Raw genomic sequence first — 55,927 nt, forward strand, 5'->3', positions numbered from 1 at the left:
ACCACAACTGTCACGCTTCAAACCTGTATCAACGATCTCGACATCCATAAGAGCAGTTTAGCAAATCAAAGCGAATCGAGGAAGGCGGTCGAAGCCCGGACGCTTACATCGATCCCGGCTGCCCATGGCAGAATGGATTCGTCGAGAGCTTCAACGATAAGTTTCGCCGTGAATGCCTCAACCGGGAGCTCATCTACACTCTGAGCGAATCACGCGTCATCTTCGATGATTACCGCCAGCTGCATAATCACGAAAGCCCGCACCGATCTCTGGGCTTGCTCACCCCAGCCCAATTTGCCAAACAACAATCCACAGGTTCTGGCTCCGTTCGGCCTACGGCCTCTCTACGCCAGAACCTCAAAAACACAACCAACCCAGTAAACAACAACCCGACTGGAATCTTCTCATAACAAGTGGGCCAAAAAGGGGGACTCAGCCACTGAATTGCCATAAAAGTGTATGTGGATTTTCGAAAGATATATTGTTGACATCCGCAACTTAACGTAACCGTATCCTGACTAACGTCATTTTAATCAATGAGAAATATTTTATCATTATCATTAGTCGGACTAATGCCCGCACTCGCACTCGCACAGCTTTCATTTGAGCAATATGAAGGTTATACCACCGGAGTATTTAGCGCGGGGGCATTAATTATAAGAGATGGTAGTGCTGAAATCACCAATTTGAAATCACTGGATGGTGCTCAATCCGCTTGGCTATTAGCAGAAAGCAATGGGTTATCGGCGCAGTGGCCCTACCTGCCAGTCGCTGTGACTGGTAACTCAGCGGTGAGTTACCTCAGCTGGGCGATAGAAACGCCCTTATCGGAAAACGAGCAATTCTATGATTTTTCCGCCGATGGCGCTTATATAAGGCTCGCACAGGAGTCGGGCGTTTTGTCCATGTCTGTTTATGATCCTACTGTGGTATCGACGGATTCAGAGCAGCCAGGGCAAGCGTATGTAGTCTATTCGGTTGAACTGACTTCCGGTCAGAATTGGAGCCGCTTGACGATCCGTTTCGATCATCAGAATGGTTATTGCGATTTCTACGTGAATGGGCAAATCGTCGCTGCCGATTTTCCGCTGGTGCAGGGGGTTACTGCTTTGAGCATTGAGACGACACCAGGAAGCGAACTTTATTTAGATCGCATGGCTTCCTTGGATCAGCCGCTTGACTTTGCGGACATTGACCGTGATGGCCTGCCCGATGATTGGGAGACGGCAAACAGCTTAGCCGTTGGGATTGTCGATCGTTACTCCGATAAGGATGGAGATGGGGAAAGTAATCTATTGGAGCTGATGAACGGGACTGATCCCGCCGAGGGAATAGGGGGAGCAACTGCCAATTCGGAGCCCTTGGGGGGATTGACCATCTTCATTGCTGGACGTGGCTTTTTCACGGTGAATGAGCAAGCGGATCGCTCTCCATTAGTAAGAAAATAACGGGTCTATTGCCCAGTTAGCATTAATTTGATTTTATGAAATTCATTAAGCATCCAGTCGTACGCGGTTTCGCATTCGTTTTATTTTTAGGAGCAGGCATCGCTTACATAGGGGTCTGGGGTATTCGCTATAAAGAAAAGCAACGTGAATGGGTGCTGCCAGAGCGCACAACAGAGCTTACTTTCTCGGAAAGAATGTTCGAAGATCCGGAATCGATTGAGAAGGTGTCGGTGCGAGTGGACACGTTGGTAGATATACCAGCGGTTCAAAGTGAGTTTGCAGCGATCGCAACCTACTCGGATACTCCTCGTGAAGCGGGTTCTCCTGATCATGAGCAGATGAATCGGTATGTCTCAACTTGGGATGGATTGCGTGATCCAGAAGTGAGTGATCCGCACTCGGAAACCAATCGCCAGATGGCGAAAAATCTCATGGCAAAGCGCCAAGCTCGTCTGGCAGCAGCAACGCCTCAAAATGTAGAGAATTAATACTTTTCAGCTAATAGTATGTTACGTTTACGCCAACTGACTCTTTACTGCGGATTAATCACGCTGCTGGGTAGCAATTTCGCTCAGGCGGCGAACTTGGTTACGGATGCCAATAAACTAACGCCGGGTAGTCTTCCAGGTTCGATTGTCGTCGATAATACCGGAACTGCGAACTATAGTATTCCCTTGTCGGTCCCACCGGGTCGTGCAGGCACGCAGCCAGATCTTAGTCTGATTTATTCTAGTGGCGGTGGCGACGGGATACTCGGGATGGGTTGGTCAATAGGTGGACTGTCTGCTATCACGCGTGCCCCAAATACCGAATTGGATAACGATGGCTCCAATACCTTTATTCCTAAAGGAGTCACGATGGACCGCACGGATCGATTTTTAATCGATAATCAGCGGATGGTTCTGGTTTCCGATGGGGGTGCCTCATCCTCCTATGGAGCAGCGGATACGGAATACCGCACGGAGGTAGAGAGCTTTTCGCGAATTTACGCACGTGGACAAATCACGGGCCGGGGGCCTGAGTTTTTTGAGGTGGATACGAAGTCCGGCTTGAAAATGATGTATGGCGACTTTTTAGGACTGGGGGGCTCGGGAAATAGTAGTTCATTCATTCCGGAAAGCAGCCCAGGTGACGCCGTCCTCACTTGGAGTATTGATCGAATCACTGATTCTGCGGGCAATTACATTGATTTTAACTATCTGCATGATCCATCGGCGACTGGAGCGGATGCTCAACAGCAGCAACTTGATGAAATCGTTTACACCTACCACGAACTGCAGTCTGGCTATGCGGCGCTCAACCGCGTGAAATTCAATTATGTTTTACGCGATACTGTTGCAGTGAACGAAGATTCCGCTCCGGTTTATGTGGGAGGCGCTAAAATCCACATGACTCGCCTCTTGGATTCGATCAGTGTGCAGCAGCGGGCAAGCGGTGGCTCGAGTTGGGTTGATGTATGGGAGTATCGTTTACAATACGAAGCAAGCCCAGCGACTGGCAAACCGCGCTTAGTGGCGATTCAGCAAGTCGCTGATGGCGGCGATCTAGCAATCAAGGAAACGGCGATTACTTATCTTACCAACACCGCTCCAGATTATGAAGAAACCAACGTCGGACAGATGAACTGGTTTTCTAACAGCCGTTACATCCCCGCCGATATGAATGGTGACGGTCGCACAGACTTAATTCATCAGTACAGTGTCAATTACTCTGATGGCGCGGGTGACTATAATCTCGTCAAGTTTTGGCAGAATGATGGAGTCGATAGTCAAGGGAACGTGGTATGGGATAAATCAGATTCTTGGGAGGTTACTCGTTTGACGACAGACTCTGGAGTGTTGAGTTCTGGAGCCGATGCCCGAGTACTCCAGACTGCTCAATTGGTATTAGGGGATTATGATGGTGACGGCATGACCGATATTTTGAGTGTTAGCTATGCCGGGGAGAATCTTGATAGTAATGGCAATCCGACATATGCCTACCGGCGGCGTCAGCTTTATCTCAATGAGATGGACACTATCGGTCAGATTGGTCGCCGTGATGCGCAGGGTGATTATACCAAAAATCCTAATTGGTCTGATCAGGGACAAGGTATCGATTGGAATTCAGGATTCGCTAACGGATATGTCTATAACGGAAGCTTGGATAAATACATTGCGACGGACTTGGACAAGGATGGCATAACGGAAATCATTTGGATCAAATATCTGAATTCCAATGTCACAGAAGACTTCCATATTTATCTGTGGGACACGCCCAAAGAGGATATTTATGATCCAATTGACCCGTATAATCCCCGGAAGGTAGATTTTTTCACCGATGAAACTGAAATGATCGCCTTTGACGATAACTATGTCGAGGTCTGGGATGAATCTCGTGCGGTGATGGGGGATGTCAATGGCGATGGCATTGATGATTTGGTTTTAGAGAATCGCTACTCAACTGGAAACAAGACACGCACTCGCATATTCATTACCAAGCGTAACGCGAGCACTGGAGATTGGTATTTTGAGGCACCGACCGGAAATTATGACAAGATTGATAGTGTTACTAATTCTTGGGCGGAGCATGACCTGCTTCAGTTTGCTGACATTAACGGCGATGGACGCTCCGAGTTAATCAGAGGTGTACCCAAGCTAACTAATCAGACGAAGTATTACCATTACTGGGGTGGCGGTCCGACATCGAATACTTTTTATTCGATATTCGATTATCGTTACCACTATCCTCACGAAACCAACAGTAACGATCCTGATTATTGGACACCTGAGTTGTTGCCTTTATGGTATACTCGCTGGTGGAAAGTTGGAGTGGGATACTACTCTTACGCAAAGAATAAGTCGCTCTATGATGGCACACTGGCATTGAAGGTCTATTTGCAAAAGGGTGACGGATTTGATCTTTCAACTCCTCTTCAGGAGAACGTTACGATATTTCAGCAGACCTTCACTTCTATTGATGATCTTCGATTCTTTTTCCATGATGAGACTGGCGATGGACGTCAGGACCTCATAGCCGTGAATGTAGGCAGTGATAATGATGGATTTGTTAGGATTTTTGCATCTGATGGCGATCCATCGGGGGGTGTCTTCACTATTGATGTTAGTGAGCCATCGGAGATGCAGGGCTTTGACAACGATGCGGACTGGATTATCACCGATTTTAACGGCAATGGGTTTCCTGAAATCACTCAACTCGCCAAAGGCAACAACGATTCAATTCAGTTTGAGAAGTTCACGGCTCCGGGAGATCTGATGAAAACAGTAACGAATGGGCATGGAGAAAAGACCGAACTGGTGCACCAGACTTTGGCATATGACCCCATTTATTCTGGAGCCGCTCAAATTCTGTATCCAGTGGTTAATTTTCGTGGTCCACGCTGGATCGTTTCAGATTTGTTCAAGGATACCGGTTATCCAACGGGTTCCGGTGGCGATGTTCAATATCATACGATGTATACCTATGGTGGCGCCCGGGTGCACATGCAAGGTCGAGGATTCCTCGGTTTTCAGACCTTTGAGTCCTATGATCCACAGACCAAACTCTCGAAGATCGATATTCTGGAACAGGCTTATCCGATGACTGGGATGACCGCGCAAACGAGTACCTACTATGATCCTGATCCATTGAATTCGGGCGATGAGCGGATACTGAGTCGGGCGGACAATACAGTCCTTTTTGATGGTGTCGTTGGCGGAACTTTTTTCCCCTTTGTCAGTGAGTCCATCGAGTATAAATGGACGAAGGATGATGGTCTGATTAATTCTGACTTGGACCCGGCATCACCGACCTCACATTACGCCAAGATCACCACGCGAAATCGGTTTGACGCCCAGAGTGCCTTTTTAACATCTCAGCCTGCAACCGACAATCCAGCGAACTTCAAGATTACTTGGGGTAATAATGTCTCGATCGAAATCGACTATGGTGCTGACGAGGGCAAGCAGACCACCGTTAATACCTACGACAACAGTTCGTTGGTAGATCCAGATTGGCATCTGGCTCGATTGACGGAGGCTGAGGTGACTGCGACGGCCCCAGACCCGGATTCTTCCGGTTTACTGGCTCACCAGACGCGGACTTCATCCTTTACCTATGATTCTTCAACTGGACTTCTGTTAACCGAGACTATTGAGCCTGGAAAAGGCGGTAATGAAGAATTGTATACTGTTCATGTACGCGACGCTGCGGGACGCATTAACTCGACGACGGTCACGGCACCGGGCGATATGTCTGCTCCAGCCAGAGTGACGACGAAAGGGGGTTTAGATTCGAACTACATGTTCTACACCACGACCACGAATGCACTCGGTCACGCCGAAACGAAGACCTTTGATGCTAAATTTGGCAGCGTATTAACACTAACGGGGCCAAATGGCCGCACTACGGCCTGGGAGTATGATGCACTGGGAAGAGCAATCAGTGAGACGTCGAATGTGGGGACGTCACTAGAGCTCTCTACCGTTACGCAGTACGCATTTGATGCAACGGCTGTATCGATTCCTGCCTCCATTGAGGGGAGTGCTTATCAGGCCGACGCGCTTTATCGCGTGACGACTGTTGGGCCAATTCTCTCCACAAATCTAGCAGCTACGCAGGGCCTAAGTGACCTTCGCACATCTGGTTATGGCATGGTGTCTACCACTTATTATGACAAGATGGGCCGGGAGATTCGATCGGAGTCAGAACAGCTCCAAAGCGGCACCTATGCGAGTGGCCAGACCGTCTATGCCGATGTGCGAGCAGATACTGGATACAATGAAATCGGTCAGGTGGCCTGCGTTTCAAATCCTTATGTTGGTTCGGCCACACAATGGACGAAAACTGTCTACGATGAACTGGGGCGGACAGTAGAAGTTCATGTCCCGGGATCCGGCGGCGGAGTCATTGTAACTAAAACGGATTACGATGGGCTGAGCACGACCGTAACGCGCAACTATAAGTCTGGTGGGACGAGCTCCACCTCGGAAAATCAGCAGGTGATCTCCACGAACAATCTCCGGGGGCAAACGGTGATGGTGACTAACGGCCTTACGGGGAATCTCGATAACACCGTAACGCATGCCTATGATCAATTTGGTAACCTGATCAAGTCAACCAGTCCTGGCAGCAATACTGTGCGCCTGGACTATGACTTGCGTGGACGTAAGATTGAGCAAATCGATCCCGATATGGGAACCTGGGAATATGAATACAATGCCTTTGGTGAATTGATCGAGCAAACAGATGCCAAGGGTCAGGTCACGCAGATGGTTTACGACGTGCTGGGTCGGATGACGGACCGTTACACAGACTACGGAGGTGCCAATCAGGAGCATTCTCAGTGGTTCTATGACGTGGTCGACCCGGCTACAGACGAATACGGACAGCTTCGACTCGAAATTGCCCCTGATGGCTCTCGGAAAAGCTATTTTTATGACAGCTTTGGCCGAATTGACTTTGTGCTCGATAAAATCCTGGTTGATGCATCGGGTACCACGGATCGCTGGAAATTCTATTACTCGGTTAACGAATATGACGCCAATTACGGATGGCTGAGCAAAGCCAGTAGTTACTGGCGCCCTCTTGCGCTGGAGAGCTTGGATTACATGACCTCCGCAACGTGGTTGTATTACTCAACGACTTACCATTCTGACAGCAAAGGCAGTGTGTATGCGGTGGTGGGTGATAAATCCGGTGTTGATGGTACAACTCAAGATACGTTTTGGTGGTTTGATCCAGTATTCAACGATCAAGGACAAATTACCGAGTATGCGATGGGTAAGGATCAGTATGGACAGAAATTGGTGACCACACATCGCACGTATGACCAGGATACTCATAGCCTGTCCACCATTAGTACGGGGGTTGGAACCAACGGTAATGAGATTCAGGACATGGCGTTTGATTTCGATAACCTGGGCAACGTGCTTTACCGTGAGGATAATCGCTCTGGATTTGGACTAAGAGAAGAATTCCTCTACGATGAGCTTAACCGGATGACGCAAAGCAAGGTCATTGGCGGAGCAACTTTAGACTCCTCGTATGATGCGCAGGGCAATATCCTAACACGAGACATTCTTACATCCAGTGGAGTTGATGCGCGGAGCTATACTTATGGCTCATCAAGACCACACGCGGTGACCTCAGTGACTAGCTCTCTGGGATCATGGAGCTATGGATACGACGCAAATGGCTCCATTAAAGACCGCCATGGGGTTACCAATGCGGTGGAGTGGACGGCCTACAATAAGGTCAGCAAAGTCGCAGATGGCTCTGACGAGAGTGTGTTTACTCACGATGCCAATCATTCTCGGATTACTCATACCGTTAAGGAAGGCGGGCAAGACAAACGTAGAACTATCTACAGTGGTGCGGTAGAGCAGATAGAGGAAAAAGTCAGTGGCAACTGGCAGACCGTTCGCACTCGTGTTCATGTCAGCACCCCGACCGGTAGTGGCGTCATTGTGGTGGAAGCTGATACCACTAATAAAGATCTGTGGATGCACACCGACCATCTCGGTAGTATCTGTGAGATTACTGACGATACCGGTAGTATCGTGGAATCCTTCAGCTATGATGCCTGGGGTAACCGCCGTGATTCCTCCGACTGGGGTTGGGTGGATCCGGCCACTTTTGACCCTACAAACACTGAGCGTGGTTTTACTGGCCATGAAATGCTCGATGAAGTCGGACTCGTCCACATGAACGGTCGAATTTACGATGCGTTACTCGGGAGATTCCTAAGTGCGGACCCGATACTGCAATTCCCGAACAACGGCCAATCGTTTAATCGATACAGCTATGTTCTAAACAATCCAATTAAATACAATGATCCAAGCGGACATATTATACCGCTTCTTGCGGTACCTCTTGCAGCCAGTCTAGCTGCCTCAGCTGCCGCTTCGGCGGCGATTACTGCTGCAACTATTGCTGCCATAGTTAGTGTTGTGGGCATGGCGGTCGCGTTTGCTGGCCTTGCGGCATTTGCGACAGTCACGCAGGGAGGATCAACTAAAGATATTTTGATTAATGCGGGGGTTACATTTGCTTCGGCAGTTGGTAGTGCATATATCGGATCAATTTTCAGTAGTTATGCGGTCACTTTTTTTGCGGACACGTTGGCTTTGGGGAATGCCGCTAGCAGTTTCTCTGCATTGGCTCAAGCGACCGCCACAGGACTTTTTCAAGGAGGGCTGAGTGAAGCGACTGGGGGGGATTTTGGAGCTAGTTTTGTATCTAGTTTTGCTGGCACCATTTTGGGGGCAGCAGTTGCGAGTGATACTGCTCAAGGATTACTTAGCCATATTGGTGGAGATAACTGGGTTGGTGGATTGGTTTCCTCGGCAGTTATTGGTGGGGCCGTTTCCGAAATAGCCGGAGGCAAATTCGCCAATGGTGCTATTACTGGATCTATCGCATATCTTTTTGCGACAGGCTTTGGAGGGTCATCTTCAGAATCTGCTAGTGACACGGCTAATCCAACTGAGAGTGACGCAGATTGGAATTGGGAATATCATTCAGCTACTTGGGAATATGATATGGATTTAATCAGAGAGGAAGTGCATTTCTTGCAGGTTGATGTTGGAGTTGGTGTTGGGCCTGGTACAAATGTTGCATTTGGGTCTTATGAATACTACGCTATTGTTGGCTATCAGGGTAATCCTCTTAGTTATCAAGGAATTTTACTGGAATCAGGAGTATTTACTTCGGGTGCGGTTGATAATTTTGGAGGAATCGATTGGAGTGTGTCTGGGGTTCCATTAGTGGCAACGGGTAGTCCTCATACACTAAGTGGTGCTGGTACTGCTTTTAATATCGGTTATGGGCCAGTGTCAGTTGGTTTTGTTTGGAATGGTTCGGGACAATTGGTTGGCTACGGAGCAGGTCTTAGCGTTTCTCCTTTACCTATACCCATGGGGTCGGCATATTCGTCAGAGACACATTTTGCACCTACGTATAGAAAGTATGATTTTGATGATATGATTCAATTTCGTAATAATAAATGGATTCACTACTGGAATGAGTAAATTTATTTCTTTTGCCTTATTTCTGGCCATGGGAATGTCCACGGCTTTTTCGGAAAATCAATTCAGTGGTAGGCTGACTTATTCATATGATGAGTCTGGACCTGTTCAAAAGAAAGGTGCCAAGGTGGATTTCTATATTAGGTATCCTTGGATAAAGCGCGTGTATACATCTCCAATTAATGGCTTGACCCTAGTTGAGTTGTTCAACTCCGAAAAAAAAATATATTATAAGATATTTGAAGGGAAGCTATTGCTCTCGAAAATCGGTTTGGATGAGGCATTAAAAGAGTATGAAGGTTTGGATTTGTTTGCAGGGAAGAAGCTTGAAATTAAGAATATTGATGGCGGGGTTTATGGTAAAGTTGAGGAGGTCGAAATATTTGTTATTGAAGATAGAAATATTTATAGTCCAATATTTTACGACCTTTTCTTTTTTAGTTACTATTTCCCGGAGTATTTCGACACGATTGAGTTTGCGCCGAAGTCTTTTACCTATCGATTCGGTGAAAATAGCTATAAATACGAACTTACAGGCGTTGATTACACCGAGCTTGATGAAAGCTATTTTGCTTTACCAGGTGCCAATTAACCGACAGCGCCTATACTATGAATCGCACCCTTATTCCGGAGTCGATCCCTGCGCGCAAAGCCTCCTGCTCCTATGTCTTTAATGCAGTATATGCGAATCTATAACGTATTAACGGTTATTGGTTTATTCTTTTGCATGCGCCTCTTCGGGGTTATTGAACCAGAACCAGCGATGCTCTGGCGCGTCTCCGACGCCGATTCACAGATCTACTTGCTTGGTTCGGTCCATTTGCTGCGACCAACGGATTACCCATTGCGTGAAATTTACGCTGTTGCATTCGATCAGGTAGATGGGCTGGCAATTGAAGCAGATGTTTCCCAAGAAAATGCCATTAGCAATTATGTGCAGGAGAATGCATTTTATTCGTCTGGAACGATTAGTCAGGATTTTTCCTTGTCCACAATAACTAAGCTACGAACTTGGTTTCGGCAGAGTGGGTACCAATTTTCCTCACAATATCAACCGTGGTTTTTGGCTACATTGTTGTTGGAAGTCGAGGTATTGAGTGAAGGGCCTTTTACTGCCAGTGGCGTTGATGTTTCTTTTCTAGAGCAAGCCAATGATCGAGGCTTGCCGGTTGAATACTTGGAATCTTGGCAAGTGGCTCTTGATTACCTAACCTCTATGCCTCCAGAGATTGCAGAAGAAACAGTCTTGGAAATACTTAATTCGGGCAATCAGGCCATCAATGACCTTAACTTTCTCATCGACCAATGGAGTCAAAGTGACCTTGCTGCCATGGAGTACTACATCGATGAAGAATACAACGGAGGGCCACAAAATCCCCTGTCAATAGCCGGACGAAACTTGAGTTGGTTGTCCGCCGTCCGGGATTATTTGGGGGATGATAGAAAATTCCTGATTGTCGTCGGCGCTGGTCACATGGTGGGTGAATATGGCCTCCCGCAACTACTTGAGAACGAAGGTTATAAAGTTGAACGATTGCCCGAGGAACCTTGGGCAGAACTGTCTAATCCGCAAGTGGACGCTCAGGCGAATATTCTGCGGACAAATATTCAAGGCGCTATGGGGCGGGTTTGCAAAATCGAAACGTCTGCGGACCTAAGCGACCCGAATTCTTGGGAAGTATTCGATACCTTTACCTTTACCGACGAACAGACGACTATTGAAATTCCTTACTCGCGAACTGACGATGCAATGTTTGTTCGTGGGAAAATCGTGGAGTAAGGTGTTGCGAGCCGAATTATCGCCGCCCATTTTTGCCGAATTTAGCTCATAATATTTTCGCGAGAATCCCTGTTTATTGAGAATAAAAGTAGCCGCTAGGGTCATAGTGGATTGTCGGGTTATGATTTTTGGCCGAAAAATGCCTTTTTTTTCGGGGACGAAAAAGCTCAACGCTTATGATGTCGTTGAGCTTTTTTGTTTACAGGAGGGTAAGCTGACGGTCGTTTTCGGAGGCGTTTTTGCGACGGCGTTGCTTGCTTAAGGTGTGGTTGGCCTGGGCTGACCGTGTCCACTTAAACTGAGCCGCTTGCCAAGTTAGTCTGGCGCTTTAGAGAGCCGCTAAAATTAATATGGTCCATCCCAAATTTAATGATTGCACAATGGGTAGTATATCTCGCAACTTTACTTGTGGACTGGCAAAAGCCACTGAATGAAGCGATCGGAGGTGAGGCGAATCGGGAGCGCTCCATATGCGAGGCTATCGACAAGTTCGGTCATGCATTAAATGCCTATTTATTCAGCAAGACTCAGGACTGGCATGAAGCCGAAAACATTTCACAAGAACTCTGGATCAGTGTCCACGAGAAATTCACGATTGAGCAAATGGGGTCCTATGGACTGCTGCGCTGCCGGGCCAATCAGCTTTTCATTGATCATTATCGTAAGCGCAAGGTGCGCAGCTTCGTTGAAACTCGCGATGAAGTGCCTGAAGCGGTAACCAAGTTCGACGATTACATCGACGATGAGTGGTCCCAAGAGCTGTTTTGGGAAACTTTCGAGGACTTGGATTTCACGGAAGATGAGAAAGCCATTTTCTGGCTGTGGGCCCGGCATAACTATACCTACGCTGAAATCGGCAATCGTCAGCACATGCCAACTTCAACGGTCGCAGATAAAGTTGCCAAGGTTCGCCGTCTGTGCAAAGAATACCTCCAAAAGCAGGAGGAAACGGAATGAAACGAGAACCAATCAGTGAAGACGATGTGGTGCGCCTCGCCCAAGGCAGTGGTCGGCAAATTTCGCCGAACTTCAAGCAGCAGGTGCTCGACAAGATTCGTGAGCGCTCCAAATCGGCCCCTGCCCCCTCTTCCCGTGAAAAGGAGCGGGAACGTGAAGATCGTGAGCGGGATGACGGTCGCAGCCGTTAATTATTTCCCAAAGAAGTCAGGCATGGTGTCAATTGCACGTTGAAGGTCAATGACGCTGAATATGTGAAACGATCACCTGATGCTAGAAAATTGAGGCGCATATTGAATGCATGTGCCTTGTATTGATCGAGGTGCCTGTCTTATCCGTTTTAGACGATATGCATACTTCAGGCTAAAGGAGCTTATCGCGTCAATGATCCGATATACTCACTTATCGTGAAAAGCGTGGATCGTCTGTCTGATGCGATTCCAGTAATATCGGTCTGATGCGCGTTTAGCCGTATTGGCCTTTTTCACCCGTGACAAATCAGTTACACTACTCAGCTTTATCGGGCAATGGATACGCCTTTGAGTGGAATTTCAGGGCTGAATTGGGCTAAGGCTAGGGACATGAAAGTCATTGCCTTTATGAATTTTAAGGGTGGCAGCGGCAAAACGACGCTGACCTGCCTGAGTGCGCTCTATCTGGCGGCGGCGAAATCAGCGCGGGTGCGTATCCGGGATCTTGATCGGGGCGGCGACGCCGAAGCCTTCACGCGTCACATCCAAGACCCAGCAATCCAGCTCTTTCAGCCGGAAGAGTCACAGGATGCCTATGACTATCTACTGATCGATACGCCGGGCGGGATTCACGAGAAGGAAATGCGCAGCATTGCCCAAATTGCGCATCGGATCGTCATCCCATTCGCCCTTTCGCCGACGGACATTCGCCGTAGCCGCCAAACGGTGGAAGCCTTGCAGGGCTGTCCGCAAGCAAAGGTTCTGCTCAACCAAGTGAACGCACAAACCAACGCCTATAAGCAGCGCGAAGCGCTGGTGGCCAAAGTGGGCATTCCGGCCCTGAGCAATTTTCTGAGTAAACGCGTTGCTTACAGTTATGCACTGGCTGGCGGCTCCAGTCAGCTGACGACCGAATGCATTCGAGAACTAGCCCTAGTCGTGGAGGAAATGATCGCATGAAAATTGAACCCTTAGATTTATCCAGCCTGTTGAACGGGCCCGCTGAGACCCAAAAGCTTCAAGCAGCGAATGATACACCGCGCTTTATTCGGCGGCGATCCATCGAATTTGATGACGACGCGGAAAACCATATTTTGCGGATTTATCGATTTTTCCTGGAAGAGGGCGTTCGCCCGCTCAACGAACAAAAGACAGTCGAATTCGCCTTGGCCTTGGCGCTGAACCCCGAAGCCCCTTGGCGATCCATCTATGAGTCGTTGAAGGCAAAAGACAAGCGACTCACTGCGTCACCCGCTTAAATAGCGGTACATTGGTTACCTCCGATCACCACCTTGCCCTTTGATAGCGGTTCTTTTCCTCTTATTAATTTAGCGGACGTATCCGCTTAAGCCACAGAATGGGCCGACTCACGGATTCACTGCCAGTCCACTTCTGCAATCTTTATTTACCTTGGGAGCTTGGGTCTTTATCCACGCAGCCAACATCAAGTTTAGTATTAATGTTTAATGGGTTTAACGTGTTTAGTCCAGTTTGCGCCCTGAATGGATAAGGCTTTCGGACGGTCTGTGGTAACCGATGTCCCGAACAAGGGTAACTGATATCCCGTTAGTCGGTAACTGCAGTCCCGAGGGCCGGGTAACTGATGTCCCGTTAGTATTCACAGACTAGCCACAGGCTTGTCCACAATGCGGCGAGTTGGCAGGGGCAGGGCCATTGCGCAATCAACGCGTTAACGCTATCACTAATGCATGCTTCGCCCCATTAAACGTAACCGACAACTGGATCTGTTCATCCCGCTTCCTGGCGCAGTCGCGCCGAAGGCTCAGCAGGAGCTGATGATGCGTTCCTGGATGAGCCTAGCCAAGCAGGGCCGCAGCACGCCAATTGAGCACCATTATGATAACCAGTGGGTCCGCATTACCGGCGACTCTGAGAATGGAATCGCCACGATCTGGGACCATGATCTGCTGATTTACTTCGTCTCGCAGTGGCGTGAAGCCCAAAATCGCGGACTAGAAACCAGCAACTACGTGCATTTCACCCCCTACGACTACTGGACCTGGCTGGGTTTAAATCGCGGAGGCGGGCGCGATTATCACCTACTCAAAGATCAGATGAGGCGGCTGCACACGACCCACATTGAGACCAATTTTGCCTGGACGGAAGAGGGGGAGGGGACACGTAAGCAAATCCATAAACACACCCATCAATTCAACTGGGTGCAGGAATGGCGTTATCATGAAATCAATGGCGTGGTGCGGGGGATTGAGGCCCAGTTGCCCGAATGGTTTTACCGGGCTGCCCTGGACGAGAAAAGCGTGCTCACGATCAGCGAGGAATACTTTCGGCTGACCAGCGGATTGGAGCGCTGGCTGTATCTCTATTGCCGGAAGGCAGCGGGTCGTCAACGGCATGGTTGGCAGATTCGCTTCCGCCTGCTTTATGAGTATTCTCAGCTCAAAAGCCCCTACAAGCGCTTCGCTCAGATTCTGCGGAAAATCATCGCACAGCCGCGACAGATTCCTGAATACACCCTGCGCGAGATCACCAATCCCCGTGGTGAAAGTGTCTTGCAAATTCTGCGGATCGACCAGGAGTTAAACGCGCCGCTCTTGGGGACCAATTCGGGCCTGATGGCGACATCCAGTCCTGCGTTTCTGGATGATGACATACGGGTGTAGGGACATTGGTTACCGGGGGGTTAAAGATCCATTCTAACGGACCTTTTCAAACGCGCATAATATATCTTGTGTCAACCGTGCGCGCGGAGCGTTAAATCAGAAAAACCGCAGGGCGGCCAAGATGCTCAGGATGGCGAAGGTCTGTGCGAGGAGTCCGGCGTAGTAGGTCTTCGTATCGACCTTGTCGGCTATTTTATCCTGGATGTTGGACAGGCGATTTCCCAGAGTCGCCTCCAATAGTTTGATGTCGGATTTGGTCGCCACTTGTTCATCGGCATCGGAAAACAATTCAACAATTTTTTCGGCCTGTTTGGGCGAAAAAAGCTTACCAGCCGTGAGGCGTTTGATGGCAGAATGGGTGTCGGTCAACAGCATGCGGTCTCCTTGGGTTCAGTCGTTCATTGAAGCGATTATAGCAGCATCGGATCGTCTTGGCAACAGCCAGAGAAAATGCGGCCATGCTCCGAAAAAACGCCGGTTACATGCATCCGGTTATGCTGGTCTTATACACAGCGAGCCTCCCCTGTTTTCCACAATCGCAGTGATTTCCGACTGATTCCAATTTAACCCTAGGTTGTTTTGAATTATCACTGAAACTACCTTAGCGGGCGCTAAGGGACGACGTCTGCTAGGAAATAAATTTTGACCCAAATGTCTCGGTCATCGGAAAAAACGATCCACGCATACGTGTCAATGGATAGGAAGGAGTGGAATTGAACCGTGTTACGCATACATGTCAGTGAGAATACCGAGGCGGCGAAGCGCTATTATACTGAGTCGCTATCCAAGGGGGATTATTACACCCGAGGGAGGGAGCAAGAACGCAATCTGGGCTTTCATGGACAGGGAAGTCGATTGCTTGGATTGCCCGATGAAATCACCAAAGATATCCACGAAAAGCTGTGCGATAACCAGCGTCCTGATGGGACTAAGCTGACCGCGCGCAATCGCGACAACCGCAGGCCGGGGTTCGACTTTAATTTCCATCCGCCCAAGTCCGTCACCGCGCTGTATGAGTTGGCGGGAGACCGCCGAATCGAAGAGGCGTTTGTGCGGGCCGTGCAGCGCACAATGAGCGAGGTGGAGCGCAACATTGAGTGCCGTATCCGCAAAGGCGGTGTCCATGAAAACCGTAAAACCGGCAACGCGGCCTACAGCCTTTTCCTCCACCGGACCACCCGTCCGGTCATGGGTTCCGACGATCCCGAATTGGCCCCATTGAGCCATAAGCCGGACCCGCACCTGCATGCGCATGCCTTTGTTTACAATGCCACCTATGACGCTGTGGAAAAGCAGTGGAAAGCGATCCAGCTGTACAATATGAAATTCGGGGGTGAAGCGCCCTATTACGAAGGTTATTTTCACAATGAGCTGGCGAGGGAAATGCTCAACTTGGGCTACCGGATCGAGTCGACCCGGGACAGTTGGGAAATCGCGGACGTTCCTCCGAGCATCCGGGAAAAGTTTTCCCGGCGAACGCGCGAGCTCGAAGCACTCGCACAAGAACGGGGCATTACCAGTGCCCGTGAAAAGGCGGCACTCAACGCAAAAACCCGTCAAAATAAGGCCGAAAATCTCACGATGGACGAACTGCAGACGGATTGGAAACGTGTGCTCAGCCCAGCGGAGGAACAAGCCCTAGCGCACACCTATCAGCGTAGCCTACGCACCCCACCTCCGCCAGATGACCCCATGGCCTTGGAACGTGCCTGCTCCCATGCCCTCTGGCACTGCCTCGAACGGCGGAGCGATCCGCTCGAGAAACGCGTCATTGGCGAAGCGCTCAAGTCCGCACCGGGTCACCTGCGGGTCGATAAAATTCGGGAACGTCTCCAGGAGAAAGGGGCCATCGTCGCGCAGATTGGCGGTCAGGAGCGTTTGACGACCGTTGAAGCCTTTCGCCAAGAGGAGGCCATGAAGTCCTTCGCCCGTCGGGGGAGAGGTCGTGAGGAGCCGCTGAATCCCCAGCAGCGGGAGTGGCGCTGCGATCTGTTCCGGGATCCAAGCGCCGATACGGCCCAGCAAAAGCAGGCCATAGAGCATATCTTGAAATCACGGGACCGGGTGATTGCCGTGCGTGGAGCTGCTGGTACGGGAAAAACGTCCATGATGGAGGAAGCGGTTCGGGGGATCGAGGAAGGGGGCAGGCGCGCCTTTGTCTTTGCCCCGACCGCCGATGCTGCGCGCTCGGTCCTGCGCGGCGCGGGTTTCACGGAAGCCGACACGGTCCAGCAACTGCTCAAGAATCCCCAGTGGAAAGACCGCGTGAAGGGACAGGCAATCTGGATCGACGAGGCCGGGTTACTCAGCGTGCCCGATATGCAGAAAATCTTTGAACTGGCGCAGAAGCAGGATTGCCGGGTCATCCTCACCGGTGACGACAAACAGCATAATTCGGTGATTCGAGGCGACGCGTTTCGCATCTTGCAGAATTCCAAGTGCGTGCGTCCCGTAGAACTGACGCGTAACCAACGCCAGAAATCCGATCCTCGCTACCAACTGGCCGTGGACCTGCTTTCGCGCGGCAATGAGAAAGACGCCGCCAGAGGGTTCGACCGCTTGGTGAAGATGGGGGCGATCCATCAAGCCCCGCGTGATGAAATTGCCTATGAGACTGCCGCCAGCTACGTCAAGAAGGTCGCCCGCTCAAATGGGCTCCGTGAGAAAACGTCCGCCATGGTCTGCCCCACGCACGAGGGCAATCGGGAACTAACGGGCATCATTCGCTCCATGTTGCGCGACAAAGGCGTATTAGGCACGCAGGAGCACGATGTTGTCACTCTGCGACAAATCCCTCTGACTGAGGCCGACAAGCGTCAGGCGCGCAACTATGAGGCTGGTCAGGTCATTGAATTTCACCGCGCCATTCCGGGCTGTTCGGCTGGCTCGCGGGTCGTGGTGGACGCTGTTGATCCACAAACCGGTAAGGTCTGGGTCAATAACCATGAGCGCCAGATTGATCTCAGTTATTCCGAACGCTTCAGTGTCTACGCCCGTGAAACGCTCCAAGTCGCCCAGGGCGAGCGCCTGCGTATCACCAAGGGCGCACCGCTCAAAAACCCGAAAACCGGTGAATCCAAGCAAATGGAAAACGGGATGGAATGTCGGGTTAAGGGATTTGACCGGCGGGGTAGTCTAATTCTGGACAACGGCTGGGCGATGCCAACTGACTTCGGCCACATCAGCCACGGCTATTGCCGAACCTCACAGGCCTCGCAGGGACAAACGCGGGACGGCGCGCGCGCCTTCATGCCATCGGATACGCTCTGCGCGACTAATCGCGAAGCATTCTATGTGACCGTTTCGCGCGGCAAAGAAGACGTGGAGATTTTCACCGATAATATCGAGGAGCTGCGCGAGTCCATTCTCCGCTCCGCCGCCCGGCGCGAGTCGAGCGAAGTGGTGCGTGCCAAGAGCCCACTGCTTTACCGGAAGATGCAGGCCGGATTCCTCCGCGATCAATTCAGTGAAATGGCGCAAAGCTTCTGCCAATCCGCGCGCAGGAAAGCCGCCCATCAACTCGAAATCGGCAGGGAGCACTTGGGCCATGCCTTGGAACGCAATCTGCCCATCACCAAGGGCTTTGTCTTTGAACGCACACGAGAAAGGATACGTTAATAATGGAAGCCTTCGACCCCAAGCGCCCACTCGCCGAATACGGGAAAGATCCGGAGAAGTCTCCCTTGAAACTGGCTCAGCGCTTTCACGAATTCCACGGGGAGCACCCACAGGAGCCGCCGCCCCCGAACGCCCCGAAAAGGGACTGCCCTCAGGCCAATTTCTGGGCTGGTAAAGAAGAATTGTTCGAGGGCTCGGGGTATGACGAGGTCGAACATTCCCGCGCCGCATATCTCGCCTTTAAGCGTGGCTGCGGCGTCGCCCCCTTTTTAAGCCTGCGCACCAGCCCGGAGAGTGCGATCGAGTTCTTTCAAACGCCCATGATTCCCCGGGGTAGCCTGAGCCCCGATTTTCGGGAATTGATCTTACACTTGGGTGACGAACAACTGCGTCTATTCGGGCGTAATTTGTTTGAGCTTTACGTCTGTTTTGCGGAGGGGCGTTTATTGCACGTAAACGCGGGCGACCCCAAACGAGACTTCGGTGAGCGTCGGCTTGCTTTCATTGAAGCGGCCCAATGGGTGCGCAGCGGAAATGGGACCGGCCGCAGTGGGCCGGCCCATTAGTGTTTAGGCAGTCACGTTTTGGTCGGGGTCGCGTGGTGGAAAGGCCACCAGGCGTCCGTCGAATCCGCGAATGGGTAGTGAGTCCAGAACAATGTTTGCGCCCTCACCTTCACGGTGATTCCACAGAGCGCCAATGGCGATGCGGCGGGATTTGCCTTTGCCCTGATCCTCGTAGAAATAGAGAATGCGGTCAGGCTGGTTGGACTTGTTTTCGGTTTGATTCGTCATGATTGACTCCTTGGTTCAGGTTGTAGGGCCGCGATCATCGAGGCCTTTTCGGCGTCTTAAATCAGCGAACGGAGAGAGTGACGTTGACAATGGACTTCGCGGGGGACCCGTTTGCACAAGTCGGAGCAAAGCGGAACGCGGAAAATGGGGCGGAAGTCCATTGAGCCTGGGCGGTTCAAGGCCACGCCGTTCGCGAAAGTCGCCGTATTTGAAAGGCCCGTGCTCGCGGGCATCCTGAAGCTAGGTAATGGGTTGGGATCCAACAAAACAGGTGCACCCGTTCGGCTGCTCTCTGTCGGGATGCGGCACAGAAATCACTCCGATCAGTAAGCGGGAACCACGTGGAGGTAACGAACGCGGGTTCTGGAGATAGGCAATGCATCGCGCAGTGTAGCAGGCATTTTCTCCACGCAGCTCTCGCCAAGGCGTATACCGAATCTCGGCCCCGGCGGAACGTTGCTGAGCATCGGGTCGCAGATAATGATAAAGCGCTATCGAATAAGAAAGATTAATATTAAAACGATGCGTGATTAACCGTCGCTCAAACCGACCATCTTGGCGAAAAGGTGTTTGCACTCATAGCTCTGTATTATACGAAAAGGGCATCGGAATTAACTACTGCTACCGAGAAAAAAGTGAAATTCGGAGATTTCTTCAGCCGCGGCCATTACGGCGCGACCACGGATGGTCCGCCGCCAGCCAAACCATTTTCGCTCGACTGGCCCCTGTTGCAAATTGGTCCGAATGATTGGTGGACTGTCCGTGACGCTTGCGAAGGAACGCAGATATTTGGGGCCACGGGTTCCGGGAAAACCTCCGGCAGTGGACGGGCCATTGCCCGTCAATTCTTACGCTCCGGTTTTGGCGGGCTCGTCCTGACCGTTAAACGCGACGAAAAAGATCTCTGGCTGAAATACTGCGCCGAGACTGGGCGCAGTGACTCAGTGATCCTCGTTTCAGCTGATCTGAAGGAGTGCTACAATATCTTAAGTCACGAAAGCAAACGTTCCTCCGGCCAAGTCTACACCGAAACCATCATGGGGATCTTTAACGAAGTGATCGATATCGTGGATCGATTTGATGGCGAGGCTCGTGATGAAAAGTTTTGGGTACTGAACGAACGAAAGCTCCTACGCAATGCAATCGAGCTGTTGCTGCTTGGACACGGCAAGGTATCGATCAAGCGGATCGAGAACATTATTCATAGTGGACCGCGCCAAGCGGATGAGGCCTACATCCGGAAATGGTCATTGGACTCACTGTGTGGGCACACGATTAGTAAGGCGGAGAAATACGCACCCAAGGAAGATCGAGTCGAGGACCTGCACCGCGTGAAGCGTTTCTGGCTGCACGAGTTTGCCGGGATGAATGAAAAAACACGCGATTCGATATTACTGTCTATCACCGCGCGGCTGGACCGCATGAACTCGGGACCACTACAGAAGCTTTTCTCAACGGAAACCACATTTACGCCAGAGATGACCTTCAACGGCGCGATCATCATCCTGGATTTTTCAGTCAAGGAGCACGGTGACCTGGGGATTTATGTCCAGGCCGCCCTGAAATACTGCTGGCAGAAGGCCGTTGAACGTCGAACAGTCAACGAATCCACCCGACCCGTTTTTCTGTGGTGTGATGAGTCGCAGTTTTTTGCGAACAAAACCGATCAGGCATTCCAAACGACGGCGCGTAGTGCCAAAGCCGCAACCGTCTACCTAACCCAAAACCTCCCGAACTACTATACGATGCTGGGAGGGAAGAACCCCCAGGACACCACCAATTCATTGCTGGGTAATTTCCAGACGAAGATCTTTCATCAGAATACCTGCAATGTCACCAATGCCTGGGCGGCAGAGCTGATCGCCAAAGTCTGGCAAACGTCGGCCTCCGAAGGGTATTCCGACGGTGAGAAAGATCAGGACGGTAAAACTCGCAAGGGCAGCTTTTCTTGGGGACGTAATCCAATCTTTGAGTATGACATCACCCCGCGTGACTTCACGACCCTGAAGAAAGGGGGCCCGGCCAATGAGTTGATGGTCGAAGCGGTCTTCTACCCAGGGGGACGGCTTCTGAGTAATAAAAAGCCCTTTTCGAAAGTCCTTTTCAACCAGACGGTATAATGTCAAAGGGCGATTCAGAGGATGATTCTTGGGATGTTAGTGTCAAAGCGTTCCAGGAGGCATTCGCTCGCATCCAAAAAAAGGGTCGCCCCGGTGGGCCCGGTGGCTGCGCTGAATTGCTGCTGGGAATATTGGCCATCGTATTCTTCATTCCCCGCAATGTGATCATGGTCTTTATCCGCACTTACTTTGGTGCGCAGTTTTTGAGCGTGTGGAGTTATATCGTGACGCTCTTCTTGGCCGTGGTCATCTTCAGCGTCATTCATGGTCTCAAAAAACCGGATATCCCCAGCCCAGTTTATAGTCCTCATGCGAATCAGGTTCGTTCCACCAATCAGGAGAAGCCTCAACCCGTCAAAGTGCTTTCCGATAAATATCCAGTTGGAGAATGGATTGAGTTTGATGGACGATGGATCAATTTACAGGCAGAGCCCAAACTGGCCTTCCTGAAAAAGACCGACGGCATTGTTGTCTACGAACGTCCTCAGATATTCGAATGGGTAACGCCCAAAGCGCCCGAGGAAAAAAGTAATCCTACGGTTGCTCGCCGAGCCGCGTTGGAGACCGCCGACACCAGCGCCCTTACGCTGCATCGGCAGGAATATCGGGTCTGGTCCAATCTCTTCGGCCTCTATTTTTTCATGGGATTGGCTCAGGTGGTTTTTTTCATGGGATTGGCTCAGGTGGTCTTCGCTCAGGTCAATAAGCACCGAGGACTGGTGCATAGCAACAGCGGTGGCATATCACTTCTTTTCTACCTGCCAGAAATTGGCCCATGGATGGGAGCCTATTATGAGAAAACCGGTCGCAACTTGAATCACTTGCTGCTAGAACCTGCCCTCCTCGTCCTGCTGGCTCTGATTATGGGGAGCATTGGATATCCCGCCATCAAATGGTTTATCCTACTGGGAACCGGCGGCCTGTTCTTTCAGGAAATCCACATCCTCCACAACGAGCAGAAGGAATTCACGCAAGCAGTGGATTCCTTCCACGATCAAAAGAGGCAGAGCAGCACGCGTAAGCAAGCAGACAAGGCAGTCAAGCGGGGGGCAGAGAAAACCTTCGACGGCGCTGCGCCGTTCGTCTCAACCCCGCTGCACTATCCAGGCTATGAAGCCTATTCTAACTTTTTCCCCAGCGCCGCCGAGGTCCGGGGTCATCCATCAGCATAACTACGAGAACACACTAACATGAAAACAACACTCATCCTCTTGGTAACACTCCTCTTTGGCTTAAGCTTACAAGCCGATACGGATGCCGCCGCAAAGCAGCTCGCCCAACAAATTTCCACACAGATGGAAAAAATCGGTAAGACACGCCTTGTTTTGATTGGATTTAAAAACAAGGGAGAGACCCCCGGAGCCGAATTAAGCGTCCCCGATCTGATCGTGGCCCACCTCATGATCAGCTATCCTGGGGATTATGAAGTCGTTGACCCGCTTCAAGCAGATGCCTTCTTGGAATCTGCAAAGATAAAGGAATCGGAGGCCATTCTGCCCGACAACCTAAAAAAGATTAAGGATGGCTTGGGGGTCGATGCGATCGTTTCCGGTCAGATTCTGGATGTCGAAAGCGAGATAAAGGTACACGCAAAAATCATCGACGTGGAAAAGCAGGCCATCGTGGGCTATGCCGTGGCCTCATTGGGGAAAAGTCGGGCTGGGGTGAGGAAAGATAAAGAGAAATCGGCAACCCCGGTCATCGAGATGTATGGATTTGGCTTTGAGTTTGTGTCAGCAGAGCGGATTGATAAAGGTCTGAAGGTATCTTGTTTAGTCTGGGGATTGAACGATGAGAAGCAGATTTGGGTTTATGGCGATTATAATAGTAATCAAACCAGAGTTGTCGATGTGGACGGAAACGCCCTTATCTGCACTGATTTTTGGGTATCAGGTAATAAGGTACGTTACAATCAGGACATCAAGCAGTGGATTCCAAAGGGAGTTAAAACAAAGATGGAGTTTGAATTTACGACTGAACAAGAAATCCCTGATAACCTCCAATTGTTTGAAATAACCTGCCGCGAATTCGGCTATGATGTTAACGACCACAATTACCGGGTCGCCTTCCAAGATATCTACATTAAGCAGTAGGTATTTCGGCTTGATAGATGGGGCCGGATTCGAACTCGATTTCAGATTTCCTAATTTTCCCAATGATTCCCCTTCCTTCTGCTTATCAATACCTTGCGAATTCGATGGCATGTTCTCCTGTGTTATGAAATGCAGGATTTTGCGGCATAAATGGCAAATCTGTGGCAAATTCTGGACATCTGATCGAATGAAACTCGCAGCGTTTGAATCGAAAATATTTACTCTTGGATCTTGTAGTGTTGGCGGACTTTCTCAATTACAAATTGATGGTTTGCTTGAAGCTCAACCGGCGTCCACCTCACGTTTGCATTCAGCACGCGCAGAGAATTTGGGCATGAGCTGATTCGCTTTTGGAAGTAACCCTTTCTCTTTTCCGAGTAATCTTTTCTGCCTTGGGAAGTGTTTTTACGCATTGAAATAAGGACAAGATTGCCAAGCTTGTCGGTCCACTCTTTCCGTTGGTCGTCAGTAAAGTCAGCCCTCCATTGGCTCCCTTCTTCAGGATTTTGAGGAAGGATATGCTCAACCGAAAGCTGGTTTATGGTCATTGGGTGGGAGTCATCACTAAAAAGGTAATCAAGTTTAAGCAAAAGATACCGGGTAAATCTTCGACCGTAGACCGCAGTCTCAACGGATTTCAAAAACCAGTAAGCGTCAAATTCGAACAAGTTACAGGCAATAACTTCATCAGCGCAGGCACTTTTTTCGATCAGCCCGATCAGCTTGTTCATGTTCTCGATTCTTTTTGTCGGAGACAGCTGCCCAATCCAATCTGCTGAAAATTTGTTGTCGAGATTGATAAGGAACTCATAAAGCCTCTCATAGCGGTAGCGCTCAAAGTAGCGCATTAATGGTGGTATCCAGTCCGTTGAAGGCAGGCCCGTCATCATCACACTGACCAAGTTATCAAAAGCAAAGCGTCCATTGAAATGGTCGAAATTCTTACCACTATTGAGTGTGCTGTAGATATCTAAATAATTTTCTACCAGTTCAAATGTCTGCTTACCTTTGACTAGCAACGCTGGCTTCACGATCCCCGTGCTCTTATCTTTCTCGCGTGGATTGTAGATTTTCTGCTCAAACTCATCCAAGAGATTCAAACGCGCTTTGTCTTTCACTAGTATCGTGCGAATGTGGTTAAGGAAACGGTCGAAATCGTCTCCCAGTTCACCTTCAGCTTCTTCCCAAAGCTTAGCGTATCGGGCTTTATCGCTTTTCTTTTCTAGCGCGCCAAGGTTCTGCGACTTAAGGATATCACTATTGCGCAGTGGGACGCCTCGGTCATTCAGGATGGTAAACAAGCGAAAGGCGTCATCCAAGTCCTCCGTGGAAACATAAATCAGCAGAACCTGATTGTATAAAAACGTAATAAAATCTTCGAGATCGACAACCTGCTCCGGACTGGTCAACACCTTGCGCATCTCCAAGATCGCGCCAGCCATATTGGGAACAGAAGGATCTTTCTTTGACCATGTTAACTCCTCGATTTCCTCTGTCTTGGATGTGCCACCATCAGGGATCACATAGGTTTCAACAAAATCCTGCACCTCTTCGCGAATCGCATAAACAATGCGAGTTCGTTCGGGGATTCTTCTTATTTTGTTTCCTTTTTGGAAGATCGATTCTCGGCAACTCCTCTCTATATCTTCGTTATCAGATAGATCGCGGATGCATGCAAACAGCATCAGTAATGTCGTCATTCGCTGCTGGCCATCAAGCAGGTCATTTTCTTCATATTCCTGACCATGCTCGCTACCAGCTTTTTTGTTCTGATAAACGAATGAACCAAGGAAGTATTCTTGGTTCGGTTTGTTGACACAAGCAAAGCTCAGGTCGTCCAACAAATCGTTCACCTCGTCTTTCGACCAAATATACGGGCGCTGATACTCAGGTATTCGGAACCACTTTGTTGAAAAAATATCCTTAACGAGGATTTTCTCACTCTTAATTTCGTGTTCAGTAGCCATGGCGTATTTTTATTCTTGTTCAAACTCCCCGTGATCGAATCCAAGGGTATTACTATTTTCGGCTACCGTTCGCCGGGTAGCGTCATCAAAACCGGTCTCAGAGTGCGCCTCAATCTCCACTGTTATGAACACCTCCGCGCCAAGCTTGCTCGTGAAGTGCTGCAACACTTCCTCGGCTATGTTGCTAAACTCCAAAGCAGCAGAAGTCGGATTGAGTTTCACCGACGCATGGAACCGTTTGAAGGTAGCCGAACCTAGAGTCCCGGCCGCCGTCGTAGTATTTCCAGTATTCGTAGTTGTTGGTTCGCCTGTCTGCGCTGGTGTGCCCGATTCCGTGGGCTGCGTCTCTTCTGTCAGTTGTTTTATCGCTGCCTCTGGTTTAACGACCAGACCTGGGCCATTGCCCGGAATATCCAAGCCACTCTTGGCCGCATGAAGTCCAACATATCGCTTTTTCTCTTCATCATAACCTTCAGCGTAGGCGAATGTATCTGACCGCCAGGTTAGGCTCGCAATGCCATCACTGATGGCCGTCAAAACGGTTTTCTGTGAAACCACCCGTGGAAGGTAAACATACTCAGAGAAATAATTCGTGAGCTTCTGGACTTCGATATGATCAGCATCTTTCCATAGCATCTTATCCATATGATGCTTCAGCACACTACCCGCCAGTTGATCCGCGATAAGCCCATCGCGTTTGAGCCGTTTAAATACCTTTTCGACAATCGCCTCAGCGCCGCCTAGGCGTAGTTCCTGCCACTGGGTCTTGGTCGGATCGGTTTGGTAAGGAACCAATAGCCATTGATAGGTCTCATTGATGCGCGCATTGACCGTCCGATCAAAATCCGCCATCTTCTTCTCCGCTAAATTGCGGTTGTGAGGATCAAGTCCGAGGTTTTCGCGCTCATCGAAAATGGATTTCCAAGCCAAATAGGATGCCACAGACTCGAGTAGGTCTTTGCCTTTGGTACGGTCAGCAGCCAAAAAGACAATCGCATTGCGGTTAATCCGTGGGCTATTGCCACGCTTTTCAAAACACTCAAGTGCCATCGTATTTGCCACGCTGTCGGACTTGCCGGCAGTATGCGATTTGGATGGGTGCAGGATGACCAAGACTGTATCGGTCTCATCAGGGATGTCCGAGCTATCTTCTATGGGGACATGGATCTTGCGGAAACCGCCTCGATCAGCAGCACGATCTCGTAGCCGTTCGCATATTTCAGCTAACAGATCATCCTGATTTTCCTGAAATGCAGCTGATCGGTCTTTGGCAGTCGTCGTTACGTTCGGTTGAGACGAATACCAGTAACGTGCACCGTCTGCATAGAGGTATGAGGCAGAATCCCCGAGCTCGCGCAAGGCATCACCAAACACCGCTATATTTTCGCCGGGCTGAATACTTCCTAAGCGAATCTTGCGTATTTCCAATCCACGATTAGACGATCCCGCAACGGGCGCAGAGCCCAGATAAACTGTTCGAGCTACCCGACGAGTTGCCCATATTTGGCCATAGCGCTTGGATTCCTTGTCCATCCTGGTAGGCAGGGCATTCGGGCCATCGACATCTTTTTCAATGATTACTGGCCAATTCGGCGATAGGTAGCGCGTCATTTCGCTTTCTACCGTAGGCTCATCGATGGGCAACAGCCCCGGCATGATAATCAGCGAACGATCATCGCGATTCCAGAGCGTATGAATCACGCACGCCATCAACCGCAGCACGCCACGGGTCCGCTGGAATTCTTCTAGACTGGACCAATCCTCATATAGACGGTCAAAGAGTTCTGGATGGATGGGATAAGCTGCTTGGATACGAGCAGCGTAGTTCCCTTCTTTGCATTCACTCGGGAACTCGCTCGGATTGTTCCGATACATGGCAGCATACGCTCCCACGACTGCATCGCGATCGGCAAAGTCCTGAGGATCTTCAATCGGTTCAAAGAGTCGACGACGAACGATTTCATAACTTTCGTCCGCCGTGGCAGGCCGCCAGTTAAATTCCAAGCGGCCAAAGGTGTCTTCGAGACTGGCTAGGGCTTCTTGTCCTCCTTGTCCTCCTACCTCGACTTTCGACTGCGGTAACGAAGCAACTAGCAGCGCTTCAGGGCAGGCCTTCACCGCTTCCGTCAACGCTTGGGTGAACTTCAAGTTGCCATCAAACGTGCCACCGGGCAGGCGATCCATGTTATACATGTCCCGCAGATAGGCCACCCACTCATCAATCAAGATCAGGCAAGGACCAACGTGCTTGAACAGCTTGACCAGATCATCGGAACCAGGGGAACTGCCGTGCGCGTCATTTTCCGCCACAAAGGAATAGGCTTCTTTGCCACCCAACTGGTAAGCCATGCGACCCCACAACGTGCGCAGCTCAATGCCTTCCGGCGTTTGCTCCGTCTTACCAGGGTTTAATGCGGTACCGACTAGAACCGATCGCGCGGCTTTCGGTAGTTCTTCTACATTCACCTCTCGCATCAACACATCAACACCTGGTAAATCGCTGCCCGATACACCACTGACTAAGTGATAGAGCGCCAGCATGGAGTGCGTTTTACCGCCGCCAAAATTGGTTTGTAACTCAATAACTGGATGCCCTCCTTTGCCCGAAAGTCGCTTGATCCCGTTTAGCAATAAGCCGCGCAATCCTTCCGTCAGGTAGGTGCGCCGAAAAAAGTCCTGAGGTTTGCCATATTCATCGGGGGCATCGCCACGATGAACCATCGCCAAATCAGCCGCAAATTCTGCCTGGGCGAAATTGCCGGTGCGCACATCGGGATGCGGGTGTATGATCTCGCGCCAAGGGCGCAGTCCTTCTCGCGGCGTTCCAGCTGTTGCCTGACGCTTTGCGCGGTCACTGGCGGTACGCTGCATTTCGGAGAAACGGTTGCGCATGACCTCCCCGTGCATCTTCTCCACTTCGCGGACCGACTCAGCGTCATTGATCGCATTGAGAAGCCGAATGACGGTATCAAGATGCCGCAGCGTATCTGTGGTACTGAAGGGTTTCTGATGCGCCCACTCATTGCGAATGCTTTGTAACTCATGGAGCATACTTCGCTCACCCTTTTCCAGTTTGTAGCGAAAGCAATATTGCCAGAGCGAGAGGACAATCGAAACGATAGCTGCCGCATCCCATTCCTTGGGGCTCTTCGGCACATGCTGCCCCGATTTTGAGCCTTGCGTTAGGTATTCTTGGGCTTTTTCCGCTCCAGATCCATCATACTTCTCGTCCAGTTGTTGCACCACCCAGGTACGCCAGCTGTCCGTAAACAGGTCAATTGCTTTGCCGAGTCGATCACGATTAGAGAGGGCCATGTGGAATGTTGGTCAGGTTTTTTTGATCGCTTTTTTAACTGCTTTCTTCGCAGCCTTTTTCTTGGCAGATTTCTTATTAGGAGAAGCTTTCTTGGCTGCTTCCTCATCTTTGCGTTTACGATCCTGCACCGTTTTAGCGACCTCATGCGGCGCTATAGTCGGCAAGCAAATACGTCCATCGATAAATGATCCACTAAGCCCCCCAAGTACGCCGCGCAGAGTGCTGTAGAGTATAGAAATGCCATTCACATGAACGATGCTTTCGCGCTTATTTGCATCATCTGATAAGTCATCCGGAATCCGGAACTGCCCATTGATTTTGCAATCAACGTCGTAGCCAACCGAGGATCCGTCTGCGGTGAGCTGCTTATATTTAACCCGTAGCTTAACCAGCCTGAGCTGGGCGTCCGTCTCATGTTTGAGCACATCATAATCAAGCCCTAGTGAATGCTTATCGATGTCGACTTCATCATCGGGAAGGTGAAACTCAACATTCAGACGGGTCAGGAAATAATCATCAAGCTGCAGCAGGCTCATTGCGGAAAGATTTTAGGCTGGGTGTGGAATTAGAGGCGCGGAATTTTTGTTTCTTGGGCTCCACGGCACGTTCAGATTTCACCCAAGCACCGCGGACTGGTTCGACTTTCAGGCAGTGAATGACCATGGTTACCTCCTCGTTGCGCGGGTAGTTAATATCCACTTTGCGTCCGAGGTGGTGCATGACCTCTACCATGGTGTCCACGGTATAGTTCACGCGCTTATCCTCCTTGAGCAATTTGCTTAAATATTGGCGAGTCTTGCCGCAGCGCTTGGCCAATTCACTTTTAGTAATACCCTCATCGTCCATCGTTTCCAGGATGTAGTGGATAAATTGGTCCTTGAGGACACCGGACTTAAAGGACGGTTTGTCCATGATCGCGCGGGTTTCGCGTGCCATGTCATCCAATTCTTTGTCACTCAGCGGGCGAGCGCTGGCGAAAAACTCATCGATATCGAGGTTCAACTCTTGCTTCGTTTTCATGGTTTTGTCTCCGACTTGAGATAGATATCTCTAACCTTGGCGCAGGTAGCAAAGGCGCTATCTTGATCTTTCGTGTGGGCACCCTTGCCCTTCCAATAGGTATTGGTGCAGATGATTACTTTATTTTCTGCGTGATGGTAAAAAAAGAATAAGCGACATTTGCAGGAGGTGTTTTTAAACTCATAGACATTGCGCTTATCCTCGTCAGCCCGGATCAGGTCTTGATTGCGGTGCACATGGTTCGCGCCGGCATAGCGAATGGCGCGCAACAGCTTTTCATACTCTTTGGGAATGGTTTGTTGCCACTCTTGGAGCTGATTGAGGACTGGTGATAGTATGTTTCCATGTTCGTCTCGCTTTCCCAGGCACTGAATTTGCCAACAGGCTTGTTCATGTTCTTCTAGACCCGGAATATCGACTAGCTTGTAGGTGTTTGTCAACCTAGGAGTTGACATATTGCGCTTCTTTTTCAATGTTTTTCCTTGCTGCTCAAAATCCGAAATCAGTCATCATTGGGTTGGCTTGCGTCAGCATCACCGCGGTGCCATCGTTCCAACGATTCTTTTAAAAATTGGGAGATTTTGGGATCCCCTTTCCCTTCTGCATCTACTTCATTCAGAATACTTTGGCATCCTACCCAATAGGCCTGCGATGCATATTTTTCCAATTCCTGCCACGACAAGTAGGATCGGTTCTTGACGTAGACCGAGGACATGGCCTGGGAGGAGCGCTGCGATACCAACGACGCCAAGAGGCGCAAAATTGGCCCTGGATCACTTATTGATCGGACAAACTCACGCACTTTCTCCTGGTCGCCAATATTGAGCCAATACCGCAGAACGTAGCCCAAAGATGCAACATTGTAGAGTCGTTCAGGCTCATTGGCTGCGCAGTCGTCGATTCGGGTCTTCCACAGCTTCTCCATATCATCGAATCGCTGCGGGACATTTTCCACATCCGGATGATTATCATCGAGTTTATTCCGGTCGAACCATTGAAGCCAGTGAGCACCAAACGTCAGGCTCCGCGTCTCGGTAACAAGTTTTTCAATCAGATTGAAGCGCTCATTTACATTCGCATCGTCCGTGGAGCGCCGAACAATCTGATCAATATAGTCAGCCTCATTTTCAGAAAAAATACTCCGCCCAACGTCAAAACGGTCGCAAAGATCCGAAAGCCCAAGCAAGTATTCCACCTTGTGTGGACTCGTTAAAAGCTCCGATTCAGCTTCGAGACGCTGTAGTGCTGACAATGCTCTCCCGTGTTCAATAAGCTTGCTGAATTCGGCGACAAACTGATCCCGGTCTTTCGTTCGATCCAGAATTTGGCGTATCTCGGCTTCGCTGACTTCCTGCGCGCTAAGTGCATAGCGAAAATAGCGATCAAAATGCTCAGGGACGCAGACCCTCAACTCCCGTCGCCATTGCATCATAAAACCACCGCTATATCCCTGCCCTCCCCAGCTTTGAGCAAGCAGCGGAAAAAGCTCTCCAAGAATTGCGTAGAGCTGAGTTTCATCCGATGCTCGTCGCAACTTTAGCAGTTCCTCAACGAAGGTCTTCTGCTCTTCTTTTCCCGTATCAATGTCATGCTCACCAGTGGCTAGCGCGCGCTTGTCCGCCAAGAACTGGTAGATTTCCGGTTCGAAGACGCGCAAGCATTCAAGTGCGAACAAATCGATCTGGTTCACATCCAAAGTAGAATCCTCGATGAGTGAGAAAAACGTTATTTCAAAGGTGGAGACAAATCGGTAAACATGTCGAAAGGTTTTGAAGTAACCACGGAAGCCGCGAAACCAAAGATTAGACCAGCGCTCATCGTCGAATCGGTGGTTCGCAGCTTGCGCTAGAAATTCATCAAATCGCTTAAACAAGGCCTGGTGCACCTGTCGAAAATCCGGTTGTGGCAGATCAAACAAACTGTGTACGATCTTCTCCAAGAACAAACGCCCCTTGCCATTGGAAAGCCTATCCAGCGCGCTTTCCGCCGTATCCCGCTGAAACAGCATCAGAAACATTAGGTTCGGAAAATCGGCGTTTGCTTTGACCAGGCGGAAGATCAGGCAGATTTCCTCCGAAGTAAGCCGATCAATGTCATCCACCACGATCAGGATGGGTGCCTTCAAATCCTTCAAGGACTGGGAAATCTCCTCCCGCAAATCTACGAGTGACTTATCAGGTTGCGCCAGCGAGTCAGCGGCATGGTCTGCCATCTCTTGGGCCCGCTTGAGTGCACCTTTACTGAATTTGCCAGCGGCGGCCATCCCTGGCACCACCACCCCGATCACCTCGGAAGCCTCGGCGATCTTCGCCCCAAAGCCCAGATACCGCGAATACCTCGTCCAAAGCTCGCGCCGCGCCGTATCCTTGGCATCATCACCTTTCGGAAACTGCGACGCGATCTGGCCAAAGAAGGTTTGGGTAATGGCTTCGATCCCCGTAACCATCCAGGGGTTGAACTCGACTACGGGAATGTCCGTATTGTTTGCTTCCAGATGGTGGACAATGAGATTTTTGAGCGAAGTCTTACCTGTGCCCCAGTCTCCACAGAGCCCAATCGTCAGGCTATGGTCTCCCCGCCAGCGACTAAGCCGCGCGGCGAATCCCTTGGCAAAGCGATCGCGCCCCAAGCCGTCCTGATCAGGGCTTTGGATCGGATAGTCGCCCTGCGAAAATGTCGCTTCGTCCGCCATGATTAGCCTTCGAGCTTAAAGTCCTCCATCTTATCCGTAAGGCGTTGAGCATCGCCCCAGGCAGTGACGAGCACGTTGTAGGGGGTGGCGTCCTTGGCCCAGCCCTTACGTTCGCATACGTCGTAGAGGCGATACGCCAAAGCGCGGCCACTCTCTGCGTGGGATCCTGCCTGCTTGATCAGTTTGGCGAGCCCCTCATTACCCTGCTTCTCCTGGGTGGCAATCATTTGCTGGCACACGCCCCAGTCAGTCAACTTACCACCGGGAGCAAGCAGCCACTCCTCACTCATCTCATCCCGCCGCAGCAGGCGCACCTTGCCGCCACCGGCGTGGATGATGCCTGTATCTCGCAGACCTTCCAGGGAGACACCCTTGGAACGGCAGAGGCCATCTGCCTCGCCTGCTTCGGCTGCGGCGTGACCAAAACTCTCAAACCAGGCCACCGCCCACTGGCTCGCGCGGTCCAGCTCAGCTTCGATCCCGCTTAGCATTTCACCGAGGCGTTGGTTGATCAAGTCCAGCGCGGATGAAACCGGCATACGCTCGCCATCGGCTTCGATAATTTTCTGATAGCGGCTATAGATCGCCATGGCCGGTCCCAGGATCGCCTGAGCCAAGTCCACCGCCGGAATGCCCTCTTCCTGCAGTTGCCGCAAAGCCGGGGGAAGTTCGCGGTCCAGCTCCCGCAGGAACTCGATGCGCGTGCCCGTCAGCGCGCTCTCCGGGCGTAGGCGGCAGGCCAGCACCACGTAAGAGGCCAGAGCGTTCGTCCCCATGCCCACCATCCGCCATTTCTGCGAGGCGCGCACCGGCCACGTTGCCGTGATTTGAAAGCCCGACTGGATCAAGGATTCAAGCAAGGTTTCCCAGCCGGATTGTCGACCAGAAGGACCGCCCTTTACGTCACTATCGCTCTCGGTCTGCTTCATCGCGTAGTAAACCGTGAGCGGAAAACGCGGGTCCAAAGCGTGCTTCATTCCCGTAAAGGCGTCACGGAAACCCGATTCAAAATGCTCTTTCGCCTTGTCCTTGTCGCCATGTCGATAAGGGCTGGCGATCAGCTCTTCCGTTTTGGGAGTCAGGAGTGTGCTCAACAACTCGGGATGCACGTCCCGCAAGCTACGCCGCAGCCACACATAGAAAAAATCACTTAGATCGGCGTAACTGATATTATCGTAGTAAGGCGGGTCAGTCGAAATTATGATAGATTGCGGCGGCCACTTCGTGTCGGCCGCGTCTTGCTGTTTGACTTGGCCGGGAGTGGATGGAGTAATCGGACAGGTCTGTATGCATTTTGCCGTATATTCGTATGATGGCTTCCAACCACCAACGACTTCATTCAATGTGTTTGCTTCTGCAAAATCCCAAGCCATGGGAATAGCTTGCCGCCCGAAAAGATGCATTACCTTTTCATTACTCGCACCCCATCCAGTGAGTGAATTATTAAAATCACTCACCCGATCAACTGAGCAAGCTAAGAAAGTTGCTATTGCATTGGCGTAATCTCTCGCCCCGCCGTCATATTCCACATTTGAGCGTGTAATAGCAATCAGGTCAGAAAGCGTAGTTAGTGCATTTAACTGCCGAGCAGTAAATAAATCACCATAGCAATTTAAGCCATATGGAGGCACCCAAATATTTCTTGGGTCATAATTTATTTTCTGTGATGGATACCATTCCGGATTGGCACTCGCTGCAACGCGCTCGTGTTCTGGACATGCTGGAAGATATACTCGTTGGCGACCGCCATCAGCCACAATCGCGATCAGTCTTTGGCCCATCCGACCTGCAGAACCTTCCTGCTTAATGTAGCTGGGACTCATGGGGGCCTTTGAAAGCAGGCAATGAAAATTAGCGCCACGCCCCAGCTTGGTGCCATCACTGTATCCCTGCGGAGCCTTCCCTTGCTTCACCTCAAAGCGATAGCTGTCACCTTCGATGATGGGCTCTAAGTAGGCTTCTTTTCCCTTCTTCGATGAGAGCACATAATTGGAAATCAACGGCACATCCACTTTGGAAAAGGCTGGGTTCGGGCTCTTCACCGTGCGTGCCCATATCCAGGCGATCACATCGGCTTCGCCACCGCCATACTCCGCCGGCAGTGTTAACTTAGGATACAGATGGCCGATGCGCTTGCGCGCTTCTTCCAACATCCTGTTCCCATAGTAGCGCACGTCTTCCGCCAGTCCCCGGGCGCGCGTCCACTTCATTTTCTTGGGGCTGTCAGGGTTGACTGGGGGGTGATCCGCGAATCGCACGGGGTAGTCAATCGTCGCCTTCGTAATGAGCGCGGGCACCGGGTTCAAGTCGCGCCCATGCGCCTGAAAACCAAGCCGCTGTGCCTCCAAGGGGATCGATCCCCCTCCTGTAAAGGGATCGAGCACTTCTGGCATCTTGCCATCGCAGGCTTGCTCGATCACCCGACGCGCTTCTTCAAACACTTCCGGCCGCTCATGCGGCTTCTTGTCGAGGAGTCGGATGATGAGATTGTGCAGATACTCCCGCTCCGCCAGTCGCTTGTCCTTCTCTGGCTTAGGCAACTCCTCAAATCCCTCGATCGAGCAGGGATCATCCACCACCGACGCAAACAGCACGGCGCGAGCACATGGCAGCGGTAGCCGCGCCCACCAATGATGTATCCCCTTCGGGTGCGCGCCGATCCCCGGCATCTTGTCATACGCCGAGGCATCGTTGATCTCCGCCAAGGGGATGACCGTTTCAATAAGTTTCTTCGTGGGTTTCATGAATGTCGCCGTCTGTTGTTGTACCGAATGATTTTGCCCTCCTTTTTACGGACTTGGTCGGCATGACTTCCAGTGCTTGGCAAATCAGAATCATTACCAGCAACAGGACCCTCAAAGCGAACCTCGAACTGATTCCCTGTGCAATCGGTTTTTCTGCGTTTTTTGCGCCGCATCCATTGCTCGCCCGGATCAATGTATTGTCGCTTTTCTTTTAGGCTGCTGCCCAGGATGTGATCAATGGTCGCTGGCCCAATGGGCTTCTTCGTCAATTGACGCAATGCCTCTTCCTCTTCAACCTTGAGCTTCTTCTTAAACTCCGCTTCAAGCTGATGTAACAGCACGGGGACGCCAGCAGCACTCGTAAGCCGTTCAAACGCCTTTGGTTGCAACGACACAGTCGTAGATTCACCGGCGGCAGCCCTGAGCTGTTCGTAATACTGTGAAGAAATCTCAACACTTTCGATTTCACCATCGTCGGTAAGGGAAAACTGAACTTTATGACCACTCATCAAACCAGTACCTCTCCGTTAAAATTTCTTGGTCAGTGTCGTATGGTTGGGCATATGGGGACCAACATAGCCGACTAGAATTTTTTGTTCGGTGTCAACGAATGCAAAATGAATACGTAATAACCGTGGCTTGGCATTTTGATGCTTGAGGTGAAAGGAGATGTCATATTCGCGTTCCCCGTAGTTCACCTTGCGTAATTTTACCAGATCCTTGTTCTTATTCGTCATCGTCCCTTCGCTCGTGGCCAACTCAATCCCCGTGCGTTCACGAAAGATTCTTTCAAAATCCCCCTTGCCGCCTTCCTGAAATTTGATGGCGTGCATGGTCGTCGCCAGATGATAAAACATCTTCCAGGCATGCTCAATGTCGGAGAATTCAACGTATTCCTCCGCAGATTTAAGTGCCCAGTCCAGAAAAATTAGTCTGTCCGAGTGCAGGCTCTGGAATGTCTTGCTTACTTGCAGCAACGTTTCTGGAAATGCGGATAAGCCAGCAGCCCATTCAGCTCTTTCTTTGACTAATGCGTCACTGTTGCCCTTTATGCTTAACGCACCGAGCTTGCTCTCTAACGCGCGCTTTTCCTCTTGAATAATTGAATGTTCACTCGCCATGTAGCTGGCTTCCTCATTCGCCTCGTCGCGCTCCTTCTCGATGTCAGTGATTAATTTGGTAATCTCATCCACTTCCTTGGACAGCTCCGAATGCTCATCCCGAAAACGAAGCAATTTGTAGAGCGTAAGCATACGACTAACATCCGAGATATTACGCACGCAACCCTCCTCCTCCAACGGATGATTCCGAAGCAAATTGTTTATTATTGCCTCGCGGTCCTGATGGTACGTCGCTTCGTCGAGGTAGTAATAGCGATGCCGCTCAGGGCGTGGGTTTTCAGGATCCAACGCAAAGAATACTCTAAATCCTCCATAGGGCACCCGCATCTCCTTCGGCAAATATTTTCGTATTTCTTCCGCGAGCGCCTCATCGTCCTTGATCAGGATGACTTGGCATTTCCCCGCCAGTCGCTTCGCAAAGAACTTGGCCTCATCCTCCAAGGCATTCTGCCCGTTGAATATCAGGACAGGATATTTTCGGGCCGGAGACATAATTAATCCCGCCAGATATTTACCATGTTCTACTTTGGAAAAGGGAACTGGCAGATTGAACAGATCATAACGCTCGGTGCCACTGTAAACTTTGAAATTTCCACCGGTCAAGTAGCGCACAAAACGCGGGACATTCGTTGACGGCGCCGAATCATGTGCTCGCAAGTCATGCAAATTCCATGCGTAGGCCACCCGACAATAAAATACGGCCATATCCCCGATCACCTTGATTGCAATATCCGTATACCAAAAGCTGCCCTGATCATATTTCCGCTCCGTGAGGCGTAAAGCCCAAGCTGTATATTCCTCGCACTTGTAAAAATTGGTGGCAATGGATGTGAATTGGAAATCTTCCCATGTGCAACGGGTAAAAAACGCTTTCCGATCATCGCGCTGCGCTAAATCATAGCCGCCTTCCTGGTTCTTAAGCTTTTCACAAAGCCAACCAAAGATGACATTTTGAACGGCGGTATAGACGTCTCGTTCATCTTTCGATTTTACGCGAAAGCTGGTTTGATAATGGGTTAAGGTGTTGATTTCCATGGGCAACAAGTTCGGCGAAGCTAAGTCGTCCGTTTCGGTTCAAAAGCAACGGGTGGCTGGGCAATTTCGAGAAATTTAGAAATGTCAATATTCTGACTTGTGACGCCAAAGCCCAGCTCGCGGTCAAACGGGCTCTGCACGTAGTGAGGCCCATCGATTTGATCGCCATCCACCAGCACAATCGCCAGATAGTAACGCGCTGGTTGATTCAGGGAGGCGAGGATTTCGTTTTTAGTCACCGTGATGACGTCCGCGCCTTTCATGCGTGCCTTGACTTCGATAAAACGGACCTCCCCGTTGACGGCGCGTGATTGCACATCCCAGCCAAGATTCTCAGCAGAAACGTCGTGTGGCTCATAGCCCAGCTTACGCTCCATTTCCATAACCGCATCCATGCCGATCATTTCAATCCGCTTGCGCGCCTCTGCGTCGGCCGAAAATGTGCCCACACGCTTTCCCTGCCGGCGGTCCAGCCAACCTTGAGAGATTACCAGGGCGCCACCAACCACGACGGGGGTGGTTGAAAATACCGCACGCTGCTGCCGCAGCTCTTTGGTGCGATGCTCCAGACGCTCCGTCAGTTCTTCCGCACGGCGACGCGCATTCTCTGGCTGCATGCGCGGCTGCTTGCCGGCTTCCTCTTCAGCCTTTAGTTTTGCATAACGGTGGCTCCAGTAGTTGATCTCCTTCGTAAGTCTCTCATGCACTGCATTCAAGGTGGCGTCGACGTAGTTTTCGCGCCGCTTACGCGCCTCATCGAAGTGCCCGGGTGCTTGTTGCTTCGCAGAATAGGCAATGGCCTTCTTCTCAATTTCTTGGCCAAAGTTGGAGCCTTCCAAGAAGGATTCGATCTGCGCCAATTCATGCGCTTCGGGGATATCAAAGTCCAGATAAGGCGCTGGCCCTTCTTGGTGCACATTGCCTGCCTCATCAAATGAAAGAAACTGCAGTTGGCGTGAAATGGTTCGCTGCTGCCCGAAACGGTCCAGGCCGCCATCACGTATCGAATGATCTAAAATGCACAACAAGCGAGGCGTTTCGCTGCTTTGATTACAGTCAATCAGGATGGAACCTTGCTTGAGCAGTGAGCGACTGCGCTCCAATATCAAATCGATCACTGCATCCATCAGGGGGTGCCCGGGACAAAGGAGGGAAGCCATTGGTTTACCGGCGATACGGATGCGCTCTTTTTCAAAACAGAGTCGCTCGTATTTTTTCAATACCGGCATGCCGGCTCCGATCACCCGATCTCGCTGACGCACTGCAGCTGGCACATGGGTGATCTCATAGCGGCCGGTTTCACGCTTTTTCAGCTGGCCGCCCAGTTTTGCAAAGGCTGCCTCAAAGAAGGAATAAATAAAGTATGGCTGTAGTCGTAGCGCTTCTGCTCGCTCCATCTGCTCTTTGATTTCAAACACGCGACCTGCCGTCATGTGTTCTGACGCCAAAGCGTTCTGCTCGGCCAATAGTCGAATGCGTTCTGGGTCAAAGGCGCTATCGATCTGCTGATGCAGTCTTGCGCGGACTTCAGGGCGATCACCATACTGGATGGCCTCCATGAGCAATTCACGCAGGGATTTGTTGTCAATCACCTGCCCAAGGATGTCGAATACCTTGCCTTCCAGGCGATCCGACTCCGCTTCCAGCTTCACTAGGAGTTGTGCATACACATCACCTTCTCGGGTTTCATGGGCGACCAAATTCCATAGGTGACAGACCTCCGTTTGACCAATGCGGTGAATGCGGCCGAAACGTTGCTCCAAGCGATTCGGATTCCAGGGCAAATCGTAGTTAATCATCAGGTTGGCCCGCTGCAAGTTTACGCCTTCACCTGCGGCATCCGTAGCGAGCAACACGCTTACGGCTTTGTTTTGCGTAAACTGCTCCTGCACCTTGCGGCGCTCTTCACGCCTCACTCCACCATGAATCGTAACCACCACCTCCGGATCCCCCAGGAGCGCCGTAATCCGGTCGAAGAGATAGTTGAGTGTGTCACGGTGCTCGGTGAAAATGATGATCTTGCGCCGTGTTTTGCCATCAGCCTCATACATCTCTGGATTGTCCAGCAGCAACTCCCGCAGTTCTACCCATTTATGATCTTCATTCGACGCACGCACCTCCTTGGCTTGTGCCACCAAGTCACGCAGGCTAATAATCTCCGCTTCGAGTTCTTGAATGGTTTGGGCTGCTGTGGCTCGATCAGCAATTTCGTCTTCCAGGCGCTCCACTTCCTCATCGGAATGATCATCGTAGAAATCATCGATATCGTCATCGGAGAGGTTATCAAAATTTCCTAGCTCTGACAGTCCTCGGCGATTGAGTTTGGCTTCTTCCAGCATTCGGTCGAGACGGTGCAGGCGGCGCTTGAGCGATTGGTAGATCGCCTCAGGCGAGGACGCCAAGCGTCGTTGCAAGATGGTCAAGGCAAAGCCAACGGTGCCACGGCGGTTATTGCTCAGCTTGGCTGCCCGGTTCATTTCATTGACCACATAATTGGTCACTTTGCGGTAGAGTTCTCCCTCTAGTTCAGACAGCTTGAAAGGGCAGGAATGCGCGCGGCGTTCAGGAAAAAGCGGTGTGCCGTCAAACTTTAGCAGCTCCTCTTTGACCATTCGTCGCATCAAGTCCATCGGGTCCACCTGGTGAACGCCGTCTCGAAAGCGTCCGTAAAAGCGGTCGGAATCGATCAAGGCCATGAAGGCTTGGAAATCCTCTTCTTTGCCGTTGTGAGGCGTCGCAGTCATCAGTAGAAAGTGCCGGGTAAGCTGCCCAAGCTTTTCGCCCAATTGATACCGCTTGGTCTTATTCAGCTTGTTGCCAAAATAGTTGGCCGACATTTTGTGAGCCTCATCGACAACGATTAAGTCCCAGTCCGTGTTTTCGAGCTTTGATTGTAGTTCCTCATTGCGTGCCAGCTGGTCGATACGCGCGATGAGCAGATCCTTTTCCTCAAATGGATTACCCGATCGGGTAGTCTCTACCATTTCGCGACTAAATATATCAAACTGAAGCCCAAATTTTAAATCGAGTTCGTCCTGCCATTGATCAACTAACACGCCAGGCGCTACAATCAAGCAGCGCTTTAGGTCGCCACGAACAATGAGTTCCTTGATGAGCAAACCTGCCATGATCGTTTTCCCCGCGCCTGGGTCATCCGCCAATAGGAAACGAAGTGGTTGGCGAGGAAGCATCGTCTCGTAGACAGCCGTTATTTGGTGAGGTAGGGGATCCACGGCCGAAGTATGAACTGCCATCAGCGGATCAAAGAGATGTGCCAGATGGATACGATAGGCCTCTGCCGCCAGTTTAAACGTCTCGGCATTGCCATCGAAATTCCAAGGTAAGCCTTGTTCCACCCTTTCAATCGTCGACTCGTCAGTTCGAAAAACCATCCGCTCGGCTGGAGGTCCACCATCTACTTTGTAGTAAACAGTGATCGCATCATCGCCAACCGTATCGACCGCCAGTATCGTTGCGGATTCTCCAGAGGGAGCAATGCCCTTTAATACAGAGCCTTTAGTGATCTCTTCGAGTGTCATGTCAGGAGTATGTGAAGTTCATTCGGTGTAGCTATCTCGACTTTTTGGACTTCGCATTCACTGACTGCATCATCCACATAGGGAACAACCACTAACGCGTGGTCACAGTTCAACTGTTTGCGCAAAACCCCCGCAATCCGCAGGGTCTTATCAAAATTTCGCTGCGTATTAAATTTACACTCCAGTGCAATCCGCCGGCCTTGATGTTCCACTAGAAAATCCGTCACATAAATCCCTTCGCAGTATTCCTCTTGGTAGGCGATACCTGCTTTATCCAGCTCCCGGGCAATCGCCCGTCGAAAGCCGATTGATTGCGCTTTCACTTCCAGATAGCGCTCATCGGCTTCTAAGAGAGCTTTGATATCATCAGGGCTTTGCGGTGAATCGTCCTCTTGCAGCACCTCCGCACCAGCAAAAGCCGTGACCAACTCGCGTTCTTCCGCCTTCGTTTCACACAGCACCTTACACATACGCGAAAACGTTGCCTGCCGCGGTCGCGTCACGCCATTGACGATCTTGCTCACCGACGTCGCGCTGACGCCAATTTGCTCTCCCAATTCAAATGCCTTCATCTGCCGTTTGGTCAGCAGCTTGCGAATAATATCTCCTAGTGGGACGGGCATCGCTGAGTAGGATTCCGTATTTTTTGATGGCTGGAAAGGATAATCCCTAGTTTTTTCGGATTCTTTGGATTCATATGCTTGATGTTGTCCAATAAAGTTAAATAAAGTTCGGTATTCAAGGGGAAAGTTGCGTAATAATTAAAGTAAGTTCTTGCGACGATGCGAAGCCACTTGTTTGTTCACGTCATCGAATGCGGCGAATCCTGCCGCGGAATACTTACCAACCACATTAATTAACATCCTACCAACCATGTCATCCGATTCCGCCCGAGCCCTCACTCCCAAAGAAGTATCCGCCCAGCTTGGACTCTGCACGCGCACCGCGCTGAACTACATCCGCAGCGAGCGCATCAAGCCAGTTTACCGATTAAACAAGCGCGTCATCCGCGTCCCCCAACACGCAGTCGACGACTACCTCGCCCAGGGAAAAGTAGTGCCTGAAACGACCTCCACGGCCGCCCACAATCCCGGCCAACGCCGCATCGCGGTTTAACTTACGCCTTTAACTTTAACTTATGGGCAAGGGAAAACGCCCCAGAAGGGCGGAGCCTTGCCCAAATCCAAGAACCACCAACTCAAAACACCCAATCACCAACTCTCCGTACCTTTGTGCCTCCGTGAGAGAACCCAACCCAATAACACACCATGGCAATCATCCAACAACCTGAATCAAACGGCTTCGACCTCGGAGCCCTCGCCCCGGCAGGCACCTATGTCGCCACCTGCCTCGAGGTCCAAGACTAATTCGGCGTCCAGCGCCCGAAGTTCGCAAACCCGCAGGAGCAGGAAAAACGAAACTGTAGGCCCCAAGGAGTGAGCGTAGCGAACGGGGGGCCGTGGCAAGGCGCAACGCGCCGCGCAGGGCGACAGCCCGAAGTCGATGCGAGCTAAACGAGAATAAACGCCACCACACTGAGCCATGCCCAAGGCCGAGACCCGGGTGGTTGGGGCAAACCCAATTCTTGGCGTTCCTGAAAAGATGCGGGAGCGCAGCGACGGACCACAGCGGCAAGCGAAGCGGCAACGCCGACCGACCCTGCGGGCTCACAACAGGACACTATGTGGAGTATGCGCCGATCGACGGAACACTTGCACGGAGGGGGAATAGCGCATGCGACAGCAAATTGCACATAGTGTCCTGTTGTGCGGTGGAACGAACCTGGCTACAGAGAGTTAGTCCGATTTATCAATCATCTCGGTCATAAACTTCTGAAACTCCTCATCGTAATACGGTGAGAGCTGGTTCCAGAGCTTACGTACATTGGGCGACTGGCTGGACTCTTGAATATCCCGTCTTAACCCCTCCCAGCTCGAGCGTGGCAGAAAACGGTTACGCCATCCGAGATAGACCATCGTCATTTGATTGAGCCACATTTGGAGATAGCGGCGCTCTTTGGTCGAATCCACCTCTTCACGGCCTTCCAGAACCGCCATCAAGTCTGGGTCATCCAGCGCGAGCTGGATCAGCTCACGGTTGGTTTTGTAGATTTCAAGAACCGCTTGAAAGCGCATTTGGCGCACGCCACGGCGCAATTCCCACACCAGAACAAAGAAACCGGCAAGCGCTGCGATTCCCTCCAGCGAAACATCCAATGTCATAAAAATCCTCCCATGGCAGATATAGCGCCATTGGGAGGACTTGTAAACGGGTGCAGACGATGATGTGCGACTAGAGGTGGCCCGTCAGCTTGTCGAAAACCTCTCTCGGAATGGCCACGAAGTCCTCGTGGGCCGAAGCTGTGAGGCTAGCCTTCTCATCCTCTGTCAACCGCACGCCTTGAATCAGCACGCGGTTGTCGTCCGTGAACAGAAAGGCGGGACAACCGCCATTCATGCAAAAGCCCGTTTGTCGGCCTTGTTCGCCAATGATGTGTTGGATTTTCATGAGTGCTTCGCGTTGAGCTTTCGTTGGAGTGTGAGAAATAGGACAGCCCCACCCAAAAGCAGTGCATAGGTGGACGGCTCCGGCACGACGTGAAATGATGTCGCCACCAATTCGACAGACGAAAATGTCGTATCCGCGTCTTTGGTCTTCAACCAGAGCTGAATCTGGTCAACGTCCCCCAAAACGAAATCAGGATTCACCGCCAAAATGTCATCGAATGTCCACACGATAGAGGTCGCCGAGTAGTCGTTGGAAAAGTTCCAGACATTTGCGTTCTTTGATCCGCTTTCTGAGTTACTTCTAAGGCGCAATTGAATTCCCATTGAACGCTCCGCTTCGCCGGAAAAAGCCAGATGGCTAACATCGAGCACAAAGGCTCCTTCATTCACCGCGATTCCGCTCAAATCCAAATCCAGATTCTGAAAGCTACTGGTGTTGCCATACTGAATGCCTGCCAGCCCTTCGAAGTCGCTTTCTACGATCGGGGCCGGATCAACCGTATAGGACAGATAAAGTCCCGGATTGGTGCCATAGCCTCGAACCGATGCTTCGGAGGTGATTTCAGTCAAGTAAGCCTTGCCCGCACTGGTGCTATAGGAACTGGCAGTCAAATCTCGCTTTCCTCCAAGGGCAATAGGCTCGGAGACGGTTTTTTGGCGATCTCCGTCTGTGGAATCAGGTGTAATGATATACCAAGCATAAGGGCCGCCATTCAACAAATCAGCTTCGGAGGCAGCTCCTCCCACTAAGTAATTGTCGATTTGAATGATGCCAAAGGCTGTTGATGTAAGTGTGGCTGTTAGGGCAATGGCCGACAATTGGCCTGCCCGTCGCATGCGTGAGAATTGCATATGATTGTATGTGATTGTAAGTTAGCGATTTAAGGAAATGAAACAGAACTACCAGTTCTGTTTCAGGCAGGAGATGCGCCTATGCACCTACCCATTCAATTGCGCGACCGTCAGGGGCGTCGAAAATACCTGACACCAGATGAACGCAGAATATTCTTCAACCACACCAAAACGCTCTCAACGCGGAATCGTCTATTCTGCCAAACCCTTTACTATACAGGTTGTCGGCTCTCAGAGGCGCTGGCTCTTGGCGAATTCTCAGCTGATGTTGAGGGAAAGGTTATCACCTTTAAAACCCTGAAACGACACGGCCACGAGCATCAACGATCCGTGCCTGTTCCCAACGAACACGTCAAAGAAGTCCGCTCACTTGGAAAGTGCCCTTTTCCATATTCGCGGACTACCGCATGGCGTATCATTAAGAAAGCCATGGCCGGAGCTGGCATCAATGGTCCCCAGGCAACTCCCAGAGGATTGCGGCATGGATTTGCCATCAAATGTGCCACTGAAAACGCTGTTATCAGCAAAATTCAAGTGTGGATGGGCCATGCAAGCCCGATGACAACCATGATCTATCTGGATGCAGTGGGGGCTGAGGAACGTGATTTTATCCGCCGAACATGGGATTAAATTCCAAAGAAATTCCAGAAATTCATTGATTTTATCTAATGATTATGGCAATCATACTTGAAACAAAACTGGTAGTTTTGTTTCAACTGTGCGACAATACTATTCTGAAAGGAGGTCGCTTTTGTCTGAAGAAATGGGGCTAATGCCCACATTGGAGGAATTTCTCGCCGAAATCAGACTCTGGACAACAAACCCCCGCATCGCGGCCGCCCTGGAGGCCGTGAAAAAGAGTGGGGAGAAGCGAATTTACGTGGAGATTGATGGCGCAAAAGTCTACAGCATTATCAAACCCAAGTAAGATTCGGGTAGCCAGTCTGCAAAGAGAATGCCGGTTCTGCTGCATGAGCGCGGTTACGCGACGGCCTCAGAATTAGCCCTATTGGGTATTCTGGATGCTACCACGTTGGCGGAGTGGATTGAGCGATTCAGACGCGAGGCATTAAGCAACACTTCGGCGCAGTGGTAGATCGAACACCGACATGATGCCTCACAAACTACATTCCATGTAGCACTGGACAAGCTCGCGCCCAGACGTATCGCCTAGTCGCCGACTTTGTCGGCATACTTTAAATCGGGGATCGCTCGCCCTGCGTAAGCTGTATTACGTGCGCTCTTTGGCCGGGAAGGCAACGAGTTGTCCGTCAAATGCGCGAATCGGCAACGCATCGAGCTTAATGTTAATCCCGTTGCCATTGAAATGCTTCCAGGCGACGCCCAGTTGGATCAATCTCTTTTTATCGGGGCCCAAGACTTCACTCTGATAGATGACAAAGTCGGGCCTCCGGCCCTCTTCCGCTTCCATGGGGGAATTTTCCACTGCTTTGGCGGCGGTTTTCTTTTTGGTCGGCATAACGTAACCCTTTCTACGGTCTGATTGATTGGTCTTAATCCATTCATAGCGCAGGCAGAAGATCATTTCAATGGGGACATACCATGGGATGTTTGGACCTGACGCGTTGCGACGAATGGGATGGCCCGACCGGCTCAGGCGGTCGGGCCTCGCGAGATCAGGCCTCCTGATCTGAACGCCCTAGGATCATGCCGGCGGCCCGGCTGGCCTGTGCAGCGGCAATCACGACTAGGCGGGCGTCTTTTTTGATGGTCCGAATCCACCCATCGAGGTAGGCGGCTTGGTTCTCAATCACGCTGTTATCGATTCCACATTCGGCGCACAAGAAGGCGGAGGTCATTTCCGCAACTAATTCTTCACGTCCGTAGGCTTCGGAGCCAAAGCCCCCCCCGGTCATATTCCGATCGAGTCTTTTGGGGTGTCCGGTGGCATGGCCGAGCTCGTGAAACAAGGTGGAATAGTATTCATCCGGACTTTCAAACTGATTGCGGGAAGGCATGATGATCGTGTCATTGCCTGGATTCCAGGCTGCCTTCTTAAATCCATGGTCAATTTTCGGAGCATCCAACCAGCCCGCCAGGATCGTTTCAGCAGCTTCAATGGGTGAAAAGGTGATCGCCTCCCGCTCTTCGAGCGTGGGGAATTCGACATCTTCAATCTGCCGCGCATTGAAAACGGTGTAGCATTTCAGGAAACGAATCTTTTTGCCATCTTCCTCAGAATCCGTGGCCTCTTCCACCAGCTTCTGCCCCCAGTAAACCACGGGAAGTCCTTTCTCACCTTTGCGAACAGCGCCGCCTAAGTCTTTGGCCTGCTTGAAGGTCAGAAAGTAAGGACTTTCAAAGGCCATGGCGTTAAGCAGGAAAAGATTGATTCCCCGGTAGACATTACCTCCCACAAAGTTTTGCGGTAAGCTGTTGCCGTGACTCCATGGCCTTTTCCAAGGACAAACGCCCTCTTCTAATAGTTTTAGGATACGCTCGGTAATTTTCTCATATGGTGTCTGTTTCATGGCCTCTCGCTTGGTTGTTGGGTTCTTGGGTCGCATCCCCCTCAGTTGAGGAGGGTTCGCCGCTGCGAACCTTGCCCTTCGGCGAGAACGGGGAGACAAGATGCAAGGGAGGGGGATCACCCGGCTTGCACAAGTGGGAGTGAAACGGGAGCGCGGAAAGTCGGGGACACCCTTGCATCGCGTCAGGGGCAGCGTCCCTTAGTCAATTCCTTCAAAAAATGGGTGTCCGGTTGATTCTTAGCGAACAAGGCAGAGGACCATGTTCAGCGGCATGAATTAGCTTTTCGGAGGCCCATAGGGCATCTAAAGCCCGCCGGAAAACGGTTTTTTAGGGGCTTTCGGAAAAATCAGAACGACTTCCCGTATTTTGAAGTAGAATGAGCGGATCTAAAGGGAGCCTACCGATGTATACAGAAGACGGTCGCCGAATAGAATTGGTGGATAGTCACACCCTGTGTGCTTTTCTTGGTATTCGGAAACCACAAACGCTCCTGAAGATGGCGGATCGTGGTGAAATATCTCCGCCAATCTATTTGAATGTGTCTCAACAGGGAAAACGGGGCCGGAATATAGTTCGTTGGAACCTGCCCCAAATTGTTAGGCAGCTTGGCCTCTAGAGGGCTGGTTTTTGATCCGGTTGACTAGCATTTGCTTCTTCAATTTTGCAACGATCTGTCTGCGCTTTTCAGTTTCAAGGATCTCATGTTCAAATTTGTCTGGTGTTAGACCGTAAAATGCTCCGACCTCACCCCTAGCGGTAATCAGCGAAGCATAATGACGCATTTGCACGTCCTTTTTATTGCCCATCTGCATTTCGATTTCCGCCCATCCCTTACCATCCTTGATCATCATAGAGATTAAGGTGTGTCGGGCAACGTCTGCGTCTAACTTACCCTTCGGTAAAACATTCTGCCGTACCCAGGTGTATTTATACCGCCAATTGGGGGTCATGAACGAGGGATGATCGCGGTAGCATTCCAGCCACTGTTTCAAGGTCGGATTTACTTCGATTACCCGGTTTTGTCGCGTTTTACTGACTGCTTTCGGCACGCTGATGTAGCTGAGGTCCTCGGAAATGAGTTTCCAGCCCCATTGCGGGTTGCTCCAGAAGCGAATGCTCTCTTTGGGACGCATCCCCGTAAAGAGCAGCCACAAAAACATACGCTGGGCGTTGTGTCGCTGGGCCTCTCTTAGGAGGCATTTGCACTCCGCTGCGGTGAATATGGTAATATTGGTGCACTCATCGGCCTCGTCATCTTGGAAGAAAATGTCATGTCCTTCAAAAGGACTTTTGCGGAGAATTGGCGACGGGTTGGGCGTATTCTTACTCAGACCGCTTAAATAGCCAAAGAAGTGTTTCACCATATGATGCACTCGTTCATAGGAACGAGGGCCATTCGAATTACCCTCAACCCAGGATTTTAATTGTGGATAGCGCATAAGCGTCACGTTGGCATGGGCAAAATCCTTGGCGAACTTACCCAGTATTTTCTCAATTTCTTGAATGGTGTCTGGTCGCCGTCCCTGAGCATACTTGATTGCTAGAAATGCTTCGAAGTATTCCCCAATCGGCTTAACCTTGGCTTCGTCGGTATAGTGCTCGCAGAACCATTGGATAGCTTTCAGTAAAGAGCAATTACGTGCATCGCCGTTTTCCGAATTCCGTAATTCGTAGAGTGCACGCTCCGCATCCGAATACTCCTGTTGGCTCATTCCGGTGGCAAATTCTCTAATTATCCGGATTCGATCTTGATTCGCAGCTCGTTCACTTGAATGTTTTTTTCGGTAGCGACCATTAGGCAGCATGCAAGAGATCAGCCAGTAATTGGTCCCATTTGCATACTTCCCGGTTGTGATTTTTGGATTTGGTGTTTTCACGGTGTCCCTTTTTTGTCCCTCAATCTTGTAATACGTTGATAAGACAAATAAATTCCGGCAACCCCTGCCCATGTGGATATTTAGGCGACAACCGTCACGAATGTCGCTGCAATCCGACGACGATTCAGCGCTACCGAAGCCGGATTTCCGGACCATTGCTCGATCGCATTGACCTGCATATTGAAGCACCCGCGTTGACCTTTGATGAACTGCGATCTGCGCAAAAAGGTGAGAGCTCGGAAACAATTCGTGGCCGTGTGATGGAGGCCCGCGGTTTGCAAAGCCAGCGTTTTGGTGGCGATAAGAACAGCGCGCGCCTAACGGCTTGCAATGCCCGCATGACTCATCGACAAATCCGTCAGTATTGCACGATCAACCGCGAACAGGGTGACTTGCTCCAGCAGGCAATGGAAGAGTTAAAGCTCTCCGCCCGCGCCTACGACCGTATCCTCAAGGTCTCCCGGACGATTGCGGACATTGCTGGCGTAGAGTCCATCGCTACCCCCCACTTGCTGGAAGCAATTCAATATCGCAGCCTAGACAGGCGGCTGTTCTATTAGTGACGCCATCAAGTACTGGTGAGCCTAGCTACCGCGTTACGGGACCATAATCACGGCGATCGCTTTTCTCCCCCCCCTTGTTTATCGATGTGATTTCGTTGACTTGCATTTCTGCGGATGGGTCGTTTGTTTGTGCGTGTTGAACAAGTTACGAGTCATTAGCGGTTTAATCGCAGTCCTAGCCCTGCTGGGTGGCTGCGACACGAGGCCCCCCCCGATTATTCGGGGTGAATATCCAGTGCCCGAAGACGCCATGGTCACCGAGCCCCCCCCCGGGGAGTACGGCGGGCTGTTCATTGTCTCGGAAACGACTCAGCCGACGACGTTCAACTACTATGTGCCGAATGACCTGACGACAGCGGTTGTGCTGGGGCGAATGTTTGCTGGGCTAACTGACTTCGATCCCATGAAGGGCGAGATGGTGCCCGCCCTCGCCAAGAGCTGGGAGATCGGGGAGGACCAGAAGTCATATACCTTCCACTTGCGCGAAGGGATCAAATGGTCCGATGGCGCACCGTTTTCCGCCGACGATGTGGTCTTCACCTTCAATTTGATCGTGGCTGAGCGGGAGGACCCGGAGACGGGCGAAATGGTCCCCATTTACCCAACAAGGCAATACGAGGATTTCAAATACGAGAACGGTACGTTGTCCTGCGAAAAGATAGATGACTACACGGTGATTTTCCGCACGCCGGATATTTACGCGCCGTTCATGTTCGACATCATGGGGCTGCCGATCATGCCGAAGCACAAGCTGGCGGCGTCAAACGATGATGAGACCTTCATGAAAATGTGGTCCACGCAGACTGGCATTGAGAACCCTTCGGAAATTGTTGGCACCGGCCCGTTTGTGTTGGAGAGCTATCGGCCGGGTGAGCGCTTGATCCTTAAGCCGAATCCCCATTACTGGAAGGTGGATTCCAAAGGACAGCGTCTGCCCTATGTTGACCGCTTAATCATGAAGTTTGTGGGAGATTCGAATACTTCGATTATCTCATTTGCGACCGGTCAGACGAGCATTGCGGGCGTCGGTCCGTCGGATGTTTCCTGGGTCCAGCGCAATGAGAAAGAATTCGATTTCACGCTTTATGAGCGTGGGCCGTCGACGTCGGTGTCGATGATCTGGTTTAACCTGAACCCCGGGAAAAACGAGGAGGGCATCCCTTACGTGGAGCCTTACAAAATGGCTTGGTTTCAGAACAAACTTTTCCGCCAGGCGATGTTTTATGCTTTCGACCGCGAGGCGGTGATTGATGCCGTGTTCTTTGGGCGCGGCAAACCGCTGGACTCCATGGTCGCCGAGGCGCAGGGTGACTGGTTTAACCCCAACGTGCGGAAATACCGCTACAATCCCGCTAAAGCGCGGGAGCTGTTGGCCGAGGCGGGCTTCACTTGGAATCCAGCGGGGAAATTGATCGGTCCCCAGGGCAATACGGTAGAATTCAACTTACTCATTCCCGCGGGCGGAAGCTCTTGGGAGTCCATGGTAGTCACCTACAAGGAAAACCTGTCCGATATCGGCGTGACAATGAACATCACCCCGGTGGATTTTGCCACGTTGATCCGTCGTATTGACTACACTATGGACTACGAAGCGGGCGTCATCGGTTGGGGCTCCAGTTCCGCGGCCTATGATCCTTCGGGCAGCAAGGCGCTCTACATGAGCTCGGGCATCTACCACCTATGGCATCCCAAACAGGAAACACCGGCTACGCCGTGGGAGGCAAAAATCGACAAGCTTTTCACTGAGCAGGAAGGCACGCTCGACCTGAAGCGCCGACAGGAACTGATGCACGAAGTGCAGGCCATTCTGGCGGAGGAGTCGCCGCTAATCCTGCTCGCGTCCGTGCAGGGCTACGTCGGCGTTCAGAATCACTGGCGAAATTTCACCATTCCGCCTGCCGGCAGCACGACTTGGAACATTGAAGAAATCTGGACCGACCGTCCGCTGGATGATCCGGACAACTAATACCTCATGCTTAGCTATATTGCCAGACGACTCCTGACGCTGATCCCGCTCATCCTCGCGGTCACGCTGTTGGCGTCGATCCTGATGTATATTTCGCCTGGCGACATCCTGACGAAATTGCGCTCCCAGCCCGATGTGCCCGAGCAGGTGATCGTCCGGCTGGAGAAACAATACGATCTGGTGGATGCCGAAGGCGAGCCGACCCGCTGGTATATCCGCTACGGTTCGTGGTTGGGCAATGTCATGCAGGGCAGCTTGGGCGAATCGATTACCTACCGGATTCCAGTGCTGAGCTTGATCATGCAGCGCCTTCCAGCCACGTTGATTCTGTCGCTGACATCGATTCTTTTTGCCTGGATCGTAGCGATTCCGTTGGGGGTATTGGCGGCGATTTACAAGGACTCGATCTGGGATCGCATCTCGGCATTTTTGGCCTACGCCGCGTTGTCGATACCTGAGTTTTTCCTGGCGATTTTGGCCGTGTATTTTGCGGCGGTTACGGGCTGGTTTCCCGTTGGCGGGCGCAGTGCGATCGGCAGTGAATTTTATCCCGAAGGCTTGAAAATAGCGGATTACGCCTACCACCTGATTCTGCCGACGCTGGTGCTCGGCCTTGGCAGCGTGGCCAGCATGATGCGCATCATGCGCGCGAACTTCATCGACTACATGCGGCAGGAGTTTGCGATCACTGCGCGCGCGAAGGGGCTCAGCGAGAAAGTCGTGATGTTCAAGCACGTCCTGCGCAACGCGATCAACCCGCTCATTACTTCATTGGGCTTTGCATTTTCGAGTCTGTTGTCGGGCGCATTGCTGGTGGAAAATGTGATGAACTACCCTGGGCTCGGACAGTTGATTTACCAGTCGCTGTTGGAAGAGGATGAATACGTGGTCATGGCGGCGCTGACTATCAGTGTGGTGATGCTCGTCTTTGGCAACTTGCTTGCAGACCTGTTTCTGGCCTGGTCGGACCCACGCGTCCGGTTGAGCGAAGACGGCGCGCGCAGCAAATCGATCAGCCCGCTGAAGATTGTAATGATCTCTGGCGTGGTGATTGGCTTGGTGCTGGTGGAGATCGGGATTGAGGCTTTTATACCGGGAACTATTCCGTATTTGCTGACCGGGATCAAATGGGGGGCAATCGTCATTGGCAGCGTCATCGTGCTCTGTTGTCTGGCCATGGTCACGTATGTCACGGTCATATTATTTAAGCGGCTCGGCGGCGCGCTGCTGAGGCGTCCTCTTGGGCTGGCATCGGCGGTTGTCCTAGCGGCACTTTACTTTGGAGCGGCCTTCGCGGGATTCCTCGCGCCGTATTCGGTTAACAAGAACAACCTGTCGCAGTCCTTCCATCCGCCCACGGCGATTTTTTGGGAAGATGGGCTGCGCGTGCAGGCTTACGAAAACGTTGACCGCGCAATTAGTCGCTACGCACCCATTGAGGGTGAAAGCTACCCGCTGGAGTTCTTTGTAAAGACAGATTCCCCAGCTAATCTTTTCGGTTTTATCCCAGTGAGCCACAAGCTATTCGGGGTTAAGTCGGACAACCCCAATGCCCGCGTCTATCTGCTCGGCAGTGATTCAATGGGCCGAGACGTTTTTTCGCGCCTGCTTTATGGCTCACAAATTTCGCTGACGATTGGCCTGATTGGCATTTCGATCACCCTCACGCTGGGCTTTATTGTCGGGGGGCTGTCGGGCTATTTTGGTGGGGCGGTGGACTTTATTGGGATGCGTATCGTTGAGTTCCTGCTTTCGATTCCTTCCTTGTATCTTTTGTTGGCCTTGCGATCAGCGTTGTTCAAACCGGGGTTCAGCTCGTCAGAGGTGTATCTGGGCATTATAGTGATTTTATCGATCATTGGCTGGGCGGGTGCGGCGCGTATTATCCGTGGGATGACGCTCTCGATCAGCAGCCGACAGTATGTCATGGCGGCGGAGAGCATGGGGCAACCCGCGTGGAAAATCCTCTACAAGCACATCCTGCCCAATCTTGCCAGTTACCTGCTCGTCGCGGCGACCTTATCCATCCCAGGTTACATTTTGGGCGAGGCCGCGTTGTCCTTTCTTGGATTGGGCATTCTGGAGCCTTCCGCTTCCTGGGGCCTGATGCTCAAGCAGTCCCAAAGCGATATGAAGGTGTTTTTCCTGAACTTCTGGTGGCTGCTTTCACCGGGCGTCGCGATTTTCTTGACGGTGATCTCGTATAACGTCTTGGGCGACGTGCTCCGCGACATCGTCGATCCCAAAATGAAAACCCAATAACCCGCGCTCCGCTAGACGGATAGATTTTCGCAGTGCGAAAATGAAGTGGGAGAATGAAAATCGCAGCGTTCGCGACTGTTGCTTTAGCCGCGTGGAGTGAGCGCTCGCTCGCGCAGCCAGGTCGCCAGTAATTGGCAGGCATGAGCGCGGTGGCTGATACGGTCTTTGACGACTGCGCCAAGCTGGGCGAAAGATTCTTCGTAGCCATCCGGCGCAAAAAGCGGGTCGTAGCCGAAGCCAGCATCACCGATTGGCTGCTCCAGAATTTGTCCCGGACAATGGCCGGTAAAGGTTTGGTCGAAGCCCGTGCCAAGCAGAACAAGACAGCACGCAAAGCGCGCGCCGCGCTCGTGGGGTGCACGGCCTTGCAGTGCGTCGAGCAGCTTGGCCATGTTGTCCGCGTCGGTTGCGTCGGGCCCGGCGTAGCGGGCGGAGTAAATGCCAGGAGCGCCGTCAAGCGCGTCTACCTCCAGCCCGCTGTCGTCAGCGAGCACCCAGTCACCTGGAGTTGCTTTGAGGCGCAGTGCTTCAGCTTTGAGCCGGGCGTTGGCGGCGAATGTTTGGCCCGTTTCATCAACTTCGGGCATGCCGCCGACTGCCTTTGCCGAGACGACTTCGATGGATAATCCGGCGCGTTGGAGAGCGGCGGCAATTTCCCCGGTTTTGTGCGCGTTACCCGTGGCGACGACGATGCGGGGCGTGCTCATGCTTCGGGGTAGTTTAAGTAACCGCGGGTCAGGACATCCTGCCCGAAGAGCGCGTGTTGCGGGTCTTCAAGCGTGATGGCTTCCGCCATTTCGCTGGTGTTGAGGCCTCGGAAAGCGGGCAGGGCATCATCGTCGGCCAGAAGCTTGGGAGCGCGGTAGGAGAGCAAATAGTCCAGCAGGCACTCGGAAAGCATGTCACTGAGCAGACCACAACCACCCTCGATGAGAACGCCAGTTAGCGCCTGATTGATGCATTTTTTCTGGAATACTTTATAGAAAATGTTGGGCGGATCGGTCGGAAGTTCCCAGATGGTGACACCGTGATCCTTGATCCGGTGCAGACGAGATTGGTTGGATTCAGTCTCAGTAACGAGAATGGTCCGGTGGCGCCAATTATCGTTGAAAACTTGCCGGTCCAAGTGATCTGCGAGGAGCAGGCGTCGGTCAAAGACAAAGCGGGTAGGGCAGTAGATCTCTGCATCTGGCAGACGAGCGGTCAAGGCGGGGTCGTCGGCAATCACCGTGCCAGCACCTACGGCAATAGCGGGGAAAAGACGACGCCAGCGCATGACGTCAGCCCGAGCCTCCTCTCCCGTCACCCAACGGGAATGGCCGGCGCGGGTGGCGATTTTGCCGTCGAGTGTCATGGCGACTTTCGCCGCGAGGAAGGGGGCTTGGTTGACGATCCAGTGGTTGAAAATCAGGTTGATATCGGCGCATTGCTCGGCGAGCACGCCGTGGACGACCTCTAGACCAGCTTCGCGAAGTAGGGCGACGCCTCGTCCAGCATGGGCCGGGTTGGGATCAATTGCGCCAATGACCACTCGCCGAAAACCACGTTCAATAATGGCGTCAGTGCAAGGGCCTGTGCGCCCTTGGGTGCAGCAGGGCTCAAGCGTAACGTAGATTGTGGCATCATAGCGGGGACGATGGCCTTGAGCTTTGATCGCCGCGACCTCAGCGTGGGGGCCTCCGGCGCGCTGGTGCCAGCCTTCGGCGACTACACGCCCTTGCTCCACAATGATCGCACCGACCATCGGGTTGGGGTGTGTGTCGCCCCAAGCGCGTGTAGCGACCGCCATGGCGTGGCGCATGAAGTGTTCGTCAGTATCGGAGTCGAGGGGCATGAAGTTATGAAAAAGACACGTTGCGCCGCGAGATTCAATCACTAAGACTGGCTCGGATGATACACTGCCGCCTGCTACGCGTGATTCTGCTGTGCCTTGTTATTTCCGTAGGGTATACAGCCCATGCTGCTGACCTCTTCCGGGGCATGACAGAGCAAGAAATGATTGAAGCTCTAGGCACCCCGGTGTCGGAAGTAGGCCGTCAGAGCAAAAAAATACTCATTTACACCGGTGGGTCCGCCGAACTCCGCACAGGCCGCCTCTATAGCGTGGATGGCCTCACAATGGCCTACATGGCCCCGGATGGCCAATCGCAGTTCACCTTTTCAATGTCTTCGGGCTGGAGCCTCAATGGAGAGCCCATCGACAGCAAATTCCGCTTTACTCCCCCCGTTGAGAACCTCCCCCCCCCCCCCGACACTGGCGTTAAATTTTATCGCCCAGGTGAGGAAGCCGATAAGGAGCCGCCGCAGGGCGTGAACTTTGCCCC

General features: G+C 51.6%; 44 protein-coding genes. 23 read left to right on the forward strand and 21 right to left on the reverse strand.

All coding sequences use genetic code 11. The features are described from left to right. Positions 1–107 precede the first annotated feature (107 nt). From IE065_RS18445 to IE065_RS16265, 11 genes are all read left to right on the forward strand, one after another. A complete protein-coding gene (locus tag IE065_RS18445; protein ID WP_425491924.1) occupies positions 108–410 on the forward strand; it encodes an integrase core domain-containing protein in 303 nt (100 codons plus the stop codon). A gap of 162 nt (positions 411–572) precedes the next feature. Next, positions 573–1,448 (forward strand): hypothetical protein, encoded by an 876-nt coding sequence (locus tag IE065_RS16220; protein WP_189517013.1) that lies wholly within the window; start codon positions 573–575, stop codon positions 1,446–1,448. 35 nt (positions 1,449–1,483) lie between these two features. Continuing rightward, positions 1,484–1,936 carry a hypothetical protein gene (locus tag IE065_RS16225; RefSeq protein ID WP_189517015.1) on the forward strand — a complete coding sequence of 151 codons (453 nt, stop codon included), beginning with the start codon at positions 1,484–1,486 and terminating at the stop codon, positions 1,934–1,936. Positions 1,937–1,954: 18 nt separating this feature from the next. Continuing rightward, a complete protein-coding gene (locus IE065_RS16230; RefSeq protein WP_189517017.1) occupies positions 1,955–9,457 on the forward strand; it encodes an RHS repeat-associated core domain-containing protein in 7,503 nt (2,500 codons plus the stop codon). Continuing rightward, the gene (locus IE065_RS16235) at positions 9,450–10,046 is read left to right on the forward strand and encodes a hypothetical protein (RefSeq protein ID WP_189517019.1); all 597 of its coding nucleotides are present in this window, start codon (positions 9,450–9,452) and stop codon (positions 10,044–10,046) included. The genes IE065_RS16230 and IE065_RS16235 overlap by 8 nt, the downstream gene beginning before the upstream one ends. Before the next feature lie 135 nt (positions 10,047–10,181). Beyond that, entirely contained in the window at positions 10,182–11,234 is a 1,053-nt protein-coding gene (locus IE065_RS16240; protein ID WP_189517021.1) for a TraB/GumN family protein, read from the forward strand. Positions 11,235–11,642: 408 nt separating this feature from the next. Then, positions 11,643–12,191 carry an RNA polymerase sigma factor gene (locus tag IE065_RS16245; RefSeq protein ID WP_189517023.1) on the forward strand — a complete coding sequence of 183 codons (549 nt, stop codon included), beginning with the start codon at positions 11,643–11,645 and terminating at the stop codon, positions 12,189–12,191. Next, on the forward strand, positions 12,188–12,382 hold the full coding sequence (locus IE065_RS16250; protein ID WP_189517025.1) for a hypothetical protein: 195 nt from the start codon (positions 12,188–12,190) through the stop codon (positions 12,380–12,382). The genes IE065_RS16245 and IE065_RS16250 overlap by 4 nt, the downstream gene beginning before the upstream one ends. A 390-nt stretch (positions 12,383–12,772) precedes the next feature. Beyond that, a complete protein-coding gene (locus tag IE065_RS16255; RefSeq protein ID WP_189517027.1) occupies positions 12,773–13,342 on the forward strand; it encodes a ParA family protein in 570 nt (189 codons plus the stop codon). Further along, the gene (locus IE065_RS16260) at positions 13,339–13,641 is read left to right on the forward strand and encodes a hypothetical protein (RefSeq protein ID WP_189517029.1); all 303 of its coding nucleotides are present in this window, start codon (positions 13,339–13,341) and stop codon (positions 13,639–13,641) included. Before IE065_RS16255 ends, IE065_RS16260 begins: the two co-directional genes overlap by 4 nt. Positions 13,642–14,091: 450 nt before the next feature. Beyond that, positions 14,092–15,024, forward strand: a complete 933-nt coding sequence (locus IE065_RS16265; protein ID WP_189517032.1) for a replication initiator protein A — start codon at positions 14,092–14,094, stop codon at positions 15,022–15,024. A gap of 96 nt (positions 15,025–15,120) precedes the next feature. Here the strand turns inward: IE065_RS16265 and IE065_RS16270 are convergent, their stop codons facing one another. Next, entirely contained in the window at positions 15,121–15,399 is a 279-nt protein-coding gene (locus IE065_RS16270; protein WP_189517033.1) for a hypothetical protein, read from the reverse strand. A 345-nt stretch (positions 15,400–15,744) separates the two neighbouring features. Between IE065_RS16270 and mobF the strand changes: the two genes are divergently transcribed. Beyond that, on the forward strand, positions 15,745–18,642 hold the full coding sequence (gene mobF / locus IE065_RS16275) for a MobF family relaxase (RefSeq protein ID WP_189517040.1): 2,898 nt from the start codon (positions 15,745–15,747) through the stop codon (positions 18,640–18,642). 2 nt (positions 18,643–18,644) lie between these two features. Then, positions 18,645–19,208 (forward strand): hypothetical protein, encoded by a 564-nt coding sequence (locus IE065_RS16280; RefSeq protein ID WP_189517042.1) that lies wholly within the window; start codon positions 18,645–18,647, stop codon positions 19,206–19,208. Positions 19,209–19,211: 3 nt separating this feature from the next. Here IE065_RS16280 and IE065_RS16285 read toward each other — a convergent pair whose 3' ends face one another. Continuing rightward, positions 19,212–19,436 (reverse strand): hypothetical protein, encoded by a 225-nt coding sequence (locus IE065_RS16285; protein ID WP_189517044.1) that lies wholly within the window; start codon positions 19,434–19,436, stop codon positions 19,212–19,214. Positions 19,437–20,071: 635 nt separating this feature from the next. Here IE065_RS16285 and IE065_RS16290 point away from each other — a divergent pair. The 3 genes from IE065_RS16290 to IE065_RS16300 are packed head-to-tail and all read left to right on the forward strand — an operon-like array spanning position 20,072 to position 23,649. Then, positions 20,072–21,556, forward strand: coding sequence for a type IV secretory system conjugative DNA transfer family protein (locus IE065_RS16290; RefSeq protein WP_189517046.1), 1,485 nt, complete (start codon positions 20,072–20,074; stop codon positions 21,554–21,556). Next, positions 21,556–22,728, forward strand: a complete 1,173-nt coding sequence (locus IE065_RS16295; protein WP_189517048.1) for a hypothetical protein — start codon at positions 21,556–21,558, stop codon at positions 22,726–22,728. Before IE065_RS16290 ends, IE065_RS16295 begins: the two co-directional genes overlap by 1 nt. An 18-nt stretch (positions 22,729–22,746) precedes the next feature. Beyond that, positions 22,747–23,649 (forward strand): hypothetical protein, encoded by a 903-nt coding sequence (locus IE065_RS16300; protein WP_189517050.1) that lies wholly within the window; start codon positions 22,747–22,749, stop codon positions 23,647–23,649. Positions 23,650–23,867: 218 nt separating this feature from the next. On the opposite strand, the gene IE065_RS16305 is transcribed toward IE065_RS16300, so the two are convergent. The 11 genes from IE065_RS16305 to IE065_RS16355 are packed head-to-tail and all read right to left on the reverse strand — an operon-like array spanning position 23,868 to position 41,706. Next, a complete protein-coding gene (locus IE065_RS16305; RefSeq protein WP_189517052.1) occupies positions 23,868–25,616 on the reverse strand; it encodes a DUF262 domain-containing protein in 1,749 nt (582 codons plus the stop codon). Between the two features lie 9 nt (positions 25,617–25,625). Beyond that, positions 25,626–28,931, reverse strand: coding sequence for a DUF499 domain-containing protein (locus IE065_RS16310; protein ID WP_189517054.1), 3,306 nt, complete (start codon positions 28,929–28,931; stop codon positions 25,626–25,628). 12 nt (positions 28,932–28,943) lie between these two features. Continuing rightward, the gene (locus tag IE065_RS18145; protein ID WP_200163234.1) at positions 28,944–29,468 is read right to left on the reverse strand and encodes a hypothetical protein; all 525 of its coding nucleotides are present in this window, start codon (positions 29,466–29,468) and stop codon (positions 28,944–28,946) included. Beyond that, positions 29,449–29,952, reverse strand: a complete 504-nt coding sequence (locus IE065_RS16320) for an XRE family transcriptional regulator (RefSeq protein WP_189517056.1) — start codon at positions 29,950–29,952, stop codon at positions 29,449–29,451. The genes IE065_RS18145 and IE065_RS16320 overlap by 20 nt, the downstream gene beginning before the upstream one ends. Next, positions 29,949–30,425 carry a hypothetical protein gene (locus tag IE065_RS16325; RefSeq protein WP_189517058.1) on the reverse strand — a complete coding sequence of 159 codons (477 nt, stop codon included), beginning with the start codon at positions 30,423–30,425 and terminating at the stop codon, positions 29,949–29,951. Before IE065_RS16325 ends, IE065_RS16320 begins: the two co-directional genes overlap by 4 nt. Before the next feature lie 29 nt (positions 30,426–30,454). Further along, on the reverse strand, positions 30,455–32,644 hold the full coding sequence (locus tag IE065_RS16330) for a KAP family P-loop NTPase fold protein (protein WP_189517060.1): 2,190 nt from the start codon (positions 32,642–32,644) through the stop codon (positions 30,455–30,457). A gap of 2 nt (positions 32,645–32,646) precedes the next feature. Continuing rightward, complete coding sequence (locus IE065_RS16335; RefSeq protein ID WP_189517062.1) at positions 32,647–35,388, reverse strand: DUF1156 domain-containing protein; 2,742 nt, start codon at positions 35,386–35,388, stop codon at positions 32,647–32,649. After that, the gene (locus IE065_RS16340) at positions 35,385–35,897 is read right to left on the reverse strand and encodes a hypothetical protein (protein ID WP_189517064.1); all 513 of its coding nucleotides are present in this window, start codon (positions 35,895–35,897) and stop codon (positions 35,385–35,387) included. The genes IE065_RS16335 and IE065_RS16340 overlap by 4 nt, the downstream gene beginning before the upstream one ends. Before the next feature lie 18 nt (positions 35,898–35,915). Beyond that, positions 35,916–37,544 carry a hypothetical protein gene (locus tag IE065_RS16345; protein WP_189517066.1) on the reverse strand — a complete coding sequence of 543 codons (1,629 nt, stop codon included), beginning with the start codon at positions 37,542–37,544 and terminating at the stop codon, positions 35,916–35,918. Positions 37,545–37,564: 20 nt separating this feature from the next. Further along, positions 37,565–41,083, reverse strand: coding sequence for a helicase-related protein (locus IE065_RS16350; protein ID WP_189517068.1), 3,519 nt, complete (start codon positions 41,081–41,083; stop codon positions 37,565–37,567). Beyond that, complete coding sequence (locus IE065_RS16355) at positions 41,080–41,706, reverse strand: helix-turn-helix domain-containing protein (protein WP_189517070.1); 627 nt, start codon at positions 41,704–41,706, stop codon at positions 41,080–41,082. The genes IE065_RS16350 and IE065_RS16355 overlap by 4 nt, the downstream gene beginning before the upstream one ends. A gap of 250 nt (positions 41,707–41,956) precedes the next feature. Between IE065_RS16355 and IE065_RS16360 the strand changes: the two genes are divergently transcribed. Further along, on the forward strand, positions 41,957–42,199 hold the full coding sequence (locus IE065_RS16360) for a helix-turn-helix domain-containing protein (RefSeq protein ID WP_189517072.1): 243 nt from the start codon (positions 41,957–41,959) through the stop codon (positions 42,197–42,199). Positions 42,200–42,879: 680 nt separating this feature from the next. Here IE065_RS16360 and IE065_RS16365 read toward each other — a convergent pair. From IE065_RS16365 to IE065_RS16375, 3 genes are all read right to left on the reverse strand, one after another. Next, positions 42,880–43,305 carry a DUF6082 family protein gene (locus tag IE065_RS16365; protein ID WP_189517074.1) on the reverse strand — a complete coding sequence of 142 codons (426 nt, stop codon included), beginning with the start codon at positions 43,303–43,305 and terminating at the stop codon, positions 42,880–42,882. Positions 43,306–43,375: 70 nt separating this feature from the next. Continuing rightward, positions 43,376–43,591 carry a hypothetical protein gene (locus IE065_RS16370; protein WP_189517075.1) on the reverse strand — a complete coding sequence of 72 codons (216 nt, stop codon included), beginning with the start codon at positions 43,589–43,591 and terminating at the stop codon, positions 43,376–43,378. Then, a complete protein-coding gene (locus tag IE065_RS16375) occupies positions 43,588–44,442 on the reverse strand; it encodes a PEP-CTERM sorting domain-containing protein (protein ID WP_189517077.1) in 855 nt (284 codons plus the stop codon). The genes IE065_RS16370 and IE065_RS16375 overlap by 4 nt, the downstream gene beginning before the upstream one ends. A gap of 81 nt (positions 44,443–44,523) precedes the next feature. Between IE065_RS16375 and IE065_RS16380 the strand changes: the two genes are divergently transcribed. Together IE065_RS16380 and IE065_RS16385 are read left to right on the forward strand one after the other, a co-directional pair. Next, entirely contained in the window at positions 44,524–45,072 is a 549-nt protein-coding gene (locus IE065_RS16380; RefSeq protein WP_189517079.1) for a tyrosine-type recombinase/integrase, read from the forward strand. Positions 45,073–45,214: 142 nt separating this feature from the next. After that, the gene (locus IE065_RS16385) at positions 45,215–45,370 is read left to right on the forward strand and encodes a hypothetical protein (RefSeq protein WP_189517081.1); all 156 of its coding nucleotides are present in this window, start codon (positions 45,215–45,217) and stop codon (positions 45,368–45,370) included. A gap of 303 nt (positions 45,371–45,673) precedes the next feature. On the opposite strand, the gene IE065_RS16390 is transcribed toward IE065_RS16385, so the two are convergent. The 3 genes from IE065_RS16390 to IE065_RS16400 all read right to left on the reverse strand — a co-directional run bounded on the left by IE065_RS16390 (position 45,674) and on the right by IE065_RS16400 (position 48,647). Then, positions 45,674–45,922 (reverse strand): hypothetical protein, encoded by a 249-nt coding sequence (locus tag IE065_RS16390; RefSeq protein ID WP_200163237.1) that lies wholly within the window; start codon positions 45,920–45,922, stop codon positions 45,674–45,676. Positions 45,923–46,079: 157 nt separating this feature from the next. Further along, positions 46,080–46,934, reverse strand: a complete 855-nt coding sequence (locus tag IE065_RS16395; protein ID WP_189517083.1) for an ArdC family protein — start codon at positions 46,932–46,934, stop codon at positions 46,080–46,082. Between the two features lie 597 nt (positions 46,935–47,531). Beyond that, positions 47,532–48,647 carry a site-specific integrase gene (locus IE065_RS16400; protein ID WP_189517085.1) on the reverse strand — a complete coding sequence of 372 codons (1,116 nt, stop codon included), beginning with the start codon at positions 48,645–48,647 and terminating at the stop codon, positions 47,532–47,534. Between the two features lie 200 nt (positions 48,648–48,847). Between IE065_RS16400 and IE065_RS16405 the strand changes: the two genes are divergently transcribed. The 3 genes from IE065_RS16405 (at position 48,848) to IE065_RS18150 (ending at position 53,603) form a co-directional block, all read left to right on the forward strand. Next, entirely contained in the window at positions 48,848–49,372 is a 525-nt protein-coding gene (locus tag IE065_RS16405; RefSeq protein ID WP_229792146.1) for a magnesium chelatase subunit ChlI family protein, read from the forward strand. Between the two features lie 136 nt (positions 49,373–49,508). Beyond that, the gene (locus tag IE065_RS16410) at positions 49,509–51,341 is read left to right on the forward strand and encodes an ABC transporter substrate-binding protein (RefSeq protein ID WP_189517089.1); all 1,833 of its coding nucleotides are present in this window, start codon (positions 49,509–49,511) and stop codon (positions 51,339–51,341) included. A gap of 6 nt (positions 51,342–51,347) precedes the next feature. Next, the gene (locus IE065_RS18150) at positions 51,348–53,603 is read left to right on the forward strand and encodes an ABC transporter permease subunit (RefSeq protein ID WP_200163238.1); all 2,256 of its coding nucleotides are present in this window, start codon (positions 51,348–51,350) and stop codon (positions 53,601–53,603) included. A gap of 83 nt (positions 53,604–53,686) precedes the next feature. Here IE065_RS18150 and rdgB read toward each other — a convergent pair whose 3' ends face one another. Then, a complete protein-coding gene (rdgB, locus tag IE065_RS16425) occupies positions 53,687–54,310 on the reverse strand; it encodes an RdgB/HAM1 family non-canonical purine NTP pyrophosphatase (RefSeq protein WP_189517092.1) in 624 nt (207 codons plus the stop codon). Further along, a complete protein-coding gene (gene ribD / locus IE065_RS16430) occupies positions 54,307–55,437 on the reverse strand; it encodes a bifunctional diaminohydroxyphosphoribosylaminopyrimidine deaminase/5-amino-6-(5-phosphoribosylamino)uracil reductase RibD (protein ID WP_189517094.1) in 1,131 nt (376 codons plus the stop codon). Before ribD ends, rdgB begins: the two co-directional genes overlap by 4 nt. A 146-nt stretch (positions 55,438–55,583) precedes the next feature. Between ribD and IE065_RS16435 the strand changes: the two genes are divergently transcribed. Beyond that, the coding region (locus tag IE065_RS16435; RefSeq protein WP_189517096.1) for a hypothetical protein at positions 55,584–55,927 on the forward strand (344 nt) is incomplete at its 3' end.

It is taken from the genome of Cerasicoccus arenae, assembly GCF_014651635.1.
GTDB lineage: Bacteria > Verrucomicrobiota > Verrucomicrobiia > Opitutales > Cerasicoccaceae > Cerasicoccus > Cerasicoccus arenae.

Bases quoted from the DNA above. Each gene is read 5' to 3' on its own strand.
- IE065_RS16370 (WP_189517075.1), bottom strand. From the start codon at position 43,591: ATGAAAATCCAACACATCATTGGCGAACAAGGCCGACAAACGGGCTTT.
- IE065_RS16390 (WP_200163237.1), bottom strand. From the start codon at position 45,922: ATGCCGACCAAAAAGAAAACCGCCGCCAAAGCAGTGGAAAATTCCCCC.
- IE065_RS16380 (WP_189517079.1), top strand. From the start codon at position 44,524: ATGCACCTACCCATTCAATTGCGCGACCGTCAGGGGCGTCGAAAATAC.
- IE065_RS16350 (WP_189517068.1), bottom strand. From the start codon at position 41,083: ATGACACTCGAAGAGATCACTAAAGGCTCTGTATTAAAGGGCATTGCT.
- IE065_RS16230 (WP_189517017.1), top strand. From the start codon at position 1,955: ATGTTACGTTTACGCCAACTGACTCTTTACTGCGGATTAATCACGCTG.
- IE065_RS16320 (WP_189517056.1), bottom strand. From the start codon at position 29,952: ATGAAAACGAAGCAAGAGTTGAACCTCGATATCGATGAGTTTTTCGCC.
- IE065_RS16270 (WP_189517033.1), bottom strand. From the start codon at position 15,399: ATGCTGTTGACCGACACCCATTCTGCCATCAAACGCCTCACGGCTGGT.
- IE065_RS16255 (WP_189517027.1), top strand. From the start codon at position 12,773: ATGAAAGTCATTGCCTTTATGAATTTTAAGGGTGGCAGCGGCAAAACG.
- IE065_RS16240 (WP_189517021.1), top strand. From the start codon at position 10,182: ATGCGCCTCTTCGGGGTTATTGAACCAGAACCAGCGATGCTCTGGCGC.
- IE065_RS16225 (WP_189517015.1), top strand. From the start codon at position 1,484: ATGAAATTCATTAAGCATCCAGTCGTACGCGGTTTCGCATTCGTTTTA.
- IE065_RS16335 (WP_189517062.1), bottom strand. From the start codon at position 35,388: ATGAAACCCACGAAGAAACTTATTGAAACGGTCATCCCCTTGGCGGAG.
- ribD (WP_189517094.1), bottom strand. From the start codon at position 55,437: ATGCCCCTCGACTCCGATACTGACGAACACTTCATGCGCCACGCCATG.
- IE065_RS16305 (WP_189517052.1), bottom strand. From the start codon at position 25,616: ATGGCTACTGAACACGAAATTAAGAGTGAGAAAATCCTCGTTAAGGAT.
- IE065_RS16295 (WP_189517048.1), top strand. From the start codon at position 21,556: ATGTCAAAGGGCGATTCAGAGGATGATTCTTGGGATGTTAGTGTCAAA.
- IE065_RS16220 (WP_189517013.1), top strand. From the start codon at position 573: ATGCCCGCACTCGCACTCGCACAGCTTTCATTTGAGCAATATGAAGGT.
- IE065_RS16395 (WP_189517083.1), bottom strand. From the start codon at position 46,934: ATGAAACAGACACCATATGAGAAAATTACCGAGCGTATCCTAAAACTA.
- IE065_RS16260 (WP_189517029.1), top strand. From the start codon at position 13,339: ATGAAAATTGAACCCTTAGATTTATCCAGCCTGTTGAACGGGCCCGCT.
- IE065_RS16265 (WP_189517032.1), top strand. From the start codon at position 14,092: ATGCTTCGCCCCATTAAACGTAACCGACAACTGGATCTGTTCATCCCG.
- IE065_RS16280 (WP_189517042.1), top strand. From the start codon at position 18,645: ATGGAAGCCTTCGACCCCAAGCGCCCACTCGCCGAATACGGGAAAGAT.
- IE065_RS16235 (WP_189517019.1), top strand. From the start codon at position 9,450: ATGAGTAAATTTATTTCTTTTGCCTTATTTCTGGCCATGGGAATGTCC.
- IE065_RS16360 (WP_189517072.1), top strand. From the start codon at position 41,957: ATGTCATCCGATTCCGCCCGAGCCCTCACTCCCAAAGAAGTATCCGCC.
- IE065_RS16310 (WP_189517054.1), bottom strand. From the start codon at position 28,931: ATGGCCCTCTCTAATCGTGATCGACTCGGCAAAGCAATTGACCTGTTT.
- IE065_RS16400 (WP_189517085.1), bottom strand. From the start codon at position 48,647: ATGAGCCAACAGGAGTATTCGGATGCGGAGCGTGCACTCTACGAATTA.
- IE065_RS18145 (WP_200163234.1), bottom strand. From the start codon at position 29,468: ATGAGCCTGCTGCAGCTTGATGATTATTTCCTGACCCGTCTGAATGTT.
- IE065_RS16340 (WP_189517064.1), bottom strand. From the start codon at position 35,897: ATGAGTGGTCATAAAGTTCAGTTTTCCCTTACCGACGATGGTGAAATC.
- IE065_RS16285 (WP_189517044.1), bottom strand. From the start codon at position 19,436: ATGACGAATCAAACCGAAAACAAGTCCAACCAGCCTGACCGCATTCTC.
- IE065_RS18150 (WP_200163238.1), top strand. From the start codon at position 51,348: ATGCTTAGCTATATTGCCAGACGACTCCTGACGCTGATCCCGCTCATC.
- IE065_RS16300 (WP_189517050.1), top strand. From the start codon at position 22,747: ATGAAAACAACACTCATCCTCTTGGTAACACTCCTCTTTGGCTTAAGC.
- IE065_RS16250 (WP_189517025.1), top strand. From the start codon at position 12,188: ATGAAACGAGAACCAATCAGTGAAGACGATGTGGTGCGCCTCGCCCAA.
- IE065_RS16385 (WP_189517081.1), top strand. From the start codon at position 45,215: ATGCCCACATTGGAGGAATTTCTCGCCGAAATCAGACTCTGGACAACA.
- rdgB (WP_189517092.1), bottom strand. From the start codon at position 54,310: ATGAGCACGCCCCGCATCGTCGTCGCCACGGGTAACGCGCACAAAACC.
- IE065_RS16365 (WP_189517074.1), bottom strand. From the start codon at position 43,305: ATGACATTGGATGTTTCGCTGGAGGGAATCGCAGCGCTTGCCGGTTTC.
- IE065_RS16375 (WP_189517077.1), bottom strand. From the start codon at position 44,442: ATGCAATTCTCACGCATGCGACGGGCAGGCCAATTGTCGGCCATTGCC.
- IE065_RS16330 (WP_189517060.1), bottom strand. From the start codon at position 32,644: ATGGCGGACGAAGCGACATTTTCGCAGGGCGACTATCCGATCCAAAGC.
- IE065_RS16355 (WP_189517070.1), bottom strand. From the start codon at position 41,706: ATGCCCGTCCCACTAGGAGATATTATTCGCAAGCTGCTGACCAAACGG.
- IE065_RS16345 (WP_189517066.1), bottom strand. From the start codon at position 37,544: ATGGAAATCAACACCTTAACCCATTATCAAACCAGCTTTCGCGTAAAA.